Origin of the sequence: Kitasatospora sp. NPDC056800 (assembly GCF_042789775.1) — a bacterium.
Classification (GTDB): domain Bacteria; phylum Actinomycetota; class Actinomycetes; order Streptomycetales; family Streptomycetaceae; genus Kitasatospora.
In genome coordinates, this window is the sequence record NZ_JBHUAL010000003.1 from 1 (window position 1) to 50,737 (window position 50,737).

General features: G+C 72.4%; 46 protein-coding genes and 7 tRNA genes. 38 read left to right on the forward strand and 15 right to left on the reverse strand.

Annotated elements, in window-relative coordinates; genetic code table 11:
* Positions 1–23: 23 nt before the first annotated feature.
* The 5 genes from ACFRQN_RS01095 to ACFRQN_RS01115 form a co-directional block, all read right to left on the reverse strand.
* Positions 24–95: transfer RNA gene (locus tag ACFRQN_RS01095), tRNA-Val, on the reverse strand.
* Between the two features lie 44 nt (positions 96–139).
* Positions 140–211 (reverse strand) — tRNA-Val (locus ACFRQN_RS01100).
* Positions 212–252: 41 nt separating this feature from the next.
* Positions 253–324, reverse strand: a tRNA-Val gene (locus ACFRQN_RS01105).
* A 34-nt stretch (positions 325–358) separates the two neighbouring features.
* A tRNA-Cys gene (locus ACFRQN_RS01110) sits at positions 359–432 on the reverse strand.
* A gap of 40 nt (positions 433–472) precedes the next feature.
* A tRNA-Gly gene (locus ACFRQN_RS01115) sits at positions 473–545 on the reverse strand.
* A gap of 321 nt (positions 546–866) precedes the next feature.
* Between ACFRQN_RS01115 and ACFRQN_RS01120 the strand changes: the two genes are divergently transcribed.
* The 3 genes from ACFRQN_RS01120 to ACFRQN_RS01130 all read left to right on the forward strand — a co-directional run bounded on the left by ACFRQN_RS01120 (position 867) and on the right by ACFRQN_RS01130 (position 3,723).
* The gene (locus ACFRQN_RS01120) at positions 867–1,952 is read left to right on the forward strand and encodes a chorismate-binding protein (protein ID WP_049656197.1); all 1,086 of its coding nucleotides are present in this window, start codon (positions 867–869) and stop codon (positions 1,950–1,952) included.
* Between the two features lie 27 nt (positions 1,953–1,979).
* Positions 1,980–2,810: an aminotransferase class IV gene (locus ACFRQN_RS01125; RefSeq protein WP_380737389.1), complete on the forward strand. Its 831-nt coding sequence runs from the start codon at positions 1,980–1,982 to the stop codon at positions 2,808–2,810.
* A 64-nt stretch (positions 2,811–2,874) separates the two neighbouring features.
* On the forward strand, positions 2,875–3,723 hold the full coding sequence (locus ACFRQN_RS01130) for a GNAT family N-acetyltransferase (RefSeq protein WP_375876749.1): 849 nt from the start codon (positions 2,875–2,877) through the stop codon (positions 3,721–3,723).
* A 12-nt stretch (positions 3,724–3,735) separates the two neighbouring features.
* Here ACFRQN_RS01130 and ACFRQN_RS01135 read toward each other — a convergent pair whose 3' ends face one another.
* The gene (locus ACFRQN_RS01135) at positions 3,736–4,236 is read right to left on the reverse strand and encodes a DsbA family protein (protein WP_117487168.1); all 501 of its coding nucleotides are present in this window, start codon (positions 4,234–4,236) and stop codon (positions 3,736–3,738) included.
* A gap of 110 nt (positions 4,237–4,346) precedes the next feature.
* Here ACFRQN_RS01135 and ACFRQN_RS01140 point away from each other — a divergent pair, with 110 nt between their 5' ends.
* On the forward strand, positions 4,347–4,811 hold the full coding sequence (locus ACFRQN_RS01140) for a hypothetical protein (RefSeq protein ID WP_074002367.1): 465 nt from the start codon (positions 4,347–4,349) through the stop codon (positions 4,809–4,811).
* A gap of 41 nt (positions 4,812–4,852) precedes the next feature.
* Here the strand turns inward: ACFRQN_RS01140 and ACFRQN_RS01145 are convergent, their stop codons facing one another.
* Positions 4,853–5,422, reverse strand: coding sequence for a CGNR zinc finger domain-containing protein (locus tag ACFRQN_RS01145; RefSeq protein ID WP_049656188.1), 570 nt, complete (start codon positions 5,420–5,422; stop codon positions 4,853–4,855).
* 416 nt (positions 5,423–5,838) lie between these two features.
* Positions 5,839–6,252: an SsgA family sporulation/cell division regulator gene (locus ACFRQN_RS01150; protein ID WP_030056266.1), complete on the reverse strand. Its 414-nt coding sequence runs from the start codon at positions 6,250–6,252 to the stop codon at positions 5,839–5,841.
* Positions 6,253–6,866: 614 nt separating this feature from the next.
* Between ACFRQN_RS01150 and ACFRQN_RS01155 the strand changes: the two genes are divergently transcribed.
* Together ACFRQN_RS01155 and ACFRQN_RS01160 are read left to right on the forward strand one after the other, a co-directional pair.
* Positions 6,867–6,938, forward strand: a tRNA-Val gene (locus tag ACFRQN_RS01155).
* Between the two features lie 209 nt (positions 6,939–7,147).
* A tRNA-Val gene (locus ACFRQN_RS01160) sits at positions 7,148–7,219 on the forward strand.
* An 81-nt stretch (positions 7,220–7,300) separates the two neighbouring features.
* Here ACFRQN_RS01160 and ACFRQN_RS01165 read toward each other — a convergent pair.
* Positions 7,301–8,068 carry an exonuclease domain-containing protein gene (locus ACFRQN_RS01165; RefSeq protein ID WP_074002368.1) on the reverse strand — a complete coding sequence of 256 codons (768 nt, stop codon included), beginning with the start codon at positions 8,066–8,068 and terminating at the stop codon, positions 7,301–7,303.
* A gap of 167 nt (positions 8,069–8,235) precedes the next feature.
* On the opposite strand from ACFRQN_RS01165, the gene ACFRQN_RS01170 reads away from it, so the two are divergent.
* From ACFRQN_RS01170 to ACFRQN_RS01185, 4 genes are all read left to right on the forward strand, one after another.
* Positions 8,236–8,790, forward strand: coding sequence for a DUF4365 domain-containing protein (locus tag ACFRQN_RS01170; RefSeq protein ID WP_049651441.1), 555 nt, complete (start codon positions 8,236–8,238; stop codon positions 8,788–8,790).
* A gap of 32 nt (positions 8,791–8,822) precedes the next feature.
* Positions 8,823–9,986, forward strand: a complete 1,164-nt coding sequence (locus tag ACFRQN_RS01175; protein WP_380737392.1) for a hypothetical protein — start codon at positions 8,823–8,825, stop codon at positions 9,984–9,986.
* Between the two features lie 88 nt (positions 9,987–10,074).
* Positions 10,075–12,054, forward strand: coding sequence for a threonine--tRNA ligase (gene thrS, locus ACFRQN_RS01180; RefSeq protein ID WP_380737394.1), 1,980 nt, complete (start codon positions 10,075–10,077; stop codon positions 12,052–12,054).
* 146 nt (positions 12,055–12,200) lie between these two features.
* Positions 12,201–12,761 (forward strand): HIT domain-containing protein, encoded by a 561-nt coding sequence (locus ACFRQN_RS01185; RefSeq protein WP_049651438.1) that lies wholly within the window; start codon positions 12,201–12,203, stop codon positions 12,759–12,761.
* Between the two features lie 67 nt (positions 12,762–12,828).
* Here the strand turns inward: ACFRQN_RS01185 and ACFRQN_RS01190 are convergent, their stop codons facing one another.
* A complete protein-coding gene (locus tag ACFRQN_RS01190) occupies positions 12,829–14,475 on the reverse strand; it encodes a hypothetical protein (RefSeq protein ID WP_079272097.1) in 1,647 nt (548 codons plus the stop codon).
* A gap of 195 nt (positions 14,476–14,670) precedes the next feature.
* On the opposite strand from ACFRQN_RS01190, the gene ACFRQN_RS01195 reads away from it, so the two are divergent.
* Positions 14,671–15,096 carry a thiol-disulfide oxidoreductase DCC family protein gene (locus ACFRQN_RS01195; protein ID WP_380737396.1) on the forward strand — a complete coding sequence of 142 codons (426 nt, stop codon included), beginning with the start codon at positions 14,671–14,673 and terminating at the stop codon, positions 15,094–15,096.
* A 32-nt stretch (positions 15,097–15,128) separates the two neighbouring features.
* Here ACFRQN_RS01195 and ACFRQN_RS01200 read toward each other — a convergent pair whose 3' ends face one another.
* Positions 15,129–17,177 (reverse strand): elongation factor G-like protein EF-G2, encoded by a 2,049-nt coding sequence (locus ACFRQN_RS01200; protein WP_380737398.1) that lies wholly within the window; start codon positions 17,175–17,177, stop codon positions 15,129–15,131.
* Positions 17,178–17,431: 254 nt separating this feature from the next.
* Between ACFRQN_RS01200 and pgsA the strand changes: the two genes are divergently transcribed.
* From pgsA to ACFRQN_RS01280, 16 genes are all read left to right on the forward strand, one after another.
* The gene (gene pgsA / locus ACFRQN_RS01205; protein WP_049651434.1) at positions 17,432–18,079 is read left to right on the forward strand and encodes a phosphatidylinositol phosphate synthase; all 648 of its coding nucleotides are present in this window, start codon (positions 17,432–17,434) and stop codon (positions 18,077–18,079) included.
* Positions 18,080–18,095: 16 nt separating this feature from the next.
* On the forward strand, positions 18,096–19,049 hold the full coding sequence (locus ACFRQN_RS01210; RefSeq protein ID WP_380737400.1) for a phosphatidylinositol mannoside acyltransferase: 954 nt from the start codon (positions 18,096–18,098) through the stop codon (positions 19,047–19,049).
* Positions 19,050–19,100: 51 nt separating this feature from the next.
* Entirely contained in the window at positions 19,101–20,285 is a 1,185-nt protein-coding gene (locus tag ACFRQN_RS01215; RefSeq protein ID WP_049651432.1) for a glycosyltransferase family 4 protein, read from the forward strand.
* A 61-nt stretch (positions 20,286–20,346) separates the two neighbouring features.
* Complete coding sequence (locus tag ACFRQN_RS01220) at positions 20,347–20,715, forward strand: 5-carboxymethyl-2-hydroxymuconate Delta-isomerase (RefSeq protein WP_049651431.1); 369 nt, start codon at positions 20,347–20,349, stop codon at positions 20,713–20,715.
* Positions 20,716–20,744: 29 nt separating this feature from the next.
* Positions 20,745–21,290, forward strand: coding sequence for a membrane protein (locus tag ACFRQN_RS01225; protein ID WP_049651430.1), 546 nt, complete (start codon positions 20,745–20,747; stop codon positions 21,288–21,290).
* A 129-nt stretch (positions 21,291–21,419) separates the two neighbouring features.
* Positions 21,420–22,331 (forward strand): pyridoxal 5'-phosphate synthase lyase subunit PdxS, encoded by a 912-nt coding sequence (pdxS, locus tag ACFRQN_RS01230; protein WP_049651429.1) that lies wholly within the window; start codon positions 21,420–21,422, stop codon positions 22,329–22,331.
* Between the two features lie 96 nt (positions 22,332–22,427).
* Complete coding sequence (pdxT, locus tag ACFRQN_RS01235) at positions 22,428–23,045, forward strand: pyridoxal 5'-phosphate synthase glutaminase subunit PdxT (protein ID WP_049651445.1); 618 nt, start codon at positions 22,428–22,430, stop codon at positions 23,043–23,045.
* 89 nt (positions 23,046–23,134) lie between these two features.
* On the forward strand, positions 23,135–23,893 hold the full coding sequence (locus ACFRQN_RS01240) for a YebC/PmpR family DNA-binding transcriptional regulator (RefSeq protein ID WP_049651428.1): 759 nt from the start codon (positions 23,135–23,137) through the stop codon (positions 23,891–23,893).
* Positions 23,894–24,045: 152 nt separating this feature from the next.
* Entirely contained in the window at positions 24,046–24,597 is a 552-nt protein-coding gene (gene ruvC, locus ACFRQN_RS01245; protein WP_049651444.1) for a crossover junction endodeoxyribonuclease RuvC, read from the forward strand.
* Positions 24,594–25,205 carry a Holliday junction branch migration protein RuvA gene (gene ruvA / locus ACFRQN_RS01250; protein WP_380737402.1) on the forward strand — a complete coding sequence of 204 codons (612 nt, stop codon included), beginning with the start codon at positions 24,594–24,596 and terminating at the stop codon, positions 25,203–25,205. The genes ruvC and ruvA overlap by 4 nt, the downstream gene beginning before the upstream one ends.
* Before the next feature lie 53 nt (positions 25,206–25,258).
* Entirely contained in the window at positions 25,259–26,329 is a 1,071-nt protein-coding gene (gene ruvB / locus ACFRQN_RS01255) for a Holliday junction branch migration DNA helicase RuvB (protein ID WP_049651426.1), read from the forward strand.
* Between the two features lie 260 nt (positions 26,330–26,589).
* On the forward strand, positions 26,590–26,997 hold the full coding sequence (gene yajC, locus ACFRQN_RS01260; protein ID WP_053112055.1) for a preprotein translocase subunit YajC: 408 nt from the start codon (positions 26,590–26,592) through the stop codon (positions 26,995–26,997).
* A 147-nt stretch (positions 26,998–27,144) separates the two neighbouring features.
* The gene (gene secD / locus ACFRQN_RS01265) at positions 27,145–28,932 is read left to right on the forward strand and encodes a protein translocase subunit SecD (protein WP_380737404.1); all 1,788 of its coding nucleotides are present in this window, start codon (positions 27,145–27,147) and stop codon (positions 28,930–28,932) included.
* Between the two features lie 4 nt (positions 28,933–28,936).
* Positions 28,937–30,037: a protein translocase subunit SecF gene (gene secF / locus ACFRQN_RS01270; RefSeq protein ID WP_049651823.1), complete on the forward strand. Its 1,101-nt coding sequence runs from the start codon at positions 28,937–28,939 to the stop codon at positions 30,035–30,037.
* Positions 30,038–30,065: 28 nt separating this feature from the next.
* The gene (locus ACFRQN_RS01275) at positions 30,066–30,617 is read left to right on the forward strand and encodes an adenine phosphoribosyltransferase (protein ID WP_049651822.1); all 552 of its coding nucleotides are present in this window, start codon (positions 30,066–30,068) and stop codon (positions 30,615–30,617) included.
* A gap of 177 nt (positions 30,618–30,794) precedes the next feature.
* Complete coding sequence (locus ACFRQN_RS01280) at positions 30,795–33,224, forward strand: bifunctional (p)ppGpp synthetase/guanosine-3',5'-bis(diphosphate) 3'-pyrophosphohydrolase (protein WP_181970527.1); 2,430 nt, start codon at positions 30,795–30,797, stop codon at positions 33,222–33,224.
* 90 nt (positions 33,225–33,314) lie between these two features.
* Here the strand turns inward: ACFRQN_RS01280 and ACFRQN_RS01285 are convergent, their stop codons facing one another.
* Positions 33,315–34,544 carry a DUF349 domain-containing protein gene (locus ACFRQN_RS01285; protein ID WP_049651821.1) on the reverse strand — a complete coding sequence of 410 codons (1,230 nt, stop codon included), beginning with the start codon at positions 34,542–34,544 and terminating at the stop codon, positions 33,315–33,317.
* 265 nt (positions 34,545–34,809) lie between these two features.
* Positions 34,810–35,652, reverse strand: a complete 843-nt coding sequence (locus ACFRQN_RS01290; RefSeq protein WP_049651820.1) for a peptidylprolyl isomerase — start codon at positions 35,650–35,652, stop codon at positions 34,810–34,812.
* 249 nt (positions 35,653–35,901) lie between these two features.
* Here ACFRQN_RS01290 and ACFRQN_RS01295 point away from each other — a divergent pair, with 249 nt between their 5' ends.
* The 7 genes from ACFRQN_RS01295 to rpsD all read left to right on the forward strand — a co-directional run bounded on the left by ACFRQN_RS01295 (position 35,902) and on the right by rpsD (position 43,650).
* Complete coding sequence (locus ACFRQN_RS01295; RefSeq protein ID WP_049651819.1) at positions 35,902–36,609, forward strand: MBL fold metallo-hydrolase; 708 nt, start codon at positions 35,902–35,904, stop codon at positions 36,607–36,609.
* An 11-nt stretch (positions 36,610–36,620) separates the two neighbouring features.
* Positions 36,621–37,883: a histidine--tRNA ligase gene (gene hisS, locus ACFRQN_RS01300; protein ID WP_049651818.1), complete on the forward strand. Its 1,263-nt coding sequence runs from the start codon at positions 36,621–36,623 to the stop codon at positions 37,881–37,883.
* A complete protein-coding gene (aspS, locus tag ACFRQN_RS01305) occupies positions 37,880–39,670 on the forward strand; it encodes an aspartate--tRNA ligase (RefSeq protein WP_049651817.1) in 1,791 nt (596 codons plus the stop codon). Before hisS ends, aspS begins: the two co-directional genes overlap by 4 nt.
* 101 nt (positions 39,671–39,771) lie before the next feature.
* Positions 39,772–40,272, forward strand: coding sequence for a GNAT family N-acetyltransferase (locus tag ACFRQN_RS01310; RefSeq protein WP_259316510.1), 501 nt, complete (start codon positions 39,772–39,774; stop codon positions 40,270–40,272).
* 136 nt (positions 40,273–40,408) lie between these two features.
* Positions 40,409–41,227: a polyphosphate kinase 2 gene (gene ppk2 / locus ACFRQN_RS01315; protein ID WP_380737407.1), complete on the forward strand. Its 819-nt coding sequence runs from the start codon at positions 40,409–40,411 to the stop codon at positions 41,225–41,227.
* A 56-nt stretch (positions 41,228–41,283) separates the two neighbouring features.
* Entirely contained in the window at positions 41,284–42,726 is a 1,443-nt protein-coding gene (locus ACFRQN_RS01320) for a replication-associated recombination protein A (protein WP_241852869.1), read from the forward strand.
* Between the two features lie 309 nt (positions 42,727–43,035).
* Entirely contained in the window at positions 43,036–43,650 is a 615-nt protein-coding gene (gene rpsD, locus ACFRQN_RS01325) for a 30S ribosomal protein S4 (protein ID WP_030240707.1), read from the forward strand.
* 103 nt (positions 43,651–43,753) lie between these two features.
* Here the strand turns inward: rpsD and ACFRQN_RS01330 are convergent, their stop codons facing one another.
* Positions 43,754–44,080, reverse strand: a complete 327-nt coding sequence (locus ACFRQN_RS01330) for a tetratricopeptide repeat protein (RefSeq protein WP_049651814.1) — start codon at positions 44,078–44,080, stop codon at positions 43,754–43,756.
* 48 nt (positions 44,081–44,128) lie between these two features.
* The gene (locus ACFRQN_RS01335; protein ID WP_380737409.1) at positions 44,129–46,357 is read right to left on the reverse strand and encodes an ATP-binding protein; all 2,229 of its coding nucleotides are present in this window, start codon (positions 46,355–46,357) and stop codon (positions 44,129–44,131) included.
* 220 nt (positions 46,358–46,577) lie between these two features.
* Between ACFRQN_RS01335 and ACFRQN_RS01340 the strand changes: the two genes are divergently transcribed.
* From ACFRQN_RS01340 to ruvX, 4 genes are read left to right on the forward strand one after another with little or no spacing between them, the layout of a single operon-like run.
* The gene (locus ACFRQN_RS01340; protein WP_380737411.1) at positions 46,578–47,057 is read left to right on the forward strand and encodes a DUF948 domain-containing protein; all 480 of its coding nucleotides are present in this window, start codon (positions 46,578–46,580) and stop codon (positions 47,055–47,057) included.
* A 4-nt stretch (positions 47,058–47,061) separates the two neighbouring features.
* Complete coding sequence (locus ACFRQN_RS01345) at positions 47,062–47,487, forward strand: DUF6167 family protein (RefSeq protein WP_053112171.1); 426 nt, start codon at positions 47,062–47,064, stop codon at positions 47,485–47,487.
* Entirely contained in the window at positions 47,487–50,156 is a 2,670-nt protein-coding gene (gene alaS, locus ACFRQN_RS01350) for an alanine--tRNA ligase (protein ID WP_049653992.1), read from the forward strand. The genes ACFRQN_RS01345 and alaS overlap by 1 nt, the downstream gene beginning before the upstream one ends.
* Entirely contained in the window at positions 50,156–50,635 is a 480-nt protein-coding gene (gene ruvX, locus ACFRQN_RS01355; RefSeq protein ID WP_049653990.1) for a Holliday junction resolvase RuvX, read from the forward strand. Before alaS ends, ruvX begins: the two co-directional genes overlap by 1 nt.
* The last annotated feature ends 102 nt before the right edge of the window (positions 50,636–50,737 follow it).

Below are 50,737 nucleotides of genomic sequence, written 5' to 3' on the forward strand. Positions count from 1 at the left end.
AGCAAGCCCCGAGGGGCCTGACGTGCGCGATACTGGGATTGAACCAGTGACCCCTACCGTGTCAAGGTAGTGCTCTCCCGCTGAGCTAATCGCGCCTGGTGCGGCGGTGTTGCAGCAGGCCCCGGAAGGCCCGTTACTGTGCGCGATACTGGGATTGAACCAGTGACCCCTACCGTGTCAAGGTAGTGCTCTCCCGCTGAGCTAATCGCGCCTGATGTGGCGGTCCTGCAGCAAGCCCCGAGGGGCCTGACGTGCGCGATACTGGGATTGAACCAGTGACCCCTACCGTGTCAAGGTAGTGCTCTCCCGCTGAGCTAATCGCGCGGGGAGGCCTCCCGGAAGAACCGGGAGGACCTCTTGGAGGTGGAGACGGGATTTGAACCCGTGTACACGGCTTTGCAGGCCGTTGCCTCGCCTCTCGGCCACTCCACCAGGCAACACATGAAGAACGATCTTACACTGTTCTCCATCGAGCGGACGACGAGATTCGAACTCGCGACCCTCACCTTGGCAAGGTGATGCTCTACCAACTGAGCCACGTCCGCCTGTCTCCCGGGGGGCTTCACCGTTTTTCTTCGGCTGCGCTCCCTGGCGACGTGTTGAACTCTAGCGGATTCCCGGGCCAGCTAAAAATCCGTTCCCGCAGCATGCCGAGGGGATGGCCGGCGAGTGCCGTCCCGTCAGCCCTCCCGGCCGACCACCGGCCACCACCTGCGCCGCTCCCGGACGATCATCCGCAGGCCACCCAGCGCACACCCGCACGACGCACGCGACTGCTCGTACGCGGGGGCGCGAGCCGGGCCGGGCCCACGCCCCCCGACCTACACTTCAGGCACCGCCCCCCAGCACCACCGCGCAGGAGAACCGTGTCCGGCCACCCCGCCCCCCGCACCCCGCTCGCCCGCTTCGGCGGCCGCCTCGCCACCGGACTGCGCGACGTCACCTCGGACCCGGCCGCCCTGGACTCCGCCGGCTACTGGGCCGTCGCCTACGACTTCGAGGGCCGCCTCACCTGCGCCCGCTTCGACGAGGTCCGCCCCGCCCCCGCCCCGCCCTCCGGCGCCGGCTGGCGCGGACCGGAGGCCGGCGGCTGGCACAGCTCCCTCGACCGCGCCGCCTACACCGCGGGCGTCCGCCGCATCCGCGAGCACATAGCCGCCGGCGAGGTCTACCAGGCCAACCTCTGCCGGGTGCTCTCCGCACCACTGCCCGACCCGGACCGCAGCGACGTCGACGCCCTCACCGGCCTCCTCGCCCACGGCAACCCCGCCCCCTACGCCGGCACCATCCGCCTGCCCGACCACGGCGTCGAGATCGCCACCGCCTCGCCCGAGCTCTACCTGCGCCGCACCGGCCGCACCGTCTCCTCCGGCCCGATCAAGGGCACCGGCCGCACCGAGGACGACCTCCTCGACAAGGACCACGCCGAGAACGTGATGATCGTCGACCTGGTCCGCAACGACCTCGGCCGGGTCTGCGGGACCGGCACCGTCACCGTCCCCGACCTCTGCGCCGTCGAGAAGCACCCCGGCCTGGTCCACCTCGTCTCCACCGTCGAGGGCACCCTGCGCGAGGGCGCCGGCTGGCCCGAACTCCTCGCCGCCACCTTCCCGCCCGGCTCCGTCACCGGCGCCCCCAAGTCCAGCGCCCTGCGGATCATCGACGCCCTGGAGACCGCCCCCCGCGGCCCGTACTGCGGCGCCGTCGGCTGGGTCGACGCCGACCGCGGCGAGGCCGAACTCGCCGTCGGCATCCGCACCTTCTGGATCGACCGGACGGACCCCGCCGCACCCGTCCTGCGCTTCGGCACCGGCGCCGGCATCACCTGGGGCTCCGACCCCGAACGCGAATGGGCCGAAACCGAACTGAAGGCAGCCCGCCTGGTCGCGATAGCGTCGGGCGGCGAACCCGGTGGCGAGTCCGGCAGCGGATCCGACCCGACCGGGGCCTAAGCCCCCACCGCCTAGGAGCAGCACCCGATGCACAACCGCACCACGAGCTGGGTCAACGGGGCCCTCGTCGACTCCGCCGACGCGACCGTCTCGGTCCTCGACCACGGCCTCACCACCGGCGACGGCGTCTTCGAGACCCTGAAGACGGTCGACGGCCGGGCCTTCGCGGTCACCCGCCACCTCGACCGGCTCACCCGCTCCGCCCGCGGCCTCGGCCTGGCCGACCCCGACCACGACCTGGTCCGCGAGGCCTGCGACCAGGTCCTCGCCGCCAACCCCGCACCGCTCGGCCGGCTGCGCATCACCTACACCGGCGGCAACGGCCCGCTCAGCTCCGAGCGCGGCACCACCGGCCCCACCCTGGTCGTCGCCCTCAGCGCGATCGGCCACCGCCCCGACGAGACCGCCGTCGCCGTCGTCCCCTGGCGCCGCAACGAGCACAGCGCCGTCGCCGGCCTCAAGACCACCTCGTACGCCGAGAACGTCGTCGCCCTGGCCGCCGCCCACCGCGCCGGCGCCTCCGAGGCCCTGTTCGCCAACACCGCCGGCCTGCTCTGCGAGGGCACCGGCTCCAACGTCTTCGTGGTCCTCGGCGGCCGCCTGCTCACCCCCGCCCTCGCCTCCGGCTGCCTGGCCGGCATCACCCGGCGGCTCGTCATCGACTGGTGCGGCGCCGAGGAGGCCGACCTCCCGCTCACCGCCCTCCAGGACGCCGAGGAGGTCTTCCTGACCTCCACCACCCGCGACGTCCAGGCCGTCACCCGGGTCGACGACCGCGAACTGCCCGGCATCGGCCCCGTCACCGCCAAGGCCATGGCCGTCTTCGCCGAGCGCAGCGGCGACGACCTCGACCCGTGATCCCCGGCCGGGGAGCAGGCCGACCGCGTGGATAACCTCCCCCGCAACGGGAAGGGACCACCACATGACCACCACGCTGCGCCCCGAGGGCCCGGAGACACCCACCGCGGCCGGCGGCCGCACCAGACGCTGGCTGATCCTCTCGAACGGCCGCCCGGTCGGCGCGGTGCGCACCACCGCCGACCCGCAGGGCGGTCAACTCTTCGGGAGAATATCCGAGTTGGAAGTCACCGAGGGCCGGGGCCGGGGCCGCGGCACCTTCGGCGGGCTGGCCGCCGAGGAGGTGCTGCGCACCTGGGGCTGCACCCGGGTCGACGTCGCCGTCCCGGAGTCGGCCGCGGCGGCCCGGGGGCTCGCCGCGACCCTCGGCTACACCGAGCGGGCCCTGGCCATGTCCAAGCCGCTGGTCGACGCCCCCGAGCTGCCCGTCGGGCTGAGCGCGCGCCCCTTCGACGACCCGGCCGAACTCCGGGCCTGGTACGAGGAGTCCGCGGACGACTACGTCCGCATGATGGTCGGTTCCGGACTCACCGAGGAACAGGCCCGCGCCCGCATGGCCGCCGGGCCGCAGAGCCCGCCCCCGCCGGACCCGGAGGCCCCCGGCATGGTCGTGCGCCGCCTGTACGGCGCCGACGGCGGGGAGGGCCCGTACGGCCTGCTCTGGCTGCAGCCGCGCCTGCGCGACCAGCCGGACGGCGAACCGCTCGCCTGGGTGATGAAGGTCGAGGTGTCCCCGGCCCATCAGGGCCAGGGACACGGACGCACGCTGATGCTGCTCGCCGAACGCGAGTGCCTGGCCGCCGGGGTGCGGCACCTCGGCCTCAACGTCTTCGCCGGCAACGAGGTCGCCATCCGGCTCTACACCTCGCTCGGCTACCGGGTCACCGAGCGCGTCTACGGCAAGCAGCTGTGACCGGGCGTGCGGTCAGGAGGACTTCGCCGCCTCGAGGACGGCCACGATCCGCTCGCGCAGCCCGTCCTGGCTCTGCCCGCCGTCGAGGCGCTTCCCGCCGATCACGTACGTCGGCGTGCCCGTGACCCCGATCGCCTTGCCCTCGGCCTGGTCGGCGTCGACGGTCAGCATGTGCCGGCCGTCGACCAGCGCGGTGTCGACCTCCTCGACGTCGGCCCCGACCTCCCGGGCCACCTCCAGCAGCACCTGCTGCCCGCGCGCGTCCAGCTCCGCGGTGCGGGCCAGCAGGGCCTCCACGAAGGGCCAGCCCAGCCCCTGCGCGAACGCCTCCTCGGCCGCCTCCGCGGCGGCGTAGGCGTGCTTGTGCTTCTCCAGCGGGAAGTGCCGCACCTCCAGCGGCAGCGCGTCGCCGTACTGTGCGCGCAGCGCCCGTACGTCGTCCAGCGCGGTGTGGCAGTCCGGGCACTGGAGGTCGCACCAGAACTCGAGGCGGGGGAGGGAACCATCGATCATTCCCTCAGTGTTCCACTAGTGGGCGCCCGCTCCGGCCGGAGGTGCGCCCGAGGGCGGACCGAGAGGAAGGCACCGATGACCAGGACGACCGGACACGAAGGAGCGGTTTCGTGCTGAGCGCGGCGATCAGCTTCATCCTCACGGCGGGCGGAGTGGCCTTCGCGGGGCTGCGGGCCTACCGGCGGCGCTTCCTGTCGGCGACCCGCTGGTTCGCGGTGGCGCTGCTGCCCGCCGGGCTCTACCTCACCGGCCTGTTCCCGCTGGCGAGCACGGTCGCCCGGGAGTTCGCGGACTGGGCGACCAGGCTGGTCTTCGACCCACGGGTCTGGACCGGCATCGCCCTGCTCGGCGTCTCCGCGGTCCTGCTGGTCACCACCCGCTGGGTGGGCCGCCGGGGCGGTACGGCGGTGGAGAGCACCCCGGAGCGCCCGGCCGCGGCCGGCCCGGCGCCCGAGCGCCCGGCGGTGGCGGCGCCGGCCCCCAAGGCCGCGAAGAAGCCGGCCGCGGGCAAGCGGGAGGACGGCCTCGGCGACTTCGCCGACATCGAGGAGATCCTCCGCAAGCGCGGGATCTGAGCGGGACGGGTGGATCCGGCGGACCGGGCGGACCCGGGCGGTCAGGCGGAGGGAACGGCCTCCGCCGACCGCTGCCGCGCCCGGTAGGCGGCGACGTGCAGCCGGTTGCCGCAGGTACGGCTGTCGCAGTAGCGCCGCGAACGGTTCCGGGAGAGGTCCACGAAGACCCGCGCGCAGTCCGGCGCCTCGCAGCGGCGCAGCCGCTCCCGCTCGCCCGCCATGAGGATGAAGGCCAGCGCCATGCCCAGCTCGGCCGCCAGGTGGTCGCCGAGCGCGGCGTGCGGCGCGAAGTAGTGGATGTGCCAGTCGTGGCCGTCGTGGTTGGTCAGCCGGGGCGTCGTCCCGGCGGCCGCGACCATCGAGTTGACCAGCTCGGCGGCCTCCGCGGTGGACTCCGTCGCGAACACCTCGCGCAGCCGGGTGCGCAGCTCGTGCACCCGCCGCAGGTCGTCCTCGGTCAGCGAGTCGATCTCGCTGATCTCCTGGCGGACCACGAAGGCGTCCAGTGCGGCGACGTCCGGCAGCCGCTCGGCGCCGCACACCTCGGGCGCGGTGTTGAGCAGCTCCACGAGGAGGCTCAGCGCGCACTCGGTGTCATGGGTGATCAGCACGTTGGGGGCTCCTCGCGCAGGGGGACTCCGATACCCCGCGTCCGCGGTTACCCCAGACCATACCGGGCCTCGTACCGGTAGGGCGGTGCCTTCTTTCGAAGATGTGTGCGCAGTCCGGCAAGGCGTCCGAAACCGGACACCGCCCGGGCCGGACGGCCCCCGGGGCACCGTCCGTAGGGCCGCCGGAAGACGTCGGCGCCCGGCACCGAGGCCGGCCACCCGTGAGGATGACCGGCCTCGGTGCCGGGCGCCTGCGGTGCTGGGGCCCGCTCCAGGGGAGCGGGACCGCCTCACCGGCCCCGAGACCGCGTCGTGCGCGGCTGAGTCCGCTGCCGTGCCCCCGAGTAGGACGGCTGCGATGGCGGCAGGCGGTATGGCCCCGCCGACAGCGGGGCGTGACCGCCCTCCGGACGGGGTCAGCTTTCGGCGAGGATGTGGGACAGCTCCCGGTCGAGGTCGAAGTGACGGTGTTCGGTGCCGGGGGGCACCGCGGCGTCCGTCCGCTTGAGGAACGACTCAAGCGCTCGGGCCGGGGCCTCCAGCAGGGCTTCTCCTTCCGGAGAGCTCAGTGCGATGCAGACCACCCCTTGCCCGTGACTACGGGACGGCCACACCCGGACGTCGCCGGTACCGGTGGGTCGGTGCAGCCCCTCCGCGAGGAGATCTCGGGCGAACACCCACTCCACGGTCTCGTCGGCGCCCGTGTGGAACGTGGCGTGCACGGCGTAGGGGTCGGCGGTGTCATAGCGCAGGCCCGCGGGGACGGGCAGTGAGGACTCGCTGGACACGATGAGGCGCAGGTGCAGCTCGCAGCTGACCGTGGTGTTCATAAGCGCCATGGCCTTTCGCTCAGTGTGCGCTCGGGGAATCGCACGTCGGCGAACGGACCATCCCACCCCCAAGACCGATGTAAACCCCTCTGTCCCGATTCGGGCGCGAGTCGTACCCCTTACGGCGCATTGCGGAATCGCCCCGCAGCGGCCGGGCCGGGCATTACCCGGGCGCTACTTGGTTAGTTTCCTGGCATGACTGTGCGAAACGACAAGAGGCGCGGGAACACGGGAACGGGTGAAGCAGCTGTGGCGGTTGACGCAGTCGTCGACGGCGGACGGGCGACCGGTTGACGGGCCCCGGCCGGCGTCCGCCGCACCCGGTCCGGCGGGTGGTGATCTCCCTGGCCGGCCCCGCGGGGTGCGCTCGGACCGGTCGCGCCGCCGCCCGGCTGGTGATCTTCCTGGGTGCGGGGGCCCGACCGACCGGGCCCGGCCCCGCACCGGATCCGCCGCGAGGTCACGGAGGCCGCCCGGCGGGCCGTGACCCGCGGGTGCGCCACCGCGAACCGGGGCGGCCGGACGGGAGCCCAGGGGGCGACCGGGAGCGGGGTCGCGGGCGGGGAGGGTGGTCGGAGCACCCTCCGGGATGCGGTAATGTTTTCTCTGCACCCGGGCGATTAGCTCAGCGGGAGAGCACTTCGTTCACACCGAAGGGGTCACTGGTTCGATCCCAGTATCGCCCACCGGAATGCACAGTGATACGTGAGGCCCAGCCGATTATCGGCTGGGCCTCACGTGTATTTCCGGAATCCGCCCGAAGAGCCGTCGGTAATCGCCTGAGGCACAGTCATCTTCCGCGTGGGGCGCGAGTTCTGCGGAGGTGTCGGCAGTACCCGGAACGGGCGAGTTGTACGACCGGCCCCGAATGGTGCTACAGTTCTTCTCGTTGCCCGGGCGATTAGCTCAGCGGGAGAGCACTTCGTTCACACCGAAGGGGTCACTGGTTCGATCCCAGTATCGCCCACCCGGACAGCACGCAGGCCCTGACCAGGAAACAGGTCAGGGCCTGCGGCGCGTTCAGGCCCGGGATACCGGGGCCGCCCGTCTACGCCGCCGCCTCGCAGCCGTGCTCCGGCTCCAGCCGGCGCCCGCAGCCGCACCGGGCCGGCCGCAGCGGCCAGGACAGGTCCACCCGCTCCGCCTTCCCCGAGCGGTCGAACCAGTTCTGCAGCCCCCGCGCCTGCGCCGCGTGCCAGACCGCCTGCCGCAGGTGCAGCTCCGCCGCCGACAGCCCGCCCAGCGCCGCCGGGTAGCGGGCGCCGATCCGCCGGGTCAGCGCCAGCGCCGCCGCCGCGTCCGCCGCCGCGTCGTGCGCCCCGGCCAACTCCACGCCGTAGTGGGCGCACAGGTCGGTCAGCGTCCGGCGGCCCTTGCGGTAGCGGTCCACGTGCTTGTCCAGCACCCGCGGGTCCAGCACCACCAACCCGGCCGCCGCCGGCCCCCCGGCCAGCGTCAGCCCGTGATGACGGCGCAGCTCCCGGTCCAGCAGCGTCAGGTCGTAGGGCGCGTTCATCACCACCACCGGATGCCCGGCCAGCGCCTCGGCCGCCAGCGCGTGGGCGACCTCCGCCACCACCGCGCGGGCCGGACGCCCGTGGGCGCGCACCCGCTCGTCGGTGATGCCGTGCACCGCGCGGGCGCCGTCCGGGATCGGAACCCCCGGATCGGCGAGCCAGGTGGTGGTCCGCGCCGGTGCGCCCGGCGCGAGCTGGACGACCAGGGCGGCGGAGACGATCCGGTCGTTCTCCACGTCCACGCCGGTCGTCTCGGTGTCGAAGGAGGCGAGCGGGCCGGTGTACCAGTGCTGCTGCATGACTGCCCCTCAGACGAGCGTTGCGCCCGGTTGATACCCGGTTCTGACGCCCCTTCAACCCGTTTGGCCCAAGCCCGACCGGGGATCCTGCCCATGACTGTCCCGATCGAATCGACCGACCCGTCCGGACACCGGGACGGGCCCGAGCCGGGGGAGGCCACGGGGCGATGGCACTGACCCAGCCGCAGCCCGAGGAGGCGGCGGCCGCACCGCGGGGGAACCTCGCGGTCACCGCCTGCATGGAGACGTTGCAGGTCGGCTACCTGCACGCGGTCGCCGCCGCGGCCGGCTGCTCGCTCTCCCAGCCGTTCCCGGACAACGGCATCGACTGGCACGTCAGCCACGGCTCCCGGGCGCACGAGGTGGACGACGAGGTCACCGTCAAGATCCAGCTCAAGGCCACCCAGCAGGTCGCGCCCGACCCGGCCGGACCGTTCTTCAGCTTCACCCTGGACAACGACCACCTGCGCAAGCTCGCCCGGCCCCGGGTCGCCGTACCGCGGATCCTGGTCGTGATGCTGCTCCCGCGCCGGGTCGACCACTGGCTGCGGGCCCGCCCGGACGCCCTGGAACTGCGGCACTGCTGCTACTGGGTCAACCTGGCCGGCCACCCCGTCACCGGGCAGCGGCGCACCAACGTCCGGGTGCCCACCGACAAGGTCTTCGACGACCGCGCGCTCTGCGACATCATGGCCCGGATCGGCGCGGGCGGCAGCCCGTGACGGCCCGGCCGCGGCAGGGAGGAACCGGACCCATGACACCGCCGTACCCACCGGGCGAGCCGGCCCGGCCCCTGCCCGACCCGGCCGCCGTCGACCCCGCCGTGCTGGCCACCCTGCTCGCCCGGCACGGCTGGGTCCGCCGCGGCGGCCCGGCCGCCCGGTACGGACGCTGGACCCCGCCCGACGAGGAGCCCGGCACCAGCCTGCTCGTCCCGGCCGGGGACGGCTTCGACGACGCCGTCGAACTCCTCACCGACGCCGTCGCCGCGCTCTCCCGCGCCCGCACCCCCTCCGCCCGCTCGATCCTGCTCGCCCTCGCCGTCCCCGGCGACGAACTGCGCTGGCACCGCGAGCCGCCCGGGCCCGCCGGGACCGTCTCCTGGGACGAGGCCGAGCGGCTCAGAGGGGCGGCCCGAGGGATGCTCGCCGCAGGCGCCAAGGCCGCCCGCACCAGGGCCGGCTACTTCGGAGCCCGGCTGGACGGCCTCGCCGGGGACTACCTGGACCGCGTCCTGCTGGTCGAACAGGGCGCCGCCCTCACCGCGTACACCCCCGCCCCCGAGGGCCGCGCCGCCGTCACCACCCTGGTCCGGGCCCTGGAGGCGCTGCGCGACGCGGTCGACTACCGGCGGGTCAGCGGCGGGCCCGAGGCCTTCGGGAACGCCGTCCGGGCCGGGGTCAGCCGCGAGCTCGTCCGGTCCGTCGAGGACCTGGTGCGCGACGCCACGGCCGCCCGGCTCAGCGTCGCCTGGTCACCCGCCGCCGGGACACCGGGCGGCTTCGGCGACCGCCGGATCGACCTCGACTTCTCGCCCGGCGACCTGCCCGCCCTGGCGGAGGCCGCCGACCTGCTGGAACGGACCGAACCCGCCATCGCCGTCACCGTGCTCGGCGTGGTCACCCGCCTCAAGCGCGCCGACCCGGCCGGACCGGGCTCGGTACGGCTCCGGGTACTGACCGGCGCCGACGTCCGGGAGCTCAAGCTCCGCCTGCCCGACCCCGATTACCGGCTCGCCGCCGAGGCCCACCTCGCGGGCCTGCCCGTCCGGGTCTCCGGCCGGCTGGACCGGCACGACGGCTTCCGCCGGCTCGTCCGCCCGCACGGACTGGAGCTCCGCGGCTGGGAGGACGGGGACCGCGAGCGGCTGCTGAAGTCGCTCGGAGAGAAGACGGAAGAAGGGGGGGAAGGGGCGTAGGTGGACGGCAGGGGCGGCGCTCTCGGTACCATCGTCACGCGCAGCGCAGTGTTGCGTCCTCTGAAATCCAGCACGTCAGGAGAGACCGGTGACGGACGTCCGGGTAATCATCAGCCGCGAACCCGATCGGGAAGAGCGCGTGGTGACGACGGGCACCACGGCCGCCGAGCTCTTCGCCGACGACCGCTCGATCATCGCCGCCCGTGTCGGCGGCCAGCTCAAGGACCTCGCCTACGCCGTCCAGGACGGCGACGAGGTCGAGCCGGTCGAGATCGGCAGCAAGGACGGCCTCGACATCCTGCGCCACTCCACCGCGCACGTCATGGCCCAGGCCGTGCAGCAGCTCTACCCCGAGGCCAAGCTCGGCATCGGCCCGCCGGTCAAGGACGGCTTCTACTACGACTTCGACGTCGAGAAGCCCTTCCACCCCGATGACCTCAAGGCCATCGAGAAGCGCATGCAGGAGATCATCAAGCGCGGGCAGAAGTTCTCCCGCCGCGTGGTCACCGACGAGGCCGCCGCCGAGGAGCTGGCCGCCGAGCCGTACAAGCTGGAGCTGATCGGCCTCAAGGGCTCCGCCGCCACCGCCGGCGAGGGCGCCGACGTCGAGGTGGGCGCCGGCGAGCTCACCATCTACGACAACCTGGACGCCAAGACCGGCGAGCAGTGCTGGGGCGACCTCTGCCGCGGCCCGCACCTGCCCAGCACCCGCCACATCCCGGCGTTCAAGCTGATGCGCAACGCGGCCGCCTACTGGCGCGGCAGCGAGAAGAACCCGATGCTCCAGCGCATCTACGGGACCGCCTGGCCGACCAAGGACGAGCTCAAGGCCCACCTCGACTTCCTCGTCGAGGCCGAGAAGCGCGACCACCGCAAGCTCGGCAACGAGCTCGACCTCTTCTCCATCCCCGAGGAGATCGGCTCCGGCCTCGCCGTCTTCCACCCCAAGGGCGGCATCATCCGCCGGGCCATGGAGGACTACTCGCGCAAGCGGCACGAGGAGGAGGGCTACGAGTTCGTCTACACCCCGCACGCCACCAAGGGGAAGCTCTTCGAGAAGAGCGGCCACCTCGACTGGTACGCGGACGGTATGTACCCGCCCATGCAGCTCGACGAGGGCGTGGACTACTACCTCAAGCCGATGAACTGCCCGATGCACAACCTGATCTTCGACGCGCGCGGCCGCTCGTACCGTGAACTGCCGCTGCGCCTCTTCGAGTTCGGGACGGTGTACCGCTACGAGAAGTCCGGCGTCGTGCACGGCCTCACCCGGGCCCGCGGCTTCACGCAGGACGACGCGCACATCTACTGCACCCGCGAGCAGATGGCGGAGGAGCTCGACTCCACGCTGACCTTCGTGCTCAACCTGCTCCGCGACTACGGTCTGACCGACTTCTACCTGGAGCTGTCGACCAAGGACCCGGTCAAGTACGTCGGCAGCGACGAGACCTGGGAGGAGGCCACCGCCGTCCTGGCGAGCGTGGCCGAGAAGCAGGGCCTGCCGCTGGTGCCGGACCCGGGCGGCGCGGCCTTCTACGGCCCGAAGATCTCGGTGCAGGCACGGGACGCCATCGGCCGGACGTGGCAGATGTCGACAATTCAGTTGGATTTCAACCTCCCCGAGCGCTTCGACCTGGAGTACACGGCGGCGGACGGCTCGCGTCAACGGCCGGTCATGATCCACCGGGCGCTGTTCGGCAGCATCGAGCGGTTCTTCGCGGTGCTGCTGGAGCACTACGCCGGCGCCATGCCGCCGTGGCTGGCTCCCGTCACCGTGACCGGCATCCCGATCACCGACGAGCACGTGCCGTACCTGCTGGAGGTCGCGGCCGAGCTCAAGAAGCACGGGATCCGGGTCGAGGTCGACACCTCGGACGACCGCATGCAGAAGAAAATCCGCAACGCACAGAAGACCAAGACGCCGTTCATGCTGATCGCGGGCAACGACGATGTCGAGGCGGGTGCGGTGTCCTTCCGCTACCGCAACGGCGAGCAGAAGAACGGCGTGCCCCGTGACGAGGCCATCGCCGAGATCGTTGATGCTGTGGCGCGTCGTATCCAGGTGTGAGGTGGGCCCCGCCTGAGCGGGGGTGATCCGAAGATTCGGAACGCGCACCGGAGGAAGGTGCCGTAGGCCCCGCGTTCGCGGGGTTGCGCGGGGCAGGCTCTCGATGAGTCTGCCCCGCGCGGCTTTGCAAGCCCCGTCGGGCGAATATGCTGATCAGCATGACGACTGAGCCGGAACTTCAGCGGGGCGTCGGCGAGCCGGACGGCTTCCGCCGCTTGTGGACGCCTCATCGGATGGCGTACATCCAGGGTGAGAACAAGCCCACCGGCCCGGCTCCGGACGACGGTTGTCCGTTCTGCTCGATCCCGTCGCTGAGCGACGAGGAGGGGCTGGTCATCGCCCGGGGGAGTGCCGTGTTCGCGGTGCTGAACCTGTACCCGTACAACGGCGGGCACCTGATGGTGGTCCCGTACCGGCACGTCGCCGACTACACGGACCTGGACGAGGCCGAGACGGCCGAGCTGGCGGACTTCACCAAGAAGGCGATGACGGCGCTGCGGGCGGCCTCCGGGGCGCACGGGTTCAACATCGGGATGAACCAGGGCGCGGCGGCCGGGGCCGGGATCGCGGCGCACCTGCACCAGCACGTGGTGCCGCGCTGGGGCGGGGACACCAACTTCATGCCGGTGGTCGGCCACACCAAGGTGCTGCCGCAGCTGCTGGCGGACACCCGGAAGATGCTGGCCGAGGTCTGGCCGCAGGGCTGATCCACAGCACGAGCGCAAGAGGGCCCCACCGAAGAGATCCCGGTGGGGCCCTTCCGCGTTCCGCGGGTCAGCCGGCGTTGAAGGTGTCGACGTCGTACGGGCGGGGGCTCTGCGCCTCGGACTTGATGATCGAGGTGCGGTTCTTGAAGAAGCGGTCGGCGTCCAGGTCGTGCTCCTCCAGGAACTCCAGGGTGGCCGCGTGGACGGCGGCGAGCACCGGGACGGAGGCGTTCTGGGCGTTGTCGACCATGGAACGGTTCTCCCAGGCCCGGCCGGCCCAGATGTGCCGCAGCCCGAACGGCTCGGGCAGGCCGAGTCCGCCGCCGAGCCAGGTGAGCAGCCCGGGCATCCGGTAGAACGGGGCGCGGACGGCCTGGCGGACGACCTCGTCGTTGTCGATCAGGGGGAGCTTGACGGTGCGCTCCTCCCAGAACTTCACGGTCTTGGCGACCGACTTCTCCTTGTCCTTGGGCTTGTCGAAGAAGACGCCCTTGACCGGGCCGAGCGCGTAGCCGGACACGGTGATGTTGAGGACGTTGGCGAGCAGGGTGACGGTGACGGTGAAGGTGAGGACCAGCTTGCCGTCGTGGGTGATGAACTGGGTGGCGAGGTAGTGCCGGGGGCCGCCGGAGAAGGTCTGCTTGTCGGCGACGCTCTGGACGGCGAAGTCGCGCATCCGGTCGCCGTCCATGTCGGCGTTGCCGGGGCGGCTGATCTCGTCGGCGCCCTCGCCGATGTCGAAGACGACCCACTGCTTGATGGCGACGTTGGGCATGCCGCTGTTGGCGACGTGGCTGACGCCGAGGCCCTTCAGGTGGGAGGAGATCCGGCGGATCAGGTCCCAGGGGTGGAAGGCGCGGAAGTCGACGTGGCCCTCGGCGGGGTGGAGGGTGTCGGCGAGGCGCCATTCGCCCCAGCGGCGGCCGGCGCCGAGGATGCCCTTGGGACCGGCGTAGTGGTGGATGTTGGTCTCCTGCTCGGCGTCCAGGCGGCCGAGCTTGTCGCGCAGGTCGGCGGCCTTCTTGTCGAGGTCGTCCCGGGGGACGGCCTTGGCGACGGTGGCGGCGACGGCGCTGCCCTCGACCAGGGCCTGCCAGCGGCTGCGCAGGTCCTTGGCGGAGCGCTCGACGATCCGGCGGGCGAGGTACCAGCCGATGACCGGCGCGAGCATGGTGACGCGCAGGTAGACGCCGATGAAGCCGGTGGCCGGCGGGCGCAGGGCGAGCAGGACGGCGAGGGCGGCGGCCGCGGCGAGCACGATGCCGCCGTAGACGGCCGCGTTCTTCGGGTTGTCCCGCTTGAGCCAGGCGCGGAGCTGGAAGGCGCCGAGCCAGACCAGGGTGCCGGGGAGGAAGAGCACGCCGGTGGCGATGGAGACGGTGCTGAGCTGCCGGTCGCGGGTGTTGCGCAGTTCCTCGGCGGCCAGGCAGTGCTCGACGACCTGGCGGGTGTCGACTCCGAAGGCCGGGACGAGGGGTTTGCGGGCGCCGCCCAGGGCGCGGGAGACCAGCGCCTTGCTGAAGGCCTCGCCGAGGTTGGGGCGGAAGAGCGCGAAGCGGCCCTTCTTCGCGGTGGCGTCGGTGACGGCGCCGACGAAGCCCTGGATCTCGCCGTCGCGGTAGGCGGTCGAGGAGAGTCCCTGGGTGATGGCGGTCTGCGGCCCGGTGTCGGTCCGGGGTATCTGCGCACCCGGGGTCATGTCGAGTGTGGTCACGGTGGCGTCCCCTCCTCCCCTTGTCAGCGGCAGGTTACCGTGCCGTGGCACCCCCGCGCGGATGATCGTCTGAAGTACCGTCACCGGAGGCCTGAGGGGCATGATGCCCAGCTTCGGGCGGGTCGATGCCCGCCGTGGGAGGGATGGGGGCGGTGGGGCAGGATGGGTGGTGGGAGTGACGAAAGGGGCGCGGCCGTGAAGGATCCGGTGCTGGTCTTCGACGGGGACTGTTCGTTCTGCTCGTCCTGCGTGCGCTGGGCGGAGCGGTACCTGCGGCAGACGCTGGCCTCGGGGGGCTGGGAGGCGGTGCCGTTCCAGTTCGCGGACCTGGCGGGGCTGGACGGGCGTGCGGGCGGGCGGGGCGAGGTGTCGGCGGAGCGGGCGGAGCGCGAGGTGCTCTGGGTGACGCCGACCGGCCGGGTGTACGGGGGCGCGCAGGGGGTTGCGCGGCTGCTGATGCGCTCCGGCGGGGCGTGGGCATATCTGGGCGCGGTGTTGACGGCGGCGCCGGTGCGGCCGTTGGCGGGGGTGGTCTACCGCTGGGTGGCGCGCAACCGGCACCGGATGCCGGGGGGTACGGCGGCGTGCGCGCTGCCGGCCCGGAAGCCCGTCCGGCCGTAGACCCGTCCGGCCGTGGTCGGGCGCGGGGCCGCTCAGTCGGTGTAGCGCTCGGCCAGGGCGGCGGGCATCGGCTCGTGGCGCAGGTAGGCGCGGGAGAACTCGGCGGTGCCGTGGGTGAGCGAGCGCAGGTCGACCGGGTAGCGGACGAGTTCGAGTTCGGGGACCTCGGCGCGCAGCAGGGTGAGGCCGGTGCCGCCGGTCTCGCTGCCGAGGACGCGGCCGCGGCGGGCGGAGAGGTCGCCGAGGACGGCGCCGAGGTAGTCGTCGGGGAGCAGGACGCTGACGGCGGCGACGGGTTCGAGCAGGCGGATGACGGCGTGCTCGGCGGCGTCGCGCAGGGCGAGGGCGGCGGCGTTCTGGAAGGACGCGTCGGAGGAGTCGACGGAGTGCGCCTTGCCGTCGGTGAGGGTGACCCGGACGTCGACGAGCGGGTGGCCGGTGGCGACGCCCTTGGCGAGCTGGGCGCGGACGCCCTTCTCGACGGAGGGGATGAAGTGCTTGGGGACGGCGCCGCCGACGACGTGCTCCTGGAACTCGAAGCCGGAGCCGGCCGGGAGCGGTTCGACCTCCAGGTCGCAGATGGCGTACTGGCCGTGGCCGCCGGACTGCTTGACCAGGCGGCCGTGGCCGGCGGCGGCGGTGCCGAAGGTCTCGCGCAGGGCGACCTTGGGCTCGACGGTGTCGACGTGGACGCCGTGGCGGGTGCGGAGGCGGTCGAGGACGACCTCGGCGTGGGCCTCGCCGGTGCACCAGAGGAGGAGCTGGTGGGTGTCGGGGTTCTGTTCGAGGCGTAGGGCCGGGTCCTCGGCGGTGAGGCGGGCGAGGGCCTGGGAGAGCTTGTCGTCGTCGGCCTTGCTGTGGGCTTCGACGGCGATCGGCAGGAGCGGTTCCGGGAGGTTCCAGCCGTCGAGTTCGACGGGGTGGCCCGGGTCGTGGACGGTGTCTCCGGCGCGGGCGGTGGTGAGTTTGGCGGCGCAGACGAGGTCGCCGGCGACGGCGTGCGGGACGGGGCGCTGGAGTTTGCCGAAGGGGCTGGTGAGGGCGGTGACGCGTTCGTCGCCGTTCTGGTCGGCGGTGTGGGCGGTGCCGGTGAGGTGGATCCGGGTGTCGGGGCGCAGGGTGCCGGCGTAGAGGCGCAGCAGGCTGATCCGGCCGACGTAGGCGTCGCCGGTGACGCGGACGACCTGGGCGGCGAGCGGGGCGTCGGGGTCGCAGGCGGGGGCGGGGCGGGTGCGTTCGGTGGGGTCGGGGAAGGTGTGGGCGATGAGGTCGAGGAGTTCGGCGGCGCCGAGGCCGTTCTCGCTGGTGGGGACGGCGGGGTGGAGGGTGCAGGAGAGGACTTCGCGGCGCAGGCCGGCTTCGAGGGAGTCGGTGTCGAGGGGGTCGCCGGAGAGGTAGCGCTCCATGAGGGTGTCGTCCTGGCCGGAGATGGCCTCGACGAGGCTGTCGTGGGCGGGGGTGGTGTCGGGGAGGGGGTCGGTGTCGCCGTAGGTGTCGCCGGTGAGGAGGTCGACGCTGCCGTCGGGGTGTCCGTCGTGGAGGACGGGCAGGAAGAGCGGGCGGAGGGTGTCCGGGCCGAGGTCGAAGGCGTCGTGGCAGGCGGTGAGGATGTCGTCGAAGCCGGTGTGGGCGAGGTCGAGTTTGGCGACGGCGATGGCGCGGGGGATGCCTTCGGCGGCGCATTCGCGCCACAGGGCGCGGGTGGGGGCGGTGACCGGGTCGGTGGCGGAGACGACGAAGACGGCGGCGTCGGCGGCGTGCAGGGCGGCGCGCAGGTCGGCGGTGAAGTCGGGGTGGCCGGGCGGGTCGATCAGGTTGATCTTGACGCCCTTCCAATCGAGGGGGAGGAGCGCGAGCTGGACGGAGCGCTGCTGCTGGTGCTCGATGTCCTCGTGGTCGGAGACGGTGGTGCCGTCGGTGACGCGGCCGGCCCGGCCGGTGGCGCCGGAGGCGAGGGCGAGGGATTCGGCGAGGGTGGTCTTGCCCACACCGCTGGGGCCGATGAGGACGACGTTGCGCAGGTCCTTCGGGCCGTTGACGGGGGGTGCCTGGCCGGCTCGTGCCGTGCTGCGGTCGGGCATCGGGGTCTCCTCCCGTGGCGCCGAGGCTGTCTTTGGCAGTCTAGGGTCGGGTTCTGCGGGGCGCGTGTCGTAGGGGCCGGTCGGTGACGGTCCGTGTGTGGGTGGTGGCGGGGGCGCCGACCCGGCGGTGCGTGCGCCGGAGCGTGTCTCCGGCGTGGCTACGATGGGTGGGCCGGACGGGCTGATCCGCCCGGCCGTCTGCCGCGCGTTCCGCGCCAGGCGGTATCTGGGAGATCGGAGCGGCTGGGAAGGCCATGCTCAACAAATACGCGCGTGCCTTCTTCACACGTGTCCTGACCCCGTTCGCCGCGTTCCTGATCCGCCTCGGTGTGAGTCCGGACGCCGTGACGCTGATCGGTACCGCCGGTTCGGTGGCCGGTGCGCTGGTGTTCTTCCCGCGTGGGGAGTTCTTCTGGGGCACCATCACGATCACGCTGTTCATCTTCTCGGACCTGGTCGACGGGAACATGGCCCGCCAGTTGGGCCGGACCTCGAAGTGGGGGGCGTTCCTCGACTCCACCCTGGACCGGGTCGCGGACGCGGCGATCTTCGGTGGTCTGGCGATGTGGTACGCGGGCAAGGGTGACGACAACCTGCTCTGCGCGGTGGCGATCTTCTGCCTGGCGAGCGGTCTGGTGGTGTCGTACACGAAGGCGCGGGCGGAGAGCCAGGGCCTGCCGTGCGACGTGTCGGGGCTGGTGGAGCGGGCCGAGCGGCTGGTGGCCAGCCTGGTGGCGGCCGGGGTCGCGGGTCTGCACACGTTCGGTGTGCCGTACGTGGAGTGGCTGCTGCCGGTGGCGCTGTGGCTGGTGGCGGCGGGCAGCCTGGTGACGGTGTTCCAGCGCATGCTGACCGTGCGCCGGGAGGCGTTCGAGGCCGACCGAGCGGCGGCCGGGAGCTGATGGGGGGCGTCCTGCGGTGACGGACCGACTGGTGTACTGGGCGTACGCGCTGGGGTGGGGGCTGCTGAAGCACCTGCCGGAGCGGGTGGCCGCGGGGCTGTTCGACCGGCTGGCGGACTACGCGTGGCGCAAGCGCGGCAAGCGGGTGCTCCAGTTGGAGGCGAATCTGCGCCGGGTCCGTCCGGGGTTGGACGAGGCCGCGATGCGGGAGCTGTCGCGGGCCGGGATGCGCTCGTACCTGCGGTACTGGATGGAGTCGTTCCGGCTGCCGGTGTGGAGCCGGGAGCGGGTGGCCCGGGATGTCCAGGTGGACGGCTTCGAGCACCTGCGGGAGACGCTGGAGGCCGGTCGGGGCGCGGTGATAGCGCTGCCGCACATGGGCAACTGGGACCTCGCGGGGACCTGGGTGGCGCAGCAGGGCTACCCGTTCACCACGGTCGCGGAGCGGTTGAAGCCGGAGCGGCTGTTCGACCGGTTCGTGGAGTTCCGGGAGGGCCAGGGCATGGAGGTCCTGGCGCTGACCGGCGGTTCGGTGAACGTGATCGGGACGTTGGCGCGGCGGCTGCGCGAGGGCCGGCTGGTCTGCCTGGTGGGGGACCGGGACCTGTCGGAGGCGGGTATCGGGGTGACGTTCTTCGGTGAGGAGACCCGGATGCCGGCCGGTCCGGCGGCGCTGTGCCAGCGGACCGGGGCGGCGCTGATGCCGGTGACGCTCTGGTACGACGGTCCGGTGCTGCGGGGCCGGATCCACCCGGAGGTGCCGGTGCCCGAGGAGGGCGACCGCAAGGAGCGCACCCGGGCGATGACCCAGGCGATGGCGGGGGTGTGGGAGCGGGGCATCCGCGAGCACCCGCAGGACTGGCACATGCTGCAGAGGTTCTGGCTCGCCGACCTTCCGGTCCGTGAGACGGTGAAGGCGGCGCCCGCGGAGGGGGCCCCGGAGCCGGTGGCCGAGGCCTCCGGGTCCTGATCCGTTCCGCCGTCCCGCCCGCACGACCGTCCGAAGGAGCTTGAGGAACCCGTGAAGATCGGCATCGTCTGCCCGTACGACTGGGACGTCCCCGGTGGGGTGCAGTTCCACATCCGGGACCTGGCCGAGCACCTGATCGGCCTGGGGCACGAGGTGTCGGTGCTGGCGCCGGCCGAGGACGACGAGGCGCTGCCGCCGTACGTGGTCCCGGCCGGGCGGGCGGTGGCGGTGCCGTACAACGGGTCGGTGGCGCGGCTGAGCTTCGGCATCCTGTCGGCGGCGCGGGTGCGGCGGTGGCTGCACGACGGCCGCTTCGACATCCTGCACGTGCACGAGCCGGCCGCGCCGAGCCTGTCGATGCTGGCCGCCTGGTCGGCGACCGGGCCGATGGTGGGGACGTTCCACACCTCCAACCCGCGGTCCCGGATGATGATCGCGGCCTCGCCGATCCTCCAGCCGGGGCTGGAGAAGATCCGGGCCCGGATCGCGGTGTCGGAGTACGCCCGGCGCACCCTGGTGGAGCACCTGGGCGGGGACGCGGTGGTGATCCCCAACGGCGTGGACGTGGGCTTCTTCGCGGAGGCCGAGCCGGACGAGCGCTGGACGGGCGGTGCGGCGAAGGGGGAGCCGGGCACGATCGGCTTCATCGGCCGGATCAACGAGCCGCGCAAGGGCCTGCCGACGCTGCTGGCGGCGCTGCCGAGGATCCTGGCGGAGCGGCCGGGGGTGCGGCTGCTGGTGGCGGGCAAGGGCGACGAGGAGGAGGCGGTCGCGGGCCTGGCGCCGGAGGTGCGCCGGCAGGTGGAGTTCCTCGGCATGGTGAGCGACCGGGACAAGGCCCGGCTGCTGCGCAGCGTGGACCTGTACGTGGCGCCGAACACCGGGGGCGAGAGCTTCGGGATCATCCTGGTCGAGGCGATGTCCGCGGGTGCGCCGGTGCTGGCGAGCGACCTGGACGCGTTCAAGCAGGTGCTGGACGGCGGGGACGCGGGCGAGCTGTTCCCGGTGGAGGACGCGGACGCGCTGGCCCGTACGGCGCTGCGGCTGCTGGGTGATCCGGCGCGGCTGGAGGAGCTGCGGGAGGCGGCTTCGCGGCACGTGCGGCGGTTCGACTGGTCGACGGTCGGCGCGGACATCCTGGCGGTGTACGAGACGGTGACGGCGGGCCAGGCGGCGGTGGTCGAGGAGGACGTGCGCAGTGGTCGGCGCGGCCGGTTCGGGCTGGCCCGGGACTGATCCCCGGGGTCGGTGGGGTTAGGGTCGGGCGTCCGTACCACTGCGATCCACGGGGGCGACGATGCCGCAGATCTCCGTCGACTACTCGGCCGACCTGGCCGGAACCTTCGACCGCCGGGGCCTCGGCCTGGCGATCAACCGGCTGGCCGAGGCGACGATCGACGCGAAGCCGGAGTCCTGCAAGACGGTGTTCCGGCAGAGCGAGCTGCTGGTGGTCGGGACCAGCGGGGCGGCCGGGGACACCCAGGTGTTCGTGGAGTTCCAGATCTTCCCGGGCCGTTCGCCGGAGGCGAAGGCGGCGCTGAGCGAGGGCGTGCTGGCGCTGCTGGCGCGGTTCGTCCGGCCGAGGCCGGGCACCCGGCTGTTCACGGCGGTGAACATCGCGGACATCGACCGGGAGAGCTACCGGAACGCGACCGCCCGGGGCTGAACCGGTGACACCGGGTAACGTAGCGGCCCGTGACTACCTGGATCTGGGCCGGCGTGGCCGTGGTGCTGTTCGGCATGTACCTGAGTTGGACGGCCGGTCGGTTGGACCGGCTGCACGCCCGGATCGACGCGGCGCGGGCGGCGCTGGACGCGCAGCTGGTGCGCCGGGCCTCGGTGGCGATGGAGCTGGCGACGTCCTCGCTGCTGGATCCGGCGGCCTCGCTGCTGCTGCTGGACGCGGCGCACGCGGCCCGGCAGGCCGATGACGAGCAGCGCGAGGTGGCGGAGAGCCAGTTGAGCCTGGCGCTGCGGGCGGTGTTCGAGGAGCCGGAGCAGATGGCGGCGCTGGTGGCGGAGCCGGGTGGCGAGGACGCGGTTCGTGAGCTGACGGCCGCGGTGCGGCGGGTGCCGATGGCCCGCCGGTTCCACAACGACGCGGTGCGGGCGGCGCGGGCGGTGCGCGAGCACCGGCTGGTGCGGTACTTCCGGTTGGCGGGGAAGGCGCCGTTCCCGTTGGCGTTCGAGATGGACGATGCACCGCCGCCCGCTCTCACGCCCGAAGGGGCGCCTGCTTAAGGTGTCCCCCGGATACGGCCCGTTTGTCGTGTCCCGTCGTCCTGGCTGGACTTGGTGGCGCATGAGTGGGCCATCCGGTCTGCCTACCATAGGGCGATAGCACTGATTCATCTTCGAGTGAGGTCTCACGTGTCCACGACCCCCACCACCGCAGACCAGCCGCAGATCGGCACCGCCCGGGTCAAGCGCGGCATGGCCGAGCAGCTCAAGGGCGGTGTGATCATGGACGTGGTCAACGCCGAGCAGGCCAAGATCGCCGAGGACGCCGGCGCCGTGGCCGTCATGGCCCTGGAGCGGGTCCCGGCGGACATCCGCAAGGACGGCGGCGTGGCCCGCATGTCCGACCCCAACATGATCGAGGAGATCATCGAGGCGGTCTCCATCCCGGTGATGGCCAAGTCCCGCATCGGCCACTTCGTCGAGGCCCAGGTGCTCCAGTCGCTGGGCGTCGACTACATCGACGAGTCCGAGGTGCTGACCCCGGCCGACGAGGTCAACCACTCGGACAAGTGGGCCTTCACCACCCCCTTCGTCTGCGGCGCCACCAACCTGGGCGAGGCCCTGCGCCGCATCGCCGAGGGCGCGGCCATGATCCGCTCGAAGGGCGAGGCCGGCACCGGCAACGTCGTCGAGGCCGTCCGCCACCTGCGCCAGATCAAGAACGAGATCGGCAAGCTGCGCGCGCTGGACAACAACGAGCTGTTCGCCGCCGCCAAGGAGCTGCGCGCCCCGTACGAGCTGGTCAAGGAGGTCGCCGAGCTCGGCAAGCTGCCGGTCGTGCTGTTCTCCGCCGGTGGCGTGGCCACCCCGGCCGACGCCGCGCTGATGCGCCAGCTGGGTGCCGAGGGCGTCTTCGTCGGCTCCGGCATCTTCAAGTCGGGCGACCCGGCCAAGCGTGCCGCCGCGATCGTGAAGGCCACCACCTTCTTCGACGACCCGAAGGTCATCGCGGACGCCTCCCGCAACCTGGGCGAGGCCATGGTCGGCATCAACTGCGACACCCTGCCGGAGACCGAGCGCTACGCCAACCGCGGCTGGTAACCACCCGCAGTTTCCGAGCCGGCCCGCCGCAGCGCCTCGGCGCGCGGCGGGCCGCGCCACGTAGTCCGTCGTAACGATCGATAGAGGTTGAAGACCGTGAGCACTCCCGTCATCGGCGTCCTCGCCCTCCAGGGCGACGTCCGCGAGCACCTGGTGGCGCTGGCCGAGGCCGACGCGCTCGCCCGTCCGGTGCGCCGCGCCGAGGAGCTGGCCGAGGTCGACGCGCTGGTGATCCCCGGCGGGGAGTCCACCACCATGTCCAAGCTGGCGCTGCTGTTCGGCGTGATGGAGCCGCTGCGCGAGCGGGTCGCCGACGGGATGCCGGTCTACGGCACCTGCGCGGGCATGATCATGCTGGCGGACAAGATCCTGGACGGCCGCGACGACCAGCAGACCGTCGGCGGCATCGACATGACGGTGCGCCGCAACGCCTTCGGCCGCCAGAACGAGTCCTTCGAGTCCGGGATCGAGTTCGCGGGCCTGGACGACGCGCCGGTGCACGGCGTCTTCATCCGCGCCCCCTGGGTCGAGGGGGTCGGCGCGGGCGTCAAGGTGCTGGCCGAGCTGCCCGCCGCGGACGGCCCGGAGAGCCGGATCGTCGCCGTGCGCCAGGGCAACCTGCTGGCCACCTCCTTCCACCCGGAGCTGACCGGCGACCACCGGGTCCACGCGTACTTCGTGCGGATGGTCGAGGAGCACCTCGCCGGTCGGTAGACCGCCGCCCACCGTGTGCGCCCCACCGCCGGCGACACCGGTAAGATCTCATCTGTTCATTTCCCTTTGGCGACGTAAAGGAGCTGGCGATGTCCGGCCACTCTAAGTGGGCTACCACCAAGCACAAGAAGGCCGTGATCGACGCCAAGCGCGGCAAGCTCTTCGCCAAGATGATCAAGAACATCGAGGTGGCGGCGCGCACCGGCGGACCCGACCCGGCGGGCAACCCGACCCTCTACGACGCCATCCAGAAGGCGAAGAAGAGCTCGGTCCCGATCGACAACATCAACCGCGCCGTCAAGCGCGGTGGCGGCCTGGAGGCCGGCGGCGCCGACTACCAGACCATCATGTACGAGGGCTACGGCCCGAACGGTGTCGCGGTCCTGATCGAGTGCCTCACCGACAACCGCAACCGCGCCGCCTCCGACGTGCGCGTCGCGATGACCCGCAACGGCGGCTCGATGGCCGACCCGGGCTCGGTCTCGTACCTGTTCACCCGCAAGGGTGTCGTCATCGTCCCCAAGGCCGACGGCGTGGACGAGGACAAGCTGTTCGAGGTCGTCCTGGACCAGGAGCCGGAGGAGATCAACGACCTCGGCGACTCGTTCGAGATCGTCTCCGAGGCCTCGAAGATGGTCGCCGTGCGCACCGCGCTGGTCGACGCCGGCGTCGACTACGACTCGGCCGAGGCCAACTTCCTCCCCAGCATGCAGGTCGAGCTGGACGTCGACGGCGCCCGCAAGATCCTGAAGCTGATCGACGCGCTCGAGGACAGCGACGACGTGCAGAACGTCTTCGCCAACTTCGACATCTCCGACGAGGTCGGCGCGCAGCTCGACGCCGAGTGATCACCGCCCAGTGATCGTCGGTGGGTGACCGGTCCCACTGCCCGGCCCGGTGGTCCCTGGACCACCGGGCCGGTGTCGTCGGCGGGGTTGTCGGACCCGGGCGGTAGCCTGCGGAGGTCCTTCGTGGCGAGTGGCAGGGAGACGGGCGAGTGGTGCGGGTACTGGGCGTGGACCCGGGGCTGACCAGGTGCGGGGTCGGCGTGGTCGAGGGCGCGCCGGGCCGGCCGCTGCGGATGGCCGGGGTCGGTGTGGTGCGCACCCCCGCCGAGGCGGAGATCGGGGAGCGGCTGCTCCAGGTCGAGCAGGGCATCGAGGCCTGGCTGGACGAGCACCGGCCCGACCTGGTCGCCGTCGAGCGGGTCTTCGCCCAGCACAACGTCCGCACCGTGATGGGCACCGCCCAGGCCAGCGCCGTCGCGATGCTCTGCGCCACCCGGCGCGGCATCCCCGTCACCCTGCACACCCCCAGCGAGGTCAAGGCCGCCGTCACCGGCTCCGGCCGGGCCGACAAGGCGCAGGTCACCGCCATGGTGCAGCGCCTGCTGCGGCTGGACGCGCCGCCCAAGCCCGCCGACGCCGCCGACGCGCTGGCGCTGGCCATCTGCCACATCTGGCGCGGCGGGGCGACCAACCGGCTGGAGGCCGCCGTCCGGGCCGCCCGCGCCACCTCCCGCTCCACTCCTCCGAAAGGCACCGTCCGATGATCGCCTTCGTGCAAGGGCCCGTGGCGGCCGTCTCCTCCGGGATCGCGGTGGTCGAGGTCGGCGGGGTCGGCATGGCCGTGCAGTGCACCCCGAACACCCTGGCCGGGCTGCGGCTGGGCGAGGTGGCCCGGCTGGCCACCTCGCTGGTGGTCCGGGAGGACTCGCTGACCCTGTTCGGCTTCGCGGACGACGACGAGCGCGCCGTGTTCGAGATCCTCCAGGCCGCGCCCGGCGTCGGCCCCAAGCTGGCGCAGGCGATCCTCGGCGTGCACAGCCCCGACGCGCTGCGCGCCGCGATCGCGGGCGGCGACGAGAAGGCGCTGGTCGCGGTGCCGGGCATCGGCAAGGCCAAGGCGGCCAAGCTGCTGCTGGAGTACAAGGACAAGCTCGGCGCCCCGCACGGGGCGGTGCCCGCGCAGAAGCCGATCGCGAGCGGCCCGGCGCCGTGGAGCGAGCAGCTGCACTCCGCGCTGACCGGCCTCGGCTACGCCCCGCGCGAGGCGGACGAGGCGGTCGCGGCCGTCACCCCGGAGGCCGAGGCGCAGGCGGTGACGGACGTCGGCGCCCTGCTCAGGCTCGCCCTGCGCGGCCTCAACCGCGCCCGCTGACCAACTGACGATCTGTCCTTTTGTCGACACCGGAGACTCTGGAGCCCGCGACGATGTACGACCCGGAACCCACCGACCGGCTGGTCACGGCCGCCGCCGACGGTGAGGACCAGGCGGTGGAGGCGGCGCTGCGCCCCAAGCTGCTGGACGAGTTCATCGGCCAGGAGCGGGTGCGCGAGCAGCTGTCGCTGGTGCTCCAGGCCGCCCGCCAGCGCGGCAGCGCGCCCGACCACGTGCTGCTGAGCGGCCCGCCCGGGCTCGGCAAGACCACCCTGTCCATGATCATCGCCGCCGAGCTGGGCGCCCCGATCCGGATCACCTCCGGCCCGGCCATCCAGCACGCGGGGGACCTCGCGGCGATCCTCTCCTCGCTCACCGAGGGCGAGGTGCTCTTCCTCGACGAGATCCACCGGATGTCCCGGCCGGCCGAGGAGATGCTCTACATGGCGATGGAGGACTTCCGGGTCGACGTGATCGTCGGCAAGGGCCCGGGCGCCACCGCCATCCCGCTGGAGCTGCCGCCCTTCACCCTGGTCGGCGCCACCACCCGGGCCGGCCTGCTGCCGCCCCCGCTGCGCGACCGCTTCGGCTTCACCGGGCACATGGAGTTCTACGCCCCGGCCGAGCTCCAGCGGGTGGTGCACCGCTCGGCCGCGCTGCTGGACGTGGAGATAGACCCGGCCGGCGCGGCCGAGATCGCCGGGCGCTCGCGCGGCACCCCGCGCATCGCCAACCGGCTGCTGCGCCGGGTCCGCGACTACGCCCAGGTCCGGCACGACGGCGTGGTCGACGCCGGGATCGCCGCCCAGGCGCTGGACGTCTACGAGGTGGACGCCCGCGGGCTGGACCGGCTGGACCGCGCGGTGCTGGACGCGCTGCTGCGGCTGTTCGGCGGCGGTCCGGTCGGTTTGTCGACACTGGCGGTCGCCGTGGGTGAGGAGTCGGAGACGGTCGAGGAGGTCGCCGAGCCCTTCCTGGTCCGCGAGGGCCTGCTCGCCCGCACCCCGCGCGGCCGGATCGCCACCGCGGCCGCCTGGCAGCACCTCGGCCTGACCCCGCCGGTCCAGACCACCCGCGGGCGTGTTCCGGCGCAGTCGGAGCTGTTCCCCGCCGACGAAAGTTGACCGCCATCGGCTGAACGGGTGAGTCGGGCCGGTCGGTTCCCGGCCGGTGCTCCCGTGGTGGCGCACGGGGGAGCCGGGAGTGGCGTCCGGGGAAACTGTGCAGGCGGAGGGTCGCCACTTTCGGCGGCATGATGCGATGCTTGGCGTTGTCCGATCGATTCGGGGTCGCCTAGACTCCGCCGGACCGCCCCTCTCACCTGACGGGCCGACCAATACCACACAGGCCGCCGGCCGGCGGCCCGTAAAGGACCCTGGCTGCAGTGAACCTCATCATCCTTCTCCTCCCGATCATCGCGATCGTGCTCATGTTCCGGTCGCAGAAGAAGCGCCAGTCGCAGATGCAGCAGATGCAGACGGCGCTGGAGCCGGGGGCCGGTGTGCGCACCATCGGCGGTCTGTACGCCCAGGTGAAGGCGGTCAACGACGAGACCGTCGAGCTGGAGATCGCGCCCGGCGTGGTCACCCACTTCACCAAGAGCGCCATCGCGGCCGTCCTGGACCCCCAGGAGTACGACGCGATCATCAACGGCCGCCCCGCCGATGACGAGCTGCCCGAGCCGGAGGCCGAGGAGGCCGACGCCGAGCCGGTCGAGGACAAGCCGCTGTCGCTCTCCAAGGACAGCGCCGAGAAGGGCGACGTCGAGGGCGGGGCTCCCGCGAGCAAGTAGTACGGACGGGCAACCCGCCCGGCCGCGCGGCACAGTGCCGCGAGCCCACAGGACCTCAGGGCCGCAGAACCGCCGGACCCCTGTCCCGCCACGAGCCGGACGGGGGTCCGGTCGGGGAAGTGGCATGGACAGGGAGAAACGAGCAAGGTGGCAACACCCAAGTCGCGCCCGCGCGACGGCTACCCAGGGCGGGCGCTGGCCCTCATCCTGGTCGTCACCGTCGGACTGGTCGCCCTCATGTTCGGGACGGGCACCACCAAGCCCCGGCTCGGGATCGATCTCGCCGGTGGCACCAGCATCACGCTGACCGCGAAGTCGACCGACCCCAAGGCGATCACCAAGTCCAACATGGACATCGCCACCGGGATCATCGAGCGCCGCGTCAACGGTATGGGTGTCTCCGAGGCGGAGGTCCAGACCCAGGGCGACAACACGATCATCGTGAACATCCCCAAGGGCGGGAACCAGCAGAACGCGGCGGACCAGGTGGGTACCACCGCCAAGCTGTTCTTCCGTCCGGTCCTGGCCGTGGCGCCCAGCGGCGTCACCGCCCCGGCTCCCACGGGCACCCCGTCCGCCGCCGCCACCGGCACCCCGGGCGCGACCCCGCCCGCCGCCACGGCCGGCGCCCCGTCCCCGGGCGCGAGCGCCACCAAGCAGGGCCGCCCCGAGAGTGAGGCGCTGGCCGCCGAGGGCGCCAGCCCGACCGCCGCGGCCACCGGCGCGAGCACCGCGCCCACCGCCCCCGCCACCGGCGCCCCGAGCGCCGCGGCCACCCCGCCGAGCGCCGCCGACCTCAGCGCCGCGATGACCCAGGGCACCGTGCCGCCGGAGCTGAGCGCCGCGTTCGCCGCCCTCGACTGCTCCAAGCCCGAGGTCCGCACCGCCCAGACCGGCCCCGACGACAAGGCCGTCGTCGCCTGCTCGCAGAAGCCCGAGAACGGCTACTACGAGAAGCTCGCCCTCGGCCCCGTCGCCGTGAAGGGCTCGGACGTCTCCAAGGCGCAGCCGACCCTCGACACCCAGACGGGTGCCGGCTGGCAGGTCCAGCTGCAGTTCAACGGCAACGGCACCGACGACTTCACCAAGGTCACCGGCCAGCTCGCCACCCAGGCCCCGCCGAACAACCAGTTCGCGATCGTCCTGGACAACCAGGTCGTCTCGCACCCCGAGGTCAAGAACGCGATCCCCGGCGGCAGCGCCGTGATCACCGGCCGCTTCACCCAGGCCGAGGCGCAGGACCTGTCCAACGTGCTCGGCTACGGCGCCCTGCCGCTGGAGTTCGTCAAGAGCGACATCACCACCGTCTCCCCGGCGCTCGGCAGCGACCAGCTCAAGGCCGGCCTGGTGGCCGGCGCGATCGGCATGCTGCTGGTGGTCGCCTACTCGCTGGTCTACTACCGCGGCCTCGGCCTGGTCTCGATCGCCGGTCTGCTCGTCTCGGCGGCCCTGACCTACTCGATCATGAGCCTGCTCGGCAACGCGATCGGCTTCGCGCTGAACCTGCCGGCGGTCTGCGGTGCGATCGTCGCGATCGGTATCACCGCCGACTCCTTCATCGTGTACTTCGAGCGCATCCGTGACGAGGTCCGCGAGGGCGCCCCGCTGCGCCCGGCGGTCCAGCGGGCCTGGCCGCGCGCCCGGCGCACCATCCTGGTCTCGGACTTCGTGTCCTTCCTCTGTGCCGCCGTCCTCTACGTGGTCTCGGTCGGCAAGGTCCAGGGCTTCGCCTTCACCCTGGGTCTGACCACCGCGCTCGACGTCGTGGTGATCTTCCTCTTCACCAAGCCGCTGATCACGCTGCTGGCCCGCCGCAAGTTCTTCCTGAACGGCCACCCGTGGTCCGGCCTGGACCCGAAGCGACTGGGCGCCCGCCCGCCGCTTCGCAGCAGCCGTCGCCGTAACCCCTCCTCTGCCGCCGTGAAGGAGGCCTGACACCGTGTCACGCTTCTCCAACCTGGGCCACCGGCTCTACCAGGGCGAGGTCAGCTTCGACTTCGTCGGTCGCCGCAAGCTCTGGTACTCCATCTCCGGCGTGATCGTGCTGGTCGCGGCGATCGGCCTGGCCATGGGCCTGCACCTGGGCATCGAGTTCAAGGGCGGCTCGGTCTACACCGTGGCCAAGCCCGGCCTGACGGTCTCCCAGGCGCAGGAAACCGCCGACGGGGTCGTCTCCTCGCACCCGCTGGTGCAGTCGACCGACAACGGCAAGATCCGCATCCAGGTCAGCACCGAGGAGCCGAAGAGCTCCGACGAGATCCGCTCCGAGCTCTCCCAGAAGCTCGGTGTGCCGCTGGACACCGTCGAGGCCCAGGTGATCGGCCCCAGCTGGGGCAAGCAGATCTCCCAGAAGGCGCTCACCGGCCTGGTCGTCTTCATGGTCCTGGTGACGGTCTACCTGGCGATCGCCTTCGAGTGGCGGATGGCGCTGGCCGCGCTGGTCGCCCTCATCCACGACCTCCTGATCACCATCGGCGTGTACGCCCTGGTGGGCTTCGAGGTCACCCCGGGTACGGTGATCGGCTTCCTGACGATCCTCGGTTACTCCCTCTACGACACGGTCGTCGTCTTCGACACCGTGAAGGAGAACACCAAGGGGATCACCAAGCAGAACAAGCTCACCTACAGCGAGGCCGCCAACGCGGGCCTCAACCAGACCCTGGTGCGCTCGCTCAACACCACCGTGGTGGCGCTGCTTCCGGTCGCCGCGCTGCTGTTCATCGGCGGCGGCTTCCTGGGCGCCGGCACCCTGAACGACATCTCGCTCGCGCTGTTCATCGGTCTCGCGGCCGGTGCCTACTCCTCGATCTGCGTCGCCACCCCGCTGCTGGCGCAGCTCAAGGAGGAGCAGCCGGAGATGAAGGCGCTGCGCAAGCGGGTCCTCCAGCACCGGGCCTCGGCCGCCGCCAAGGCGGAGGCCGGGGACGCCGTCACGGCGGACGGGGAGCCGGACGACGAGGAGCAGCCTGCGGGTATGGTCGGACAGCGTGGCCGCTCGGCCGGCACCCGTGCCAAGGGCCGTCCGTCCACCAAGCGCTGAACCCGACCACGAACCCGAGGAACCCACCGTGACCACCGCCGACACCGCACTGGCCGAGCTGCTGAACAGCCGGATCCGGGACGTCCCGGACTACCCGAAGCCGGGTGTGCTGTTCAAGGACATCGCGCCGCTGCTCGCCGACGCCGAGGCCTTCGGCGCCCTCACCCGGGCGCTGGCGGACCGGGCCGCGGAGCTCGGTGCGACCAAGGTCGTGGGCCTGGAGGCGCGCGGCTTCGTGCTGGCGGCCCCGGCGGCCTTCGCGGCCGGGCTCGGCTTCGTGCCGATCCGCAAGCAGGGCAAGCTGCCCGGCGAGGTGTTCCGGCGCTCGTACGAGCTGGAGTACGGCTCGGCGACGCTGGAGGTGCAGTGCGACGCCTTCACGCCCGGTGAGCGGGTGCTGGTGGTGGACGACGTGCTGGCCACCGGTGGCACCATCGGCGCCTCGCTGGACCTGGTGAAGGAGGCCGGGGCCGAGCTGGCGGGCGTCGTGGTGCTGATGGAGCTGGGCTTCCTGGACGGCCGCGAGCGGCTGGCCGGGCACCTGGGCGGCGCTCCGCTGGAGACGCTGGTCACGGTCTGAGGGACTCGTCGGGAGGACGGCGGTCGGGACATCCGACCGCCGTCCTTCCGTTTCCTGGCCCGGCCGGATGAACACCCCGGCGCCCGGCTCGGTACCATGAAGATTCATCCCCTCCCGGTTGTCCCGGACCGTTCGGGCCTCGGCAGGGGTCGGCCCCGGTGCCCCGAGGAGTAGTCCTTGCCCGACGAGGTTGTGCCCACGGCCGAAGCGGCCACCCCCGAAAACCGTCCCACGCCCTCGGGGGCCACCCCGGCACGCCCGGCGCCGACCTCCTCGCGTTCGCTCGGCCCCTCCGGCCGCGGTTCCACCGGCGGCATGCGGGCCCGGCTGGCCCGCCTGGGCGGCCAGCGCTCCAGCGTGCTCAACCCCGTCCTGGAACCGCTGTTCCGCTCGATCCGGGCCAACGACCCCAAGGCCGACCCGGCTCTGCTGCGCGACATCGAGAAGGCGTACGCGGTGGCCGAGAAGTGGCACCGCGGGCAGAAGCGCAAGAGCGGCGACCCGTACATCACCCACCCGCTGGCCGTCGCGACGATCCTGGCCGAGCTCGGCATGGACGCCCCGACGCTGATGGCCGGGCTGCTGCACGACACCGTCGAGGACACCGACTACGGCCTGGAGACCCTGCGCAAGGACTTCGGCGACTCGGTGGCCCTGCTGGTGGACGGCGTCACCAAGCTGGACCGGGTCAAGTTCGGCGAGGCCGCGCAGGCCGAGACCGTCCGCAAGATGGTCGTGGCGATGGCCAAGGACCCGCGGGTCCTGGTGATCAAGCTGGCCGACCGCCTGCACAACATGCGCACGATGCGCTACCTCAAGCGGGAGAAGCAGGAGAAGAAGGCCCGCGAGACGCTGGAGATCTACGCCCCGCTGGCGCACCGGCTGGGCATGAACACCATCAAGTGGGAGCTGGAGGACCTCGCCTTCGCGATCCTCTACCCCAAGATGTACGACGAGATCGTCCGGCTGGTCGCCGAGCGCGCCCCCAAGCGGGACGAGTACCTGGCGACCGTCATCGACCAGGTCCAGGGGGACCTGCGGGGCGCCCGGATCACCGCCTCCGTCACCGGCCGGCCGAAGCACTACTACTCGGTCTACCAGAAGATGATCGTCCGGGGCCGGGACTTCGCCGAGATCTACGACCTGGTGGGCATCCGGGTCCTGGTCGACACCGTCCGCGACTGCTACGCGGCGCTGGGCACCATCCACGCGCGGTGGAACCCGGTGCCGGGGCGGTTCAAGGACTACATCGCGATGCCCAAGTTCAACATGTACCAGTCGCTGCACACCACGGTGATCGGCCCTGGGGGCAAGCCGGTCGAGCTGCAGATCCGCACCTTCGACATGCACCGGCGGGCCGAGTACGGCATCGCCGCGCACTGGAAGTACAAGCAGCGCGCGGTGGCCGGGGCCTCCAAGGTCCGCACCGACACCCCGACCCAGGTCCGCAAGGACGACAAGGCCGGCGCCGTCAACGAGATGGCCTGGCTGCGGCAGCTGCTGGACTGGCAGAAGGAGACCGCCGACCCGGGCGAGTTCCTGGAGTCGCTCCGCTTCGACCTGGCCAGCAACGAGGTCTTCGTCTTCACCCCCAAGGGCGACGTGATAGCCCTGCCAGCCGGGGCGACCCCGGTCGACTTCGCCTTCGCGGTGCACACCGAGGTCGGCTACCGGACGATAGGCGCCCGGGTCAACGGGCGGCTGGTGCCGCTGGAGTCGACCCTGGAGAACGGCGACACCGTCGAGGTGTTCACCTCCAAGGCGGAGAACGCCGGCCCGTCCCGGGACTGGCTGGGCTTCGTCAAGTCGCCGCGCGCCCGCAACAAGATCCGCGCCTGGTTCTCCAAGGAGCGCCGCGAGGAGGCGATCGAGCACGGCAAGGAGGCGATCGTCCGGGCGATGCGCAAGCAGGGCCTGCCGATCCAGCGGATCCTGACCGGCGACTCGCTGGTCACCCTGGCCCACGAGATGCGCTACCCCGACATCTCCTCGCTCTACGCCGCGATCGGCGAGGGCCACGTCGCCGCGCCGAACATCGTGCAGAAGCTGGTCCAGGCGCTCGGCGGCGAGGAGGGCGCGACCGAGGACCTGGCGGAGACCGCCACCCCGACCCACGACAACCGGCGCGCGGTGCGCCGCCGGGCCAAGGGCGACCCGGGCGTGATCGTCAAGGGCGTCGAGGACGTCTGGGTCAAGCTCTCCCGCTGCTGCACCCCGGTGCCGGGGGACCCGATCGTCGGCTTCGTGACCCGCGGCAACGGCGTCTCGGTGCACCGCGCCGACTGCGTCAACGTGGAGGCGCTGAACCAGCAGCCGGAGCGCATGATCGACGTCGAGTGGGCGGCCACCCAGTCCTCGGTCTTCCTGGTGGCCATCCAGGTCGAGGCGCTGGACCGCTCGCGACTGCTGTCGGACGTCACCCGGGTGCTCTCCGACCAGCACGTCAACATCCTGTCGGCGGCGGTGCAGACCTCCCGGGACCGGGTGGCGATGAGCCGCTTCACCTTCGAGATGGGCGACCCGAAGCACCTGGGCCACGTGCTCAAGGCGGTGCGCGGCGTCGAGGGCGTGTACGACGTCTACCGCGTCACCTCCGCCCGCAAGTAGCGGCGGCCCCCGCCGGCAGCACGGCGGGGGAACGCGGAAGGCCCCCGGGAACGGTCCCGGGGGCCTTCGCCGTCCAGCGTGCCGGGGCGATCAGCCGCTGAACTCCTCCTGGCTCTTGTGCGCCTGGTCCAGCAGGGTCCGCACGCCGTCCAGCTCGGACTCCAGCTTGGCGATCCTGGAGGCGTTGCCGGCCGCGCGGGCCTTGTCCAGGTCGGCCTGGATCTTGTCGGCCTTCGCCTGGAACAGGCCCACCATGCCGGCCGCGCGGGCCTTGGCCTCCGGGTTGGAGCGCGACCACTCGGCCTCCTCGGCCTCGCGGATCGCCCGCTCGACCGCGTTCAGCCGGCCGTCCAGCTTCGGACGGACCTCGCGCGGCACGTGCCCGATCGCCTCCCAGCGCTCGTTGACCTCGCGCAGCGCGGCCTTGGCGGCCTTGAGGTCGGTGATCGGCAGGATCGTCTCGGCCTCGGCGGCCAGCGCCTCCTTGAGCTTCTGGTTCTCCACCTGCTCGGCGTCCCGCTCGCTGAACACCGCGGAGCGGGCCTGGAAGAAGACGTCCTGGGCGCCGCGGAACCGCGCCCACAGCTCGTCCTCGATGTCCCGCTGGGCCCGGCCGGCGGCCTTCCAGCGCGCCATCAGGTCGCGGTAGGCGGCCGCGGTGCTGCCCCAGTCCGTGGACGAGGACAGCGCCTCGGCCTCGGACACCAGCGCCTCCTTGGTCTGCCGGGCCTTCTCGCGCTCGGCGTCCAGGGTGGCGAAGTGCGCCTTGCGGTGCTTGGAGAAGACCGAGCGGGCGTGCGAGAAGCGGTGCCAGAGCTCGTCGTCGCTCTTGCGGTCCAGCCGCGGCAGGCCCTTCCAGGTGTCCACCAGGGCGCGCAGCCGGTCCCCGGCCTCCCGCCACTGGGTGGACTCGGCGAGCTGCTCGGCCTCGGTGACCAGGGCCTCCTTGGCCGCACGGGCCTCGTCCTGGGCCTTGGCGCGGGCGGCCTTGCGCTCCTCGCGCCGGCTCTCGATCTCGCCGGTGAGCGTGTCCAGCCGCTTGGCCAGACCCTCCAGGTCGCCGACCGCGTGCCCCTCGACCACCTGGGCGCGCAGGTGCTCCAGCGCGGCCAGGGCGTCCTTGGCGGCCAGGTCGGTGGTCCGCACCCGCTTCTCCAGCAGGCCGATCTCCACCTCGATGCCCTGGTACTTGCGCTCGAAGTAGGCGAGGGCCTCCTCGGGCGAGCCGGCCTGCCAGGAACCGACGACTCGTTCGCCGTCGGCCGTCCTGACGTAGACCGTGCCCTGCTCGTCCACACGGCCCCACGGGTCGCTGCTCATAGCGCGTCCTCCACATGACGTCGCGCCCGCGCCGGGGCGGCGCGCGTCCGTCGTCCACAGTTGATGTGCGACGGACCGAAAGAGTCCGCCGTCCCCGTCCGCCGTGCCTTGCTGCCGAGGGTGACGGCTAGGCGGGTCCGGGCACCCTATACAACGCCAACATAGGCGACCAGGCCCGGTGCTGTCCGCATCCGGGCCGGGCGATTTCGGTCCGGGGCCGTGCGGGGGCGGCGCGCAGGCCACCCGCCGACGACCCCGGAGTCGGTCAACCCTTCGCCACCGTAACGGAGTTGAAGGTGACGTCGGCCATCGGGTGGCCGTCCGACGAGCCCTCCAGGGTGCCCGCGGCGGCGATCTTCTGCACCACGTCCAGGCCGCCGGTGACCTTGCCGAAGGGGGTGTAGTTCGGGGGCAGCTTGGTGTCCTTGTAGACCAGGAAGAACTGGCTGCCGTTGGTGCCCGGACCGGAGTTGGCCATCGCCACGGTGCCGGCCGGGTAGGTCGCGCCGGTCAGGTTCTCGTCCGCGAACTTGTAGCCCGGGCCGCCGGAGCCGCCCGGGACGGTCGCGCTGGCGGTCGGGTCGCCGCACTGCAGCACGAAGATGCCGTCGGTGGTGAGGCGGTGGCACTTGGTGTGGTCGAAGTACTGCTCACCGGCCAGGAAGGCGAAGGAGTTCACGGTGTGCGGGGCCTTCGCCGCGTCCAGCGCGATCGTCACCTTGCCGCAGTTGCTGTCCAGCGTCATGGCGTACGAGCCGCCCGCGTCGATCGTCATGGCCGGCTCGGCCTGCCACTGCTTGCCGTTGGGCGCGCCCGGAGCCGGGGCGGCGCAGCCCTCGACCGGCTTGCGGGTCGGGGCGGACGGCTCCTCGGTACCGGTCGGCGCGGCCTGGGCGCTGTTCGAGGCCTTCTTGTCGCCCTTGTCGTCCGAGCTGAACGCGCCGGTGGCGATCAGGGTGCCACCGCCGGCCAGGACCACGACGGCGAGCGAGGCGCCCAGGATCGTGTTGCGCCGCCTGCGCGCGGCCTGGGCCTCGACCCGGCGCTCCAACTGGCGCTCGTACTTCTCTCGGGCGAGCTGCCGCCGCCGCTGTTCGCTGCTGACCACCGGCCGTGTCTCCTACGGATGTGCGGGAAAAGTGGATGGATTCCGGAGCGGATCATCGCATCCCTCGGCGGCCAAGTGTAGGGACCGGGCCTGTAAGAACCCGGTGAACCTGCCGGGCCGCGGCGCCCCGCCGCCCGTATCTGGTTCGCAACCGGACCCGCGGCGCCGGTAGGCTGCACCTGAATCACCACTGGTGGCATCACCACTGGCAGCCGCCGCAGCCGACCGCCACACACCCGAAGGACGCGCGTGTTCATCGCCGGATTCCCCGCTGGAGCCTGGGGCACCAACTGCTACCTGGTCGCTCCGGCGGCCGGCGAGGAGTGCGTCATCGTCGATCCCGGCCACCAGGCGGCCCGCGGCGTCGAGGAGATGGTCCGCGAGCACCGGCTGAAGCCCGTCGCCGTGCTGCTCACCCACGGCCACATCGACCACGTGGCCTCGGTGGTCCCGGTCTGCGGCGCCCGCGGCGTCCCGGCCTGGATCCACCCCGAGGACCGGTACATGATGTCCGACCCGGAGAAGGCGCTCGGCCGCTCCCTGGGCACCCAGCTGATGGGCGAGCTCACCGTCGGCGAGCCCGACGACGTGCGCGAGCTCACCGACGGCGGCGTGCTGGAGCTGGCCGGCCTGAAGCTCACCGTGGACCACGCCCCGGGCCATACCGGGGGGTCGGTGACCTTCCGGACGCCCGGTGCCGAGGACCTCCCCCCGGTGCTGTTCTCGGGCGACCTGCTGTTCGCCGGCTCCATCGGGCGTACCGACCTCCCGGGCGGGGACAGCGAGGCGATCATGAACTCGCTGGCCCGGGTGTGCCTGCCCCTCGACGACTCCACCGTGGTCCTCTCCGGCCACGGCGGTCAGACCACCATCGGCCGCGAGCGCGCCACCAACCCCTACCTCCGACAGGCAGCAGGGGCGGCAGGCGCCCCGGCTTTCCCGCGACGAGGAATGTGACGGAAGAGAAGTTGAGCACCTTCACCGCCCCCAAGGGCACCTACGACCTGCTGCCCCCCAGCTCCGCGACCTTCCTGGCGATCCGCGAGCGCATCGCCGCGCCCGCCCGCCGGGCCGGTTACGGCTACGTCGAGACCCCGGTCTTCGAGGACGTGAAGCTGTTCTCCCGCGGTGTCGGCGAGTCCACCGACATCGTCTCCAAGGAGATGTACACCCTCACCACCAAGGGCGGCGACGAGCTCGCGCTGCGCCCCGAGGGCACCGCCTCGGTGCTGCGCGCCGCGCTCCAGGCCAACCTCCACAAGCAGGGCAACCTGCCGGTCAAGCTCTGGTACTCGGGCTCGTACTACCGCTACGAGCGCGCCCAGAAGGGCCGCTACCGCCAGTTCTCCCAGGTCGGCGCCGAGGCGATCGGGGCCGAGGACCCGGCGCTGGACGCCGAGCTGATCATCCTGGCCGACGACGCCTTCCGCTCGCTGGGCCTGAGCGACTACTCGCTGCTGCTCAACAGCCTCGGCGACAAGCAGTGCCGCCCGGTCTACCGTGCCGCGCTGATCGACTTCCTCTCCGGCCTGGACCTGGACGAGGAGACCCGCCGCCGCGCCGAGATCAACCCGCTGCGCGTCCTCGACGACAAGCGCGAGTCGGTGCAGGCCCAGCTGGTCGGCGCCCCGATGCTGCGCGACTACCTGTGCGAGGCCTGCAAGGCGTACGACGAGAAGGTCCGCGAGCTGCTCACCGCGGCGGGCGTGGCCTTCGTGGACGACCCCAAGCTGGTGCGCGGCCTGGACTACTACACCCGCACCACCTTCGAGTTCGTGCACAACGGCCTCGGCGCCCAGTCCGCGATCGGCGGCGGCGGCCGCTACGACGGCCTGTCCGAGATGATCGGCGGCCCGGCGCTGCCGTCCGTCGGCTGGGCGCTCGGCGTGGACCGCACCTACCTCGCGCTGGAGGCCGAGGGCGTCGCCCTCGACCTGCCGGCGGCCACCTCCGTCTACGCCGTCGCGCTCGGCGAGGAGGCCAAGAACACCCTGTTCGCCAAGGTGGTCGAGCTGCGCCGGGCCGGCGTGGCCACCGACCTCGCCTTCGGCGTCAAGAGCATCAAGAACGCCATGAAGTCCGCCGACCGGTCCGGCGCCCGCTTCGCCCTGATCGCCGGGGACCGGGACCTCGCCGAGGGCGTCGTCCAGCTCAAGGACATGAGCACCGGCGAACAGACCCCCGTCGCCCTCGACGCACTCGTCACCACCCTGAAGGAGAAGCAGCTGTGATCCGCACGCACGACGCGGGCACGCTCCGCCCGGAGCACGCAGGCACCACCGTCACCCTGGCCGGCTGGGTCGCCCGCCGCCGCGACCACGGCGGCGTCGCCTTCATCGACCTGCGCGACGCCTCCGGCACCGTGCAGATCGTGGTCCGCGACCTCGACTCGGTACACGGCCTGCGCGCCGAGTACTGCGTCAAGGTCGTCGGCGACGTCCGGGTCCGCCCCGAGGGCAACGAGAACCCCGACATCCCGACCGGCGCCGTCGAGGTCGTCGTCAGCGCGATCGAGGTGCTCTCCGAGGCCGCCCCGCTGCCCTTCCCGGTCGCCGAGTACGAGCCGGGCACGGTCAACGAGGAGGTCCGGCTGCGCTACCGCTACCTGGACCTGCGCCGCGAGGGCCCGGCCAAGGGCCTGCGCCTGCGCTCCAAGGTCAACAACATCATCCGCCGGGTGATGGAGGAGAACGACTACCTCGACATCGAGACGCCGTACCTCACCCGCTCCACCCCCGAGGGCGCCCGCGACTTCCTCGTCCCGGTCCGCCTCCAGCCCGGCCACTGGTACGCCCTGCCGCAGTCGCCCCAGCTGTTCAAGCAGCTGCTGATGGTGGCCGGCATGGAGCGCTACTACCAGATCGCCCGCTGCTTCCGCGACGAGGACTTCCGCGCCGACCGGCAGCCGGAGTTCACCCAGCTGGACATCGAGGCCTCGTTCGTCGACCAGGAGGACGTCCTGGCCCTCGGCGAGAAGATCGTCGGCTCCATCTGGCGCGAGGTGCACGGGTACGAGATCCCGAACCCGCTGCCCCGGATGACCTACGCGGACGCCATGGGCCGCTACGGCTCGGACAAGCCGGACGTCCGCTTCGGCCAGGAACTCACCGACCTGACCGAGTACTTCAAGGGCACCGAGTTCCGCGTCTTCCAGGCCCCGTACGTCGGCGCCGTGGTCATGCCCGGCGGCGCCTCGCAGCCGCGCAAGCAGCTGGACGCCTGGCAGGACTGGGCCAAGGCGCGCGGCGCCAAGGGCCTGGCCTACGTGCTCATCGACGCCGAGACCGGCGAGCTGCGCGGCCCGGTCGCCAAGAACCTCTCCGCGGAGCACCTGGCCGGCCTCGCCGCCGCCGCGGGCGCCAAGAACGGCGACGCGGTCTTCTTCGCGGCCGGCAAGGAGCGCGCCTCCCAGGAGCTGCTCGGCGCCGCCCGCCTGGAGATCGGCCGCCGCTGCGAGCTGATCGACGAGTCCCAGTGGGCCTTCCTCTGGGTCGTCGACTTCCCGATGTTCGAGCCGATCGAGGACGACAAGGGCCAGTTCCAGGGCTGGCACGCGGTGCACCACCCGTTCACCGCCCCGACCGCGGAGTCGCTGGCCACCTTCGACACCGACCCGGGCTCGGCGCTCTCCAACGCCTACGACCTGGTCCTCAACGGCTCGGAGCTGGGCGGCGGTTCGATCCGTATCCACCAGCGCGACGTGCAGAAGCGGGCGTTCGACGCGATCGGCCTCTCCGAGGAGGAGGCGGCCTCGCAGTTCGGCTTCCTGCTGGACGCCTTCAACTACGGCCCGCCGCCGCACGGCGGTGTCGCCTTCGGCCTGGACCGCATCGTCACCCTGCTGGGCGGGTACGACACCATCCGGGACGTCATCGCCTTCCCGAAGACGTCCACCGGCGGCGACCCGCTGACCGGCGCCCCGACCCCGATCACCCCGGCGCAGCGCCGCGAGGCCGGCGTGGACGCCAAGCCGAAGGTCCGCGAGGACGCCAAGGGCGAGGCCCAGCCCCAGTCCTGACACCGCGTCATCCGCTAACCTGCAACGGCCCCGGACGGCTCACCCGCCGTCCGGGGCCGGTCCACAACGGTGTGTGACACAGGGAGGGTTGACTCTTGCAGGTGACCACAAGAATCGAATGTCCGGAGGACGCCCCGGCGACCAGACGCGTCCACATGGCCGCGTTCCCCGGCCCGGACGAGGCGGACCTGGTGGACGCGCTGCGCCGCGATCCCGCCTGGCTGCCCGGGCTGTCCGTGGTGGCGGTCGACGGGGCCGGGCTGGTGATCGGCCACGCGCTGCTCACCCGGCTGCTCGTCGGCGACGGCAAGGCGCTGGCGCTCGGGCCGGTCGCGGTGGCGCCCGAGTGGCAGCGCCGGGGCGTCGGCGAGCTGGTCGTCCGGGCCGCGCTGGCGGCGGCCGAGGACGCGGGCGAGAAGCTCGTGGTCGTCCTCGGCGACCCGGAGTACTATGCGCGGTTCGGCTTCGCGCCGGCCGGGCGGCACGAGGTCACCGGCCCGTTCGAGGTGCCGGAGGCGTACTTCCAGGTGCTGCCGCTGCCGTCGTACGACGGCACCCCGCGCGGGCTCTGCCGCTACCCCGAGCCCTTCGTCGCTGTCTGACCTCTCCCGGCACCTCTCCCCAGGGCCGGTCCACGAGACCGGCCCCGGTCGCCACAGCCCCCGCCGACCTGCGGAACCGGCCGTGGGCGCCTACGGTGAGTGCTGATCAGCATTCAGCCGGACGGAGGAACCGAGGGTGGCCGAGCAGCAGCGGACCGGGAAACCGGCGCGACTGGCCAGGAAGCCGTACGAGCGGGAGCTGCTGCGCCTCCAGGAGGAGCTGGTGAAGCTCCAGGAGTGGGTGCGCGTCGAGGGCGCCCGGCTGGTGGTGGTCTTCGAGGGGCGCGACGCCGCGGGCAAGGGCGGGGCGATCAAGCGGGTGACGGAGTACCTCAACCCCCGCATCGCCCGGGTCGCGGCGCTGCCCACACCGACCGAGCGGCAGAAGACCCAGTGGTACTTCCAGCGGTACGTCGAGCACCTGCCGGCCGCCGGGGAGATCGTCCTGTTCGACCGCAGCTGGTACAACCGCGCGGGCGTCGAGCGGGTGATGGGCTTCTGCACCGACGAGGAGTACTGGCAGTTCCTGCACCAGTGCCCGACCTTCGAGCGGATGCTCACCGAGTCGGGCGTCCTGCTGCGCAAGTACTGGTTCTCGGTCAGCGACACCGAGCAGCAGCGGCGCTTCCGGGACCGCCTGGAGGACCCGATGAAGCGCTGGAAGCTCTCCCCGATGGACGTCGAGTCGATCACCCGCTGGGAGGACTACTCGCGGGCCAAGGACGAGATGTTCATCCACACCGACACCCCGGAGTCGCCCTGGCACGTGGTGGAGAGCGACGACAAGCGCCGGGCCCGGATCAACATGATCGCCCACCTGCTGTCCACCGTGCCGTACCACGAGATCAGGGAGCCGCGGGTGCAGCTGCCGCCCCGCCCCGCCTCGCGCGGCTACGAGCGGCCGCCGCGGGACCTCCAGAAGTACGTCCCGGACCACGCCGCCGGGCTGGAGTAGGACGGGCCCCGCGGAGCTCTTGGCGGGCTGTCCGAGCCCTCGCATAGGCTTCCGGTGTGGACGAACCGGACCTCTTCACCGCCGCCGCCGAGGAACGCCAGACCAGGGAGCCCGGCCGGGCGCCCCTGGCCGTACGGATGCGTCCGCGCACCCTGGACGAGGTGGCCGGGCAGCGGCAGCTGCTGAAGCCCGGCTCGCCGCTGCGCCGCCTGGTCGGGAGCTCGCGCGGCCCGGCGGCGACCAGCTCGGTGATCCTCTGGGGCCCTCCCGGCACCGGCAAGACCACCCTGGCGCACGTGATCAGCCAGGCGGTCGAGGGCCGCTTCGTGGAGCTGTCCGCGATCACCGCCGGGGTCAAGGAGGTCCGGGCGGTGATCGACGGCGCCCGGCGGGCGGTCGGGATGTCCGGCCGGGAGACGGTGCTCTTCCTGGACGAGATCCACCGCTTCTCCAAGGCCCAGCAGGACTCGCTGCTGCCCGCCGTGGAGAACCGCTGGGTCACCCTGATCGCGGCGACGACGGAGAACCCGTACTTCTCGGTGATCTCCCCGCTGCTGTCCCGCTCGCTGCTGCTCACCCTGGAGTCGCTGACCGACGAGGACATCCGGGCGCTGCTGCGCCGCGCGGTGGCCGACGAGCGCGGGCTGGAGGGGGCGCTGGAGCTGACCGCGGAGGCCGAGGACCACCTGGTGCGCCTGGCCGGCGGGGACGCCCGGCGGGCGCTCACCACGCTGGAGGCGGCGGCCGGGGCGGCGCTGGAGAAGGGCGAGCCGAGCATCACGCTGGCCACCACCGAGACGGCGGTCAACCAGGCGGCGGTGCGCTACGACAAGGACGGCGACCAGCACTACGACGTGGCGAGCGCGCTGATCAAGTCGATCCGCGGCAGCGACGTGGACGCCACCCTGCACTACCTGGCCCGGATGATCGAGGCGGGGGAGGACCCGCGGTTCATCGCTCGCCGGCTGATGATCTCGGCTAGCGAGGACGTCGGCCTGGCCGACCCGACGGCCCTGCAGACGGCGGTGGCGGCGGCCCAGGCGGTGGCCCTGATCGGCTTCCCGGAGGCCCGGATCATCCTCTCCCAGGCGGCCATCGCGCTGGCCCTGGCGCCCAAGTCCAACGCCGCCTACCTGGCGATCGACGCGGCGCTGGCGGACGTCCGGCAGGGCCTGGCGGGCGCCGTCCCGTCCCACCTGCGGGACGCGCACTACGGCGGCGCGGGCAAGCTCGGCCACGGCAAGGGCTACCGCTACCCGCACGACCTGCCGGAGGGCATCGCCGCCCAGCAGTACGCGCCGGACGCGGTGCACGGCCGGGAGTACTACCAGCCGACCAGGCGCGGCGGCGAGGCGCGGTACGCGGAGGTCGTGGAGTGGACGCGCGGGCGGCTGCGCGGGGAGCGCAGGGTGGAGAAGAAGGCCGAGCAGAAGGCGGAGCAGAAGCCGCGGAAGGCGGCCGCGCCGGCCGAGGAGCAGCCCGGGGAAAAGGGCGAGTGATCCACCGGTATACTCGATCGGAGTGCCATGTCCCGGGACGGCGGCGGGGGAGACCCCACCGACCGGCCGCACCAGCGGGACACCGGCCGTAGGCCCCCTCGAGGGGCCCGCACCAGGAGCGTCGCGCACCGTTTCGGTGTCGCGGACGGGCCCGGATTCCGGGCCGGTCCGTGTGACCAGCACTTCCGTGCCCGGCTCCGGAGAGCGGCTGACCGCATCGCCTCGGCGATGGGTTGTCTCCGGGTCGCGAGATGCGACCTCCGTCAACACCTGGTGAAGCCGTATTCGTAAGCAAGGAAGGTTTGGTTCATGGCGAACCAGAAGCGTCCCAAGGTCAAGATCGCGCGTGCGCTCGGCGTGCCGCTGACCCCGAAGTCCGTCAAGTACTTCGAGGCCCGCCCGTACCCGCCCGGCCAGCACGGCCGTGGCCGCAAGCAGAACTCGGACTACAAGGTCCGTCTGCTCGAGAAGCAGCGTCTGCGCGCCCAGTACGACCTGAGCGAGAAGCAGATGGCGCGCGCGTTCGACCGCGCGAAGAAGGCCGAGGGCAAGACCGGTGAGGCGCTCGTCGCCGACCTGGAGACCCGTCTGGACTCCCTGGTCCTGCGTTCGGGCATCGCCCGCACCATCTACCAGGCCCGCCAGATGGTCGTCCACGGCCACATCGAGGTCAACGGCGGCAAGGTCAACAAGCCGTCGTTCCAGATGAAGCCGGGCTTCGTGGTCACCGTCCGCGAGCGCTCCAAGGAGAAGGTCCCCTTCCAGGTCGCCCGTGAGGGTGGCTACGCGGGTGAGGGCCAGACCCCGAAGTACCTCGAGGTCAACCTGAAGGCCCTGGCCTTCCGCCTGGACCGTGCGCCGCAGCGCAAGGAGGTCCCGGTGATCTGTGACGAGCAGCTGGTCGTCGAGTACTACTCGCGCTGACCCGGTTCCGCTCTTCGCGACACCACGAGCGAGCCCCCGCCGCCTTTCGAGGCGACGGGGGCTCGCCCCTTTTCCGCTGTTCCCGCGGTTCCTCCCGCTGCCGTCAGATGCTCTCGCCGGCCATCGCGGCGGCCAGCCGCAGGTGCGGGCGGGCCTCCTCGGCGCGGCCCTGGCGCTCCAGGGTGCGGCCGAGCATCAGCCGGGCGTAGTCCTCGGCCGGGTCGGCCTCCAGGATCCGCAGCAGCTCGGCCTCGGCGCGCCGCAGCTGGGCCGAGTGGAAGTAGCTGCGGGCCAGCAGCATCCGGACCGAGAGGTTGGTCGGCTCCTCGGCCAGGACGCCTTCGAGCATGCGGGCCGCGTCGGTGTACGCCTTGGAATCGAAGTAGAACTTCGCCATGCGGTACTCGTTGGCGGCGTTGTGGACGGCCATGGTGCTCCTTCCGAGCAGTTCCTTGCCTCCTCAAGCAATCGGCAAGTTTCAACTATTCCGCACCGCCGAGGGCGCCGGCGCGGGCGGCACCGCGCGGGGATCCGGCACCGGCTCCGCGCCCTCCGCCGCGCCCCCGCCGCCGAGCGCCCGGGCGACCGCCGCGTCCAGGTCCAGCAGGGTGCCGGCCTCGTAGCACTCCTCGTACTCCTGGGCGCTCAGCCCGGCCAGGGCCCGCTCCGCGCACTCCTGGTGCGGGCCGAAGAAGTTCCGCGAGCCCAGGAACGGGTTGCCGACCGCGCGCCAGATCCGGTGCGCGGCCCCCTGGAGCACCCGCGCCTCGCGCAGGTCGCCCGGCTCGCCCGGGCGGCTCGGCTCGGTCTCCAGCAGCGCCAGCAGGTCGATGCCCAGCACGATGCCGAGCAGGTCGCGGAAGAGGTGGTTCAGCCGCACGCACTCCCGGGCCAGCATCCGGGCGGGCTGGACGGCGCCGTCCAGCCAGTGCGAGTACGCCATCGCGTAGAGCACGTACCCGTAGGCCCACTGCTCGCCGTGCTCCTCGCACAGCTCGCGGGCCTGGCCGAACCAGAGCTCGCCGCTGTCCAGGTCGCCCTGGAACAGGTAGGCCAGGCCCAGCTCCAGCATGGCCATCACCACGTTGCTGTTGAGCTCGCCGATGGTCCGGTAGTGCCAGAGCGCCTCCTCGAACAGCTCGGCGGCCCGGTCGGGGTCGTCGCCGACCAGGGCGACGCAGCCCTGGCGGTGGACGGCGTGGGCCAGGGCCCGGTCGTCGCCGGTGTTCAGGGCCTGGCGGCGGCACTCCTCCAGCGCCGGGCGGGCGAAGCCGAGGTCGCCCTGGAGGGTGGCCGTGTAGCCGGTCACCCAGAGCGCCTTGGCCCGGGCCTCGGTGGGCTCGCGGTCCAGGGCGAGCGCCCGGTCCAGCCAGTGCCGGCCCTCGCCGAGGTGGCCGCAGCCGATCCAGTAGAACCAGAGGGTGCCGGCCAGCAGCAGGGCGATCTGCTCCTCGCCGGGCTCGGCGAGGCAGAACTCCAGCGCCGCGCGGAGGTTGCCGTGGGCCAGCTGGGTGCGCTCGGCGGTCTCCGCCTGCCGGGGGCCGAACCACTCGACCTCGCCCCAGGTGGCGACGCCCAGGTACCAGTCCCGGTGGCGGCGCAGCAGCCGCGGCTCCTCGCCTGCGGCCCGCAGCCACTGGCCGCCGTACTCGCGCAGGGTGTCCAGCAGCCGGAAGCGCACGCCGAAGGCGCTGTCCTCGCGCAGCACCACGGACTTGGCGACCAGCTCGTCGAGCAGGTCGAGCACCTCTTCGGCCTCGATGCCCTCGCCGGCGCAGACGTACTCGGCGGCCTCCAGGTCGAAACCGCCGGCGAAGACCGACAGGCGGGCCCAGAGTAAACGTTCCTGCACGGTGCAGAGCTCATGGCTCCAACCGATCGTCGTGCGCAGCGCCCGGTGCCGGGGCAGAGCCGTCCGGGAGCCGCCGGTGAGCAGCCGGAAGCGGTCGTCCAGCCGGGCGGTGACCTGCTCCACCGACAGCGCGCGCAGCCGGCCGGCGGCCAGCTCCACGGCCAGCGGGATGCCGTCCAGCCGGCGGCAGAGCAGCGCGACCGCCTCCGCGTTGTCCTCCGTCACCTCGAAGGACGGCAGCACCGCCCGGGCCCGGTCGGCGAACAGCCGCACCGCGTCCGGCAGCGCGCCCGACCGCACCGGGCCGGCGGGCGCCGGGCCGACCGGCAGCGGCGCGAGGGTCAGCAGGTGCTCGCCCGAGGCCCGCAGCGCGGTGCGGCTGGTGGTCAGCAGCCGCAGCTCTGGCAGCGCCCGCAGCAGCGCGTCGGCCAGCTCGGCGCAGGCCTCCACCAGGTGCTCGCAGCCGTCCAGCACCAGCAGCAGGCGCCGGCCGTCCAGCCGGTCGGTCAGGACGTCCAGCGGCGGACGGGCGCCGCCGTCGGTGAGCCGCAGCGCCTCCAGGACGGCGTGGCCGAGCAGCAGCCGGTCCTGCACGGGGGCCACGTCCACCAGCCAGGTGCCGTCCGGGAACGCGTCGGCCGCCCGGGCCGCCGCGCGCAGGGCCAGCCGGCTCTTGCCCACGCCGCCGGGCCCGGTGACCGTCACCAGCCGGGCCGTGGCCAGCAGGCCGGCCAGCTCGGCCAGCTCGCCCCGCCGCCCGACGAAGCCGGTCAGCTCGGCCGGCAGCCGGCCGGGCTCCGGCTCGGGCGGCCCCGCCTCGGGCTCCCCGGGCTCCGCTCTCCAGTCCCCGGCCAAGGGCTGCTCCCCGTGCTCCAGGCCGGACCGTCGCGGTCCGGACGTGCGTCGGGCCGTACGGGCGACGGCCTGCCAGGCAGAACGAGGTGACCGGCCGGTAGGTTACGCGCGCCGATCGCACACCCGACCGGATCGCCGGGGAGAGAACCCGGTCCGGAAACCGGGCGTCGGCGCGATAGGGTTCCCTCTGAAGAGCTGCAAGGCGAGGGAGCGCGCAAAGGTGTCCGTGGGAGAGCTGGCCGGATTGCTCGTCGCCGTCTTCTGGGCGGTCCTGGTCACCCTGCTCGCCGTGGTGCTGGTCCGCCTCTCCCGGGTCCTCAAGGAGGCCGCCGTCCTGGTCTCCGCCGTCACCGAGCAGGCCGTCCCGCTGCTGACCGACGCGGGCGCCGCGGTGCGCAGCGCCAACGAGCAGCTGGAGCGGGTGGACGAGATCACCGCCAACGTGCAGGACGCCGCCGCCAACGCCAACGCGCTCTCCTCCACCGTGGCCGCCACCCTGGGCGGACCGCTGGTGAAGGTCGCGGCGTTCAGCTACGGCGTGCGCAAGGCCGTCGCCCGGCAGCAGGGCGGCGTGCCGCCGACGCCCTCGCAGGCCGGCGAGCGCGAGGAGCTGGCCCGGCTGATCCGGGCCGAGGTCCGCGCCGCGACGGCGCCCAGGAACGGACTGTTCTCCCGGGTCCGGCGCGCGGTGAGGGGCTGACGGCATGGTGCGACGCATCTTCTGGATGGCGGTCGGCGCCGGCGCCACCGTCTGGGCCATGAACAAGGCCAACGAGGCCGTGCACCGGCTGACCCCGGACAGCCTCTCCGGCACCGCCGCCCGCGGCGCGCTGCACCTGGGCGACCTGGCCAAGCAGTTCGCCCAGGACGTGAAGGCCGGCATGGCCGAGCGCGAGGAGCAGCTGAAGGACGACCTCGGGCTGCACGGCACCGCCGTGGTGGAGCCCCGCGGCGACCGCCGGGTCCTGCGCGGCGAGCCGCAGTACCGAGCTATCTCGGCGGCGCCCGGTAGCCCGGCCGCCGCCCTGCCTCCGTCCCGCAGCGCCCGTACCACCCCCCAGACCACTGAAGAAACGCCCCGCCGCGCCCTGCCGCCGCGGGGCGGCACCCCGAACCGGAAGGACCACTAATGGAGTCGGCTGAGATCCGCCGCCGCTGGCTGCGCTTCTTCGAGGAGCGCGGCCACACCGTCGTTCCGTCGGCGTCCCTGGTCGCCGACGACCCCACCCTGCTGCTCGTCAACGCCGGCATGGTGCCGTTCAAGCCCTACTTCCTGGGCGAGGTCAAGCCGCAGTTCTCGCGCGCCACCAGCGTCCAGAAGTGCGTGCGCACCCTGGACATCGAGGAGGTCGGGAAGACCACCCGGCACGGCTCCTTCTTCCAGATGTGCGGCAACTTCTCCTTCGGCGACTACTTCAAGGAAGGAGCCATCAAGTTCGCCTGGGAGCTGCTCACCACTCCCGTCGCGGACGGTGGCTACGGCCTGGAGAAGGAGAAGCTCTGGATCACCGTCTACAAGGACGACGACGAGGCCGAGCAGATCTGGCGTGACGTCATCGGCGTGCCCTCGGAGCGCATCCAGCGCCTGGGCATGAAGGACAACTTCTGGTCGATGGGCGTCCCCGGCCCGTGCGGCCCGTGCTCGGAGATCAACTACGACCGCGGCCCCGCGTACGGCGAGGAGGGCGGCCCGGCCGTCAACGGCGAGCGCTACCTGGAGATCTGGAACCTGGTCTTCATGCAGTACGAGCGCGGCCACGGCGACGGCAAGGACGGTTTCGAGATCCTCGGCGACCTGCCGAGCCGGAACATCGACACCGGCCTCGGCCTGGAGCGCCTCGCCGCCATCCTGCAGGGCGTCGACAACCTCTTCGAGATCGACACCAGCCGGATGATCCTCGACCGCGCCGCCGAGCTCACCGGCCACACCTACGGCGCCGACCACAAGGCGGACGTCTCGCTGCGCGTGGTCACCGACCACATCCGCACCGCGCTGATGCTGATCGGCGACGGCGTCACCCCCGGCAACGAGGGCCGCGGCTACGTGCTGCGCCGCATCCTGCGCCGCGCCATCCGCAACATGCGCCTGCTGGGCGCCACCGGCGTGGTGGCCAAGGACCTCACCGACATCGCCATCAAGGCGATGGCCCCGCAGTACCCGGAGCTGGAGAGCGACCGCAAGCGCATCGAGACGGTCGTCGTCGGCGAGGAGGCGGCCTTCCTCCAGACCCTGAAGGCCGGCACCAACCTGCTGGACGCCGCGGTCACCGAGACCAAGCAGTCCGGCGGCGCGGTGCTCTCCGGCGACCAGGCGTTCAAGCTGCACGACACCTACGGCTTCCCGATCGACCTCACCCTGGAGATGGCCGAGGAGCAGGGCCTCCAGGTGGACGAGGCCGGCTTCCGCCGCCTGATGCAGGAGCAGCGGGACCGCGCCAAGGCCGACGCCAAGGCCAAGAAGATGGGCCACGCCGACGTCGCCGCGTACCGCGAGGTCGCCGACACGTCCGGTGCCAGCGTCTTCACCGGCTACTCGCTCACCGAGGGCGAGGCCACCGTGGTCGGCCTGCTGGTGGACGGCGTCCCGGCGCCGGCTGCCTCCGAGGGCGACGAGGTCGAGATCATCCTCGACCGCACCCCGTTCTACGCCGAGGGCGGTGGCCAGCTCGCCGACCAGGGCCGGATCCGGCTGGAGTCCGGCGCGGTGGTGGAGATCCGCGACGTGCAGCAGCCCGTCCCGGGCGTCATCGTGCACTCCGGCGGGGTGCTGTTCGGCGAGGTCGTGCTGGGCGCCTCGGCGTACGCCACGATCGACACCGAGCGCCGCCGGGCGATCGCCCGCGCCCACTCGGCCACCCACCTGACCCACCAGGCGCTGCGCGACGCGCTCGGCCCGACGGCCGCCCAGGCCGGCTCCGAGAACGCCCCCGGCCGCTTCCGCTTCGACTTCGGCTCGCCCGCCGCCGTTCCCGGCAGCGTGCTGGTCGACGTCGAGCAGAAGATCAACGACGTGCTGACCCGCGAGCTGGAGGTCACCGCCGAGGTCATGACGATGGACCAGGCCCGCAAGGCCGGCGCCATCGCGATGTTCGGCGAGAAGTACGGCGACGAGGTCCGGGTCGTCACCATCGGCGACTTCTCCAAGGAGCTGTGCGGCGGCACCCACGTCGGCAACACCGCCCAGCTGGGCCTGGTGAAGCTGCTCGGCGAGTCCTCGATCGGCTCCGGCGTGCGCCGCGTCGAGGCGCTGGTCGGCAGCGACGCCTACCGGTTCCTGGCCCGTGAGCACACCGTGGTCGCCCAGCTCACCGAGCTGGTCAAGGGCCGTCCGGAGGAGCTGCCGGAGAAGATCTCGGGCATGCTCGCCAAGCTCAAGGACGCCGAGAAGGAGATCGAGCGCTTCCGCGCCGAGAAGGTGCTGGCCGCCGCGGCGGGCCTGGCCGACTCGGCCGAGGACGTGCACGGCATCGCCGTGGTCGCCGCGCAGGTCGCCGACGGCGTGGGCGCGGACGAGCTGCGCAAGCTGGTCCTGGACGTGCGCGGCCGCCTCGGCTCGCGCCCGGCCGTGGTCGCCGCCTTCACCGTGGCGAACGACCGCCCGCTGACCGTGATCGCCACCAACGAGGACGCCCGCGGCCGCGGCATCAAGGCCGGCGAGCTGGTCCGGACCGCCGCCAAGACCCTCGGCGGCGGCGGTGGCGGCAAGGACGACGTCGCCCAGGGCGGCGGCTCCAACCCGGCCGCGGTCGGCGAGGCCATCGCCGCGGTGCTCGGCCTGGTCGCGGAGCGCGCCAGCTGATGGAGCTCGAGGAGAGGCCCTTCCGACGGGGGCGGCGGATCGCCGTCGACGTCGGGGACGCCCGGATCGGGGTCGCGTCCTGCGACCCCGACGGGGTGCTCGCCACGCCCGTGGAGACCGTCCCGGCCGGGGTGAAGTCGCAGGCCAGGATCGCCGCCATCGTCGAGGAGTACGACGCGATGGAGGTGATCGTCGGGCTGCCGCGTTCGCTCAGCGGCAAGGAGGGCCCGGCGGCGGAGAAGGTCCGGGCGTACGCGACCCGGCTGGCGAACCGGCTCTACCCGGTGCCGGTGCGGCTGGTGGACGAGCGGATGTCGACCGTCACCGCGACCCACGGGCTGCGCGCCTCGGGGGTCAAGGCGAAGAAGGGCCGCTCGGTGGTCGACCAGGCCGCCGCGGTGGTGATCCTGCAGACCGCCCTTGAGTCCGAACGGGTGAGCGGACGCCCGCCCGGTGAGAGCGTCGAGGCGGTCGGCTGACCGGTCTGATCTAACGTCCCGTTGAGGGGTCCGTGCGGACGCGGCCCCACCGGCCCCATTTAGTTGGGATACGTGTGGGTTTTGGTTGGTTTGAATTAGAAA

What these genes read in the sequence shown, in the direction of transcription:
- ACFRQN_RS01125 (WP_380737389.1), top strand. Translation starts at nt 1,980, where the DNA reads ATGCACAACCGCACCACGAGCTGGGTCAACGGGGCCCTCGTCGACTCC.
- ACFRQN_RS01130 (WP_375876749.1), top strand. Translation starts at nt 2,875, where the DNA reads ATGACCACCACGCTGCGCCCCGAGGGCCCGGAGACACCCACCGCGGCC.
- ACFRQN_RS01135 (WP_117487168.1), bottom strand. Translation starts at nt 4,236, where the DNA reads ATGATCGATGGTTCCCTCCCCCGCCTCGAGTTCTGGTGCGACCTCCAG.
- ACFRQN_RS01150 (WP_030056266.1), bottom strand. Translation starts at nt 6,252, where the DNA reads ATGAACACCACGGTCAGCTGCGAGCTGCACCTGCGCCTCATCGTGTCC.
- ACFRQN_RS01165 (WP_074002368.1), bottom strand. Translation starts at nt 8,068, where the DNA reads ATGCAGCAGCACTGGTACACCGGCCCGCTCGCCTCCTTCGACACCGAG.
- ACFRQN_RS01170 (WP_049651441.1), top strand. Translation starts at nt 8,236, where the DNA reads ATGGCACTGACCCAGCCGCAGCCCGAGGAGGCGGCGGCCGCACCGCGG.
- ACFRQN_RS01175 (WP_380737392.1), top strand. Translation starts at nt 8,823, where the DNA reads ATGACACCGCCGTACCCACCGGGCGAGCCGGCCCGGCCCCTGCCCGAC.
- ACFRQN_RS01185 (WP_049651438.1), top strand. Translation starts at nt 12,201, where the DNA reads ATGCTGATCAGCATGACGACTGAGCCGGAACTTCAGCGGGGCGTCGGC.
- ACFRQN_RS01200 (WP_380737398.1), bottom strand. Translation starts at nt 17,177, where the DNA reads ATGCCCGACCGCAGCACGGCACGAGCCGGCCAGGCACCCCCCGTCAAC.
- pgsA (WP_049651434.1), top strand. Translation starts at nt 17,432, where the DNA reads ATGCTCAACAAATACGCGCGTGCCTTCTTCACACGTGTCCTGACCCCG.
- ACFRQN_RS01220 (WP_049651431.1), top strand. Translation starts at nt 20,347, where the DNA reads ATGCCGCAGATCTCCGTCGACTACTCGGCCGACCTGGCCGGAACCTTC.
- ACFRQN_RS01240 (WP_049651428.1), top strand. Translation starts at nt 23,135, where the DNA reads ATGTCCGGCCACTCTAAGTGGGCTACCACCAAGCACAAGAAGGCCGTG.
- ruvA (WP_380737402.1), top strand. Translation starts at nt 24,594, where the DNA reads ATGATCGCCTTCGTGCAAGGGCCCGTGGCGGCCGTCTCCTCCGGGATC.
- ruvB (WP_049651426.1), top strand. Translation starts at nt 25,259, where the DNA reads ATGTACGACCCGGAACCCACCGACCGGCTGGTCACGGCCGCCGCCGAC.
- ACFRQN_RS01285 (WP_049651821.1), bottom strand. Translation starts at nt 34,544, where the DNA reads ATGAGCAGCGACCCGTGGGGCCGTGTGGACGAGCAGGGCACGGTCTAC.
- rpsD (WP_030240707.1), top strand. Translation starts at nt 43,036, where the DNA reads ATGGCGAACCAGAAGCGTCCCAAGGTCAAGATCGCGCGTGCGCTCGGC.
- ACFRQN_RS01330 (WP_049651814.1), bottom strand. Translation starts at nt 44,080, where the DNA reads ATGGCCGTCCACAACGCCGCCAACGAGTACCGCATGGCGAAGTTCTAC.
- ACFRQN_RS01345 (WP_053112171.1), top strand. Translation starts at nt 47,062, where the DNA reads ATGGTGCGACGCATCTTCTGGATGGCGGTCGGCGCCGGCGCCACCGTC.
- alaS (WP_049653992.1), top strand. Translation starts at nt 47,487, where the DNA reads ATGGAGTCGGCTGAGATCCGCCGCCGCTGGCTGCGCTTCTTCGAGGAG.
- ruvX (WP_049653990.1), top strand. Translation starts at nt 50,156, where the DNA reads ATGGAGCTCGAGGAGAGGCCCTTCCGACGGGGGCGGCGGATCGCCGTC.